Origin of the sequence: Marinomonas foliarum (genome assembly GCF_003337275.1) — a bacterium.
Taxonomy (GTDB): Bacteria; Pseudomonadota; Gammaproteobacteria; order Pseudomonadales; family Marinomonadaceae; genus Marinomonas; species Marinomonas foliarum.
In genome coordinates, this window is record NZ_QPJQ01000001.1 from 115,343 (window position 1) to 173,013 (window position 57,671).

63 protein-coding genes and 1 pseudogene (2 of these 64 running past the window's edge) are annotated in these 57,671 nt (G+C 42.9%); 7 read left to right on the forward strand and 57 right to left on the reverse strand.

Annotated features, from left to right (window positions below; translation table 11 throughout):
- The 5 genes from DFP77_RS00540 to DFP77_RS00560 all read right to left on the reverse strand — a co-directional run.
- Positions 1-2, reverse strand: partial view of a response regulator gene (locus DFP77_RS00540; protein WP_114410354.1) — a 2-nt sliver only. 718 nt of this gene lie to the left of the window's left edge; just 2 of its 720 coding nucleotides fall inside the window; only part of the start codon is in view: it crosses the left edge, with 2 bases visible at positions 1-2; its stop codon lies off the left edge, out of view.
- A gap of 49 nt (positions 3-51) precedes the next feature.
- Complete coding sequence (locus DFP77_RS00545) at positions 52-507, reverse strand: DUF1499 domain-containing protein (protein ID WP_114410355.1); 456 nt, start codon at positions 505-507, stop codon at positions 52-54.
- Positions 508-536: 29 nt separating this feature from the next.
- Positions 537-1,439 (reverse strand): 23S rRNA pseudouridine(2605) synthase RluB, encoded by a 903-nt coding sequence (gene rluB / locus DFP77_RS00550; RefSeq protein ID WP_114410356.1) that lies wholly within the window; start codon positions 1,437-1,439, stop codon positions 537-539.
- 115 nt (positions 1,440-1,554) lie between these two features.
- Entirely contained in the window at positions 1,555-2,175 is a 621-nt protein-coding gene (locus tag DFP77_RS00555) for an L-threonylcarbamoyladenylate synthase (RefSeq protein WP_114410357.1), read from the reverse strand.
- Between the two features lie 49 nt (positions 2,176-2,224).
- Positions 2,225-3,076, reverse strand: coding sequence for a PHP domain-containing protein (locus DFP77_RS00560; RefSeq protein WP_114410358.1), 852 nt, complete (start codon positions 3,074-3,076; stop codon positions 2,225-2,227).
- An 83-nt stretch (positions 3,077-3,159) separates the two neighbouring features.
- On the opposite strand from DFP77_RS00560, the gene DFP77_RS00565 reads away from it, so the two are divergent.
- Together DFP77_RS00565 and DFP77_RS00570 are read left to right on the forward strand one after the other, a co-directional pair.
- The gene (locus tag DFP77_RS00565; RefSeq protein ID WP_114410359.1) at positions 3,160-3,696 is read left to right on the forward strand and encodes a septation protein A; all 537 of its coding nucleotides are present in this window, start codon (positions 3,160-3,162) and stop codon (positions 3,694-3,696) included.
- A gap of 2 nt (positions 3,697-3,698) precedes the next feature.
- Entirely contained in the window at positions 3,699-4,004 is a 306-nt protein-coding gene (locus DFP77_RS00570) for a YciI family protein (protein WP_114410360.1), read from the forward strand.
- Between the two features lie 72 nt (positions 4,005-4,076).
- Here the strand turns inward: DFP77_RS00570 and DFP77_RS00575 are convergent, their stop codons facing one another.
- Positions 4,077-4,358, reverse strand: coding sequence for an Rdx family protein (locus DFP77_RS00575; RefSeq protein WP_114410361.1), 282 nt, complete (start codon positions 4,356-4,358; stop codon positions 4,077-4,079).
- 91 nt (positions 4,359-4,449) lie between these two features.
- Between DFP77_RS00575 and DFP77_RS00580 the strand changes: the two genes are divergently transcribed.
- Both DFP77_RS00580 and mnmC read left to right on the forward strand, forming a co-directional pair.
- Positions 4,450-5,001 (forward strand): peptidylprolyl isomerase, encoded by a 552-nt coding sequence (locus tag DFP77_RS00580; protein WP_114410362.1) that lies wholly within the window; start codon positions 4,450-4,452, stop codon positions 4,999-5,001.
- On the forward strand, positions 4,991-6,994 hold the full coding sequence (gene mnmC, locus DFP77_RS00585) for a bifunctional tRNA (5-methylaminomethyl-2-thiouridine)(34)-methyltransferase MnmC2/FAD-dependent 5-carboxymethylaminomethyl-2-thiouridine(34) oxidoreductase MnmC1 (protein ID WP_114410363.1): 2,004 nt from the start codon (positions 4,991-4,993) through the stop codon (positions 6,992-6,994). The genes DFP77_RS00580 and mnmC overlap by 11 nt, the downstream gene beginning before the upstream one ends.
- 61 nt (positions 6,995-7,055) lie before the next feature.
- Here mnmC and DFP77_RS00590 read toward each other — a convergent pair whose 3' ends face one another.
- Positions 7,056-7,385 carry a hypothetical protein gene (locus tag DFP77_RS00590; RefSeq protein WP_114410364.1) on the reverse strand — a complete coding sequence of 110 codons (330 nt, stop codon included), beginning with the start codon at positions 7,383-7,385 and terminating at the stop codon, positions 7,056-7,058.
- A gap of 118 nt (positions 7,386-7,503) precedes the next feature.
- Here DFP77_RS00590 and cysE point away from each other — a divergent pair, with 118 nt between their 5' ends.
- Positions 7,504-8,322: a serine O-acetyltransferase gene (gene cysE / locus DFP77_RS00595; protein WP_114410365.1), complete on the forward strand. Its 819-nt coding sequence runs from the start codon at positions 7,504-7,506 to the stop codon at positions 8,320-8,322.
- Between the two features lie 23 nt (positions 8,323-8,345).
- Here cysE and DFP77_RS00600 read toward each other — a convergent pair whose 3' ends face one another.
- The 12 genes and pseudogenes from DFP77_RS00600 to ccmA all read right to left on the reverse strand — a co-directional run bounded on the left by DFP77_RS00600 (position 8,346) and on the right by ccmA (position 18,510).
- Positions 8,346-8,582 carry a YheU family protein gene (locus DFP77_RS00600; RefSeq protein WP_114410366.1) on the reverse strand — a complete coding sequence of 79 codons (237 nt, stop codon included), beginning with the start codon at positions 8,580-8,582 and terminating at the stop codon, positions 8,346-8,348.
- Entirely contained in the window at positions 8,583-10,601 is a 2,019-nt protein-coding gene (ligA, locus tag DFP77_RS00605) for an NAD-dependent DNA ligase LigA (RefSeq protein ID WP_114410367.1), read from the reverse strand. It abuts the gene before it with no gap.
- 91 nt (positions 10,602-10,692) lie between these two features.
- The gene (gene zipA, locus DFP77_RS00610; RefSeq protein WP_114410368.1) at positions 10,693-11,733 is read right to left on the reverse strand and encodes a cell division protein ZipA; all 1,041 of its coding nucleotides are present in this window, start codon (positions 11,731-11,733) and stop codon (positions 10,693-10,695) included.
- Between the two features lie 65 nt (positions 11,734-11,798).
- Positions 11,799-12,992 carry a tetratricopeptide repeat protein gene (locus tag DFP77_RS00615; RefSeq protein WP_258860956.1) on the reverse strand — a complete coding sequence of 398 codons (1,194 nt, stop codon included), beginning with the start codon at positions 12,990-12,992 and terminating at the stop codon, positions 11,799-11,801.
- Positions 12,989-13,399, reverse strand: coding sequence for a cytochrome c-type biogenesis protein (locus DFP77_RS00620; protein WP_114410369.1), 411 nt, complete (start codon positions 13,397-13,399; stop codon positions 12,989-12,991). The genes DFP77_RS00615 and DFP77_RS00620 overlap by 4 nt, the downstream gene beginning before the upstream one ends.
- Complete coding sequence (locus tag DFP77_RS00625) at positions 13,396-13,905, reverse strand: DsbE family thiol:disulfide interchange protein (protein WP_114410370.1); 510 nt, start codon at positions 13,903-13,905, stop codon at positions 13,396-13,398. The genes DFP77_RS00620 and DFP77_RS00625 overlap by 4 nt, the downstream gene beginning before the upstream one ends.
- A 2-nt stretch (positions 13,906-13,907) precedes the next feature.
- On the reverse strand, positions 13,908-15,845 hold the full coding sequence (locus DFP77_RS00630) for a heme lyase CcmF/NrfE family subunit (protein ID WP_114410371.1): 1,938 nt from the start codon (positions 15,843-15,845) through the stop codon (positions 13,908-13,910).
- Positions 15,846-15,857: 12 nt separating this feature from the next.
- Positions 15,858-16,325, reverse strand: coding sequence for a cytochrome c maturation protein CcmE (gene ccmE, locus DFP77_RS00635; protein WP_114410372.1), 468 nt, complete (start codon positions 16,323-16,325; stop codon positions 15,858-15,860).
- Entirely contained in the window at positions 16,325-16,501 is a 177-nt protein-coding gene (gene ccmD, locus DFP77_RS00640) for a heme exporter protein CcmD (RefSeq protein ID WP_114410373.1), read from the reverse strand. The genes ccmE and ccmD overlap by 1 nt, the downstream gene beginning before the upstream one ends.
- Positions 16,491-17,348, reverse strand: a pseudogene (locus tag DFP77_RS00645) (heme ABC transporter permease); the annotation flags it as partial. The gene ccmD and the pseudogene DFP77_RS00645, both read right to left, overlap by 11 nt.
- On the reverse strand, positions 17,237-17,899 hold the full coding sequence (gene ccmB / locus DFP77_RS00650) for a heme exporter protein CcmB (RefSeq protein WP_114410375.1): 663 nt from the start codon (positions 17,897-17,899) through the stop codon (positions 17,237-17,239). The gene ccmB and the pseudogene DFP77_RS00645, both read right to left, overlap by 112 nt.
- Positions 17,896-18,510 (reverse strand): cytochrome c biogenesis heme-transporting ATPase CcmA, encoded by a 615-nt coding sequence (ccmA, locus tag DFP77_RS00655; RefSeq protein WP_114410376.1) that lies wholly within the window; start codon positions 18,508-18,510, stop codon positions 17,896-17,898. The genes ccmB and ccmA overlap by 4 nt, the downstream gene beginning before the upstream one ends.
- 177 nt (positions 18,511-18,687) lie before the next feature.
- Between ccmA and fliK the strand changes: the two genes are divergently transcribed.
- Both fliK and DFP77_RS00665 read left to right on the forward strand, forming a co-directional pair.
- A complete protein-coding gene (fliK, locus tag DFP77_RS00660) occupies positions 18,688-20,331 on the forward strand; it encodes a flagellar hook-length control protein FliK (protein WP_114410377.1) in 1,644 nt (547 codons plus the stop codon).
- Positions 20,331-20,579: an EscU/YscU/HrcU family type III secretion system export apparatus switch protein gene (locus tag DFP77_RS00665; RefSeq protein ID WP_110575565.1), complete on the forward strand. Its 249-nt coding sequence runs from the start codon at positions 20,331-20,333 to the stop codon at positions 20,577-20,579. The genes fliK and DFP77_RS00665 overlap by 1 nt, the downstream gene beginning before the upstream one ends.
- On the opposite strand, the gene DFP77_RS00670 is transcribed toward DFP77_RS00665, so the two are convergent.
- The 38 genes from DFP77_RS00670 to DFP77_RS00855 form a co-directional block, all read right to left on the reverse strand.
- On the reverse strand, positions 20,570-20,974 hold the full coding sequence (locus DFP77_RS00670) for a DUF2802 domain-containing protein (RefSeq protein ID WP_114410378.1): 405 nt from the start codon (positions 20,972-20,974) through the stop codon (positions 20,570-20,572). The genes DFP77_RS00665 and DFP77_RS00670 overlap by 10 nt on opposite strands.
- 19 nt (positions 20,975-20,993) lie before the next feature.
- Positions 20,994-21,485 (reverse strand): chemotaxis protein CheW, encoded by a 492-nt coding sequence (locus tag DFP77_RS00675; RefSeq protein ID WP_114410379.1) that lies wholly within the window; start codon positions 21,483-21,485, stop codon positions 20,994-20,996.
- 35 nt (positions 21,486-21,520) lie between these two features.
- Positions 21,521-22,483 carry a chemotaxis protein CheW gene (locus tag DFP77_RS00680; protein ID WP_114410380.1) on the reverse strand — a complete coding sequence of 321 codons (963 nt, stop codon included), beginning with the start codon at positions 22,481-22,483 and terminating at the stop codon, positions 21,521-21,523.
- 9 nt (positions 22,484-22,492) lie between these two features.
- On the reverse strand, positions 22,493-23,266 hold the full coding sequence (locus tag DFP77_RS00685) for a ParA family protein (RefSeq protein ID WP_114410381.1): 774 nt from the start codon (positions 23,264-23,266) through the stop codon (positions 22,493-22,495).
- A 69-nt stretch (positions 23,267-23,335) separates the two neighbouring features.
- Complete coding sequence (locus DFP77_RS00690) at positions 23,336-24,154, reverse strand: OmpA family protein (RefSeq protein WP_114410382.1); 819 nt, start codon at positions 24,152-24,154, stop codon at positions 23,336-23,338.
- A complete protein-coding gene (locus tag DFP77_RS00695) occupies positions 24,147-24,875 on the reverse strand; it encodes a motility protein A (protein WP_239543981.1) in 729 nt (242 codons plus the stop codon). The genes DFP77_RS00690 and DFP77_RS00695 overlap by 8 nt, the downstream gene beginning before the upstream one ends.
- 8 nt (positions 24,876-24,883) lie before the next feature.
- Positions 24,884-25,948, reverse strand: coding sequence for a protein-glutamate methylesterase/protein-glutamine glutaminase (locus DFP77_RS00700; protein WP_114410384.1), 1,065 nt, complete (start codon positions 25,946-25,948; stop codon positions 24,884-24,886).
- 26 nt (positions 25,949-25,974) lie between these two features.
- A complete protein-coding gene (locus tag DFP77_RS00705) occupies positions 25,975-28,200 on the reverse strand; it encodes a chemotaxis protein CheA (protein WP_114410385.1) in 2,226 nt (741 codons plus the stop codon).
- Positions 28,201-28,212: 12 nt separating this feature from the next.
- On the reverse strand, positions 28,213-29,001 hold the full coding sequence (locus tag DFP77_RS00710) for a protein phosphatase CheZ (RefSeq protein ID WP_114410386.1): 789 nt from the start codon (positions 28,999-29,001) through the stop codon (positions 28,213-28,215).
- 9 nt (positions 29,002-29,010) lie between these two features.
- Entirely contained in the window at positions 29,011-29,391 is a 381-nt protein-coding gene (locus tag DFP77_RS00715) for a chemotaxis response regulator CheY (protein WP_012071097.1), read from the reverse strand.
- Positions 29,392-29,445: 54 nt separating this feature from the next.
- Positions 29,446-30,183 carry an RNA polymerase sigma factor FliA gene (locus DFP77_RS00720; protein WP_114410387.1) on the reverse strand — a complete coding sequence of 246 codons (738 nt, stop codon included), beginning with the start codon at positions 30,181-30,183 and terminating at the stop codon, positions 29,446-29,448.
- A 96-nt stretch (positions 30,184-30,279) separates the two neighbouring features.
- Positions 30,280-31,566, reverse strand: coding sequence for a flagellar biosynthesis GTPase FlhF (flhF, locus tag DFP77_RS00725; RefSeq protein ID WP_114410388.1), 1,287 nt, complete (start codon positions 31,564-31,566; stop codon positions 30,280-30,282).
- A gap of 102 nt (positions 31,567-31,668) precedes the next feature.
- A complete protein-coding gene (flhA, locus tag DFP77_RS00730) occupies positions 31,669-33,786 on the reverse strand; it encodes a flagellar biosynthesis protein FlhA (RefSeq protein WP_114410389.1) in 2,118 nt (705 codons plus the stop codon).
- A 37-nt stretch (positions 33,787-33,823) separates the two neighbouring features.
- On the reverse strand, positions 33,824-34,960 hold the full coding sequence (gene flhB, locus DFP77_RS00735; protein WP_114410390.1) for a flagellar biosynthesis protein FlhB: 1,137 nt from the start codon (positions 34,958-34,960) through the stop codon (positions 33,824-33,826).
- A 144-nt stretch (positions 34,961-35,104) separates the two neighbouring features.
- On the reverse strand, positions 35,105-35,734 hold the full coding sequence (locus tag DFP77_RS00740; RefSeq protein ID WP_258860974.1) for a flagellar biosynthetic protein FliR: 630 nt from the start codon (positions 35,732-35,734) through the stop codon (positions 35,105-35,107).
- Positions 35,734-36,003, reverse strand: a complete 270-nt coding sequence (gene fliQ / locus DFP77_RS00745; protein WP_114410391.1) for a flagellar biosynthesis protein FliQ — start codon at positions 36,001-36,003, stop codon at positions 35,734-35,736. The genes DFP77_RS00740 and fliQ overlap by 1 nt, the downstream gene beginning before the upstream one ends.
- Before the next feature lie 2 nt (positions 36,004-36,005).
- Entirely contained in the window at positions 36,006-36,740 is a 735-nt protein-coding gene (gene fliP / locus DFP77_RS00750; RefSeq protein WP_181858472.1) for a flagellar type III secretion system pore protein FliP, read from the reverse strand.
- Positions 36,740-37,159: a flagellar biosynthetic protein FliO gene (gene fliO, locus DFP77_RS00755; RefSeq protein ID WP_239543980.1), complete on the reverse strand. Its 420-nt coding sequence runs from the start codon at positions 37,157-37,159 to the stop codon at positions 36,740-36,742. Before fliO ends, fliP begins: the two co-directional genes overlap by 1 nt.
- A 6-nt stretch (positions 37,160-37,165) precedes the next feature.
- Positions 37,166-37,627, reverse strand: a complete 462-nt coding sequence (fliN, locus tag DFP77_RS00760) for a flagellar motor switch protein FliN (RefSeq protein ID WP_114410393.1) — start codon at positions 37,625-37,627, stop codon at positions 37,166-37,168.
- A 1-nt stretch (position 37,628) separates the two neighbouring features.
- Positions 37,629-38,603, reverse strand: a complete 975-nt coding sequence (gene fliM / locus DFP77_RS00765) for a flagellar motor switch protein FliM (protein ID WP_114410394.1) — start codon at positions 38,601-38,603, stop codon at positions 37,629-37,631.
- Positions 38,604-38,607: 4 nt separating this feature from the next.
- Positions 38,608-39,108, reverse strand: a complete 501-nt coding sequence (locus DFP77_RS00770; protein ID WP_114410395.1) for a flagellar basal body-associated FliL family protein — start codon at positions 39,106-39,108, stop codon at positions 38,608-38,610.
- A 116-nt stretch (positions 39,109-39,224) separates the two neighbouring features.
- Positions 39,225-40,868, reverse strand: a complete 1,644-nt coding sequence (locus tag DFP77_RS00775; RefSeq protein ID WP_114410396.1) for a flagellar hook-length control protein FliK — start codon at positions 40,866-40,868, stop codon at positions 39,225-39,227.
- Positions 40,869-40,913: 45 nt separating this feature from the next.
- On the reverse strand, positions 40,914-42,623 hold the full coding sequence (locus DFP77_RS00780) for a fused response regulator/phosphatase (RefSeq protein WP_114410397.1): 1,710 nt from the start codon (positions 42,621-42,623) through the stop codon (positions 40,914-40,916).
- Positions 42,624-42,629: 6 nt separating this feature from the next.
- Positions 42,630-42,932, reverse strand: a complete 303-nt coding sequence (locus tag DFP77_RS00785; protein ID WP_114410398.1) for an STAS domain-containing protein — start codon at positions 42,930-42,932, stop codon at positions 42,630-42,632.
- 30 nt (positions 42,933-42,962) lie between these two features.
- A complete protein-coding gene (locus DFP77_RS00790) occupies positions 42,963-44,852 on the reverse strand; it encodes a hypothetical protein (protein WP_114410399.1) in 1,890 nt (629 codons plus the stop codon).
- Positions 44,853-44,867: 15 nt separating this feature from the next.
- The gene (locus DFP77_RS00795) at positions 44,868-46,730 is read right to left on the reverse strand and encodes a hypothetical protein (protein WP_114410400.1); all 1,863 of its coding nucleotides are present in this window, start codon (positions 46,728-46,730) and stop codon (positions 44,868-44,870) included.
- A gap of 49 nt (positions 46,731-46,779) precedes the next feature.
- A complete protein-coding gene (gene fliJ / locus DFP77_RS00800) occupies positions 46,780-47,214 on the reverse strand; it encodes a flagellar export protein FliJ (RefSeq protein WP_114410401.1) in 435 nt (144 codons plus the stop codon).
- Between the two features lie 53 nt (positions 47,215-47,267).
- The gene (gene fliI / locus DFP77_RS00805; RefSeq protein ID WP_114410402.1) at positions 47,268-48,599 is read right to left on the reverse strand and encodes a flagellar protein export ATPase FliI; all 1,332 of its coding nucleotides are present in this window, start codon (positions 48,597-48,599) and stop codon (positions 47,268-47,270) included.
- Between the two features lie 5 nt (positions 48,600-48,604).
- Complete coding sequence (locus DFP77_RS00810; protein WP_114410403.1) at positions 48,605-49,411, reverse strand: FliH/SctL family protein; 807 nt, start codon at positions 49,409-49,411, stop codon at positions 48,605-48,607.
- 7 nt (positions 49,412-49,418) lie between these two features.
- Positions 49,419-50,432, reverse strand: a complete 1,014-nt coding sequence (gene fliG / locus DFP77_RS00815; RefSeq protein WP_114410404.1) for a flagellar motor switch protein FliG — start codon at positions 50,430-50,432, stop codon at positions 49,419-49,421.
- A complete protein-coding gene (gene fliF, locus DFP77_RS00820) occupies positions 50,429-52,105 on the reverse strand; it encodes a flagellar basal-body MS-ring/collar protein FliF (RefSeq protein ID WP_114410405.1) in 1,677 nt (558 codons plus the stop codon). Before fliF ends, fliG begins: the two co-directional genes overlap by 4 nt.
- 27 nt (positions 52,106-52,132) lie before the next feature.
- Positions 52,133-52,495 (reverse strand): flagellar hook-basal body complex protein FliE, encoded by a 363-nt coding sequence (fliE, locus tag DFP77_RS00825; protein ID WP_114410406.1) that lies wholly within the window; start codon positions 52,493-52,495, stop codon positions 52,133-52,135.
- 67 nt (positions 52,496-52,562) lie between these two features.
- Positions 52,563-53,909 carry a sigma-54-dependent transcriptional regulator gene (locus DFP77_RS00830; protein WP_114410407.1) on the reverse strand — a complete coding sequence of 449 codons (1,347 nt, stop codon included), beginning with the start codon at positions 53,907-53,909 and terminating at the stop codon, positions 52,563-52,565.
- Between the two features lies 1 nt (position 53,910).
- Entirely contained in the window at positions 53,911-55,065 is a 1,155-nt protein-coding gene (locus tag DFP77_RS00835; RefSeq protein WP_114410408.1) for a sensor histidine kinase, read from the reverse strand.
- On the reverse strand, positions 55,065-55,535 hold the full coding sequence (locus DFP77_RS00840) for a helix-turn-helix domain-containing protein (protein WP_114410409.1): 471 nt from the start codon (positions 55,533-55,535) through the stop codon (positions 55,065-55,067). The genes DFP77_RS00835 and DFP77_RS00840 overlap by 1 nt, the downstream gene beginning before the upstream one ends.
- A gap of 103 nt (positions 55,536-55,638) precedes the next feature.
- Entirely contained in the window at positions 55,639-56,316 is a 678-nt protein-coding gene (gene bioD, locus DFP77_RS00845) for a dethiobiotin synthase (RefSeq protein WP_114410410.1), read from the reverse strand.
- A 3-nt stretch (positions 56,317-56,319) separates the two neighbouring features.
- A complete protein-coding gene (gene bioC, locus DFP77_RS00850; RefSeq protein WP_114410411.1) occupies positions 56,320-57,138 on the reverse strand; it encodes a malonyl-ACP O-methyltransferase BioC in 819 nt (272 codons plus the stop codon).
- Positions 57,122-57,671, reverse strand: the 3' portion of a protein-coding gene (locus tag DFP77_RS00855) for an alpha/beta fold hydrolase (protein ID WP_114410412.1). Its footprint extends 254 nt past the window's final position; only the last 550 of its 804 coding nucleotides appear in the window; its start codon lies beyond the right edge, outside the window; it ends in the stop codon at positions 57,122-57,124. Before DFP77_RS00855 ends, bioC begins: the two co-directional genes overlap by 17 nt.

Consider the following 57,671-nt stretch of genomic DNA (forward strand, 5'->3'; position numbering starts at 1 on the left):
ATGGGCGATCCTCGTCCAGTTATTATCGTTTTAGATCAAAAGACTTATAAATCAATCTACTAAAAGTTCTTTCATTTGTCTAACTCTGTCTCGATTAACACCAAAATCTGAGTAGCCAACCCTAGAAGCAGAGCGAACATGTATCACACTGTCCGCATCAGGAAGGTAAACTTCGACATCATCCACATAACCAATCAATGAGCTTTTCACTTCAAAATGAACATAACCCAACGTACTGGCGATAATACGAGTACTTCCTTGCCCAAGCAGATATGACTCAATAGCCAGCTGTGCACTTTTTCGATCACTGGTATAAATAATCGGCTCAGCATAATGGACTTCATCATCTTCTGATGCTTGAGTTGAGACACAGTTTGGAGAAGAAGGGCAAGCCTTTAAAAAGCCATCGGTTAAACCCAACCCTTCTGGTAATTTATTGCCAATACTGACATAAATGCCAAACCCAATAACCAAAGCAACAACTAATCCAATTATCCAGCGAACCATGCTTCTGCGACTCCTAAGCCATTTTTATCTTAACGAAACGATCTTTTACCTGGCTTTTTAGGTTTAAACTCAGGCTTATCATTGCTCTGCCAATCAAAACCTTTAGGTGGCGCACGACGAGCTCCACCGGCTGTGGCTTTGTTTTTATGGCGTTTCAACTCTAATTTCTCTTGTTGAGTTTTTGATGTCAATTCCGATAGTTTCAGATCAACCATTGCGCACAAAGAGTTAACGTCTTTATCTTCCATCTCGACCCAACGCCCAACTTTAGCTTTAGATGGCAAAAAGACAGGACCAAAACGAACACGTTTCAAACGGTTAACTTTAACGCCTTGAGACTCCCAAAGACGACGAACTTCACGGTTACGGCCTTCCATCAAGCAAACATAGAACCAACGGTTAATACCTTCACCACCGCCATCAACAATGTCGGTAAACTTGGCAACGCCATCATCTAAAATAACGCCTTTTTTAAGTACGGCTAAATTTTCTTCTGTTACTTCACCCATCACGCGAACAAGATACTCACGATCAATTTCCGTTGATGGATGCATTAATCGATTTGCCAATTCACCGTCAGTTGTGAACAGAAGCAAACCCGATGTATTAATATCCAAACGGCCAACAGCAATCCAACGCTCTCCGCGCAGCTTTGGCAGCTTATCAAACACAGTAGGTCGACCCTCAGGGTCTTTACGAGTACATACTTCGCCTTCTGGTTTGTTATAAATAATAACGCGGCGGTTTTCACCTGCCTCAGTAGCAATAATAGAATAGCCATCTATTGTGATCGTATCTTTCACGCTAACGCGGTCACCCAATGTAGCAACTTCGCCATTAACCAATACACGACCTTCGCGAATACGAGTTTCCATCTCACGACGTGAACCTTGACCCGCTCTTGCTAATACTTTTTGTAACTTCTCGTCCATTACGAACCTCTTAGAGGGAATGCTTCTCAGCAACCCAGTTTTAATAAAATTAGTTAACTATTTTCCGCATTATAAGTCACACAGCCTGAGACTTTACAGCGGTATCTGTACCATTTTACGCAAACGGCGCAGGATCACCAGCACCAATACGCACCACCTCGATACTGTCTGCATCCATTTTAACAACTGTTGTCGGTTGCAGCCCACAAAAACCGCCGTCAATCACTAAATCTAGAGCATGCTCCAACGTATCGCGAATATCATATGGATCTGTCATTGGGTCCGTTTCGCCAGGTAGAATCAAAGATACACTCATAATCGGAGCACCCAATTCTTCTAGTAGCGCAGAAACTATCTGATTATTGGGAATGCGAATACCAATCGTTTTTCTTTTTGGATGCAGCAATCGTCTCGGTACTTCTGATGTGGCATTGAATATAAATGTGTAAGGGCCTGGGGTATTGTTTTTTAATAATCGGTATAAGTGATTATCAAAACGTGCGTATGTTGATATTTCAGACAAGTCCCGGCACACCAAGGTAAAGTTGTGCTTATCGTCTAAACGACGAATAGCACGAATTCGATCTAAAGCAGTCTTATCGCCAAGGTGACAGCCAAGTGAATACCCACAATCCGTAGGGTAAGCAATTACGCCGCCTCCGCGAATCACTTCCGCTGCTTGCTTTATCAAGCGTACTTGCGGATTTTCTGGGTGTATCTGAAAAAATTGACTCAATCTGCTCTCCACAAAAATTTATAAATTGAAATAACCGAGCCTCAATGGATTATGCCCATGACTGCCATACCAAATCCACCTCGCTTTCATGAATTTGGGTAAACTTGCCAACCTGCATCCATGGCCCATATGGTCCGTGATAATCACTTCCTACGGAAGCTTTTAAATCAAATTCTCTCGACAAACGCTCCAGCAATCGCACGCTATCCGGACGCTCATTTCCAGATACAATTTCAATTCCCGTTCCACCCCACTTTTTAAAATCACTCAGGAGTCGCTTTAATTTAGTAACAGTTAAAGGGTAGCGTTTAGGATGGGCTAAAACCAGTTCAACATCCTGACCAGAAAGCGCAGTCAAAACATCCTCAAGTTCCGGCCAAACATCACGTAACTGACCCAATTTTTTATTACCTAGATAGCGATCAAAGGCTTTATTAGTGTCTTTTACGAAGCCCTTTTCTACCAATAAAGAGGCAAAGTGTGGTCGCCCAAGCTGACTCTCTCCCGCCAAAGCAACCGCTTCATCATATAAATCAGGTAGCCCCTGCTTAACCAATAAGTCGGCTATCCGTCTAGCTCGGTCAAGACGAATCGCCTGATTTTCATTCACAATAGACAGCAATGCTGCGTTATCTAAGGAAAAATCCAAAGCAACCATGTGCAAAGGAATACCATTCCATTGCGTTGACAACTCGACACCATAAATAAAACTAAGTCCATGTTCAGAAGCTCGTTGACTCGCCTCTGCAATGCCATCTAATGTGTCATGATCAGTAAGAGCAAATAAGGAAACGCCCTGATCAACGGCAAGATCGACAAGTTCCGTTGGCGATAAACGACCATCTGAACGCGTAGAGTGTGTATGTAAATCGACTTTTCGATAACTTGCTGCTTCAGGCATAGATTGGCTGTTCTTTAAAAGGAATGGTGGTTATCATAAGTCCAGCATACATACATTTAAGTATACATTCACTGGATTTTTATATGAAAATACTGTTCGACTTCCTTCCTATTGTTATCTTCTTCGTTGTTTATAAAATGACAGGCAATATCATTTTAGCAACAGCTATCTTGATCCCCGCCACCATACTTCAAGTGGGTTTCACTTGGTTCAAAAACAGAACAGTAGAAAAGATGCACTTGGTTTCTCTGGCATTAGTTGTACTGCTAGGTGGAGCAACAGTTCTACTTGGAGACGGTGATTTTATTAAATGGAAGCCAACAATTGTAAATGGTTTGTTTGCGATTGCATTTTTAGGCAGTCAATTCATTGGTGATAAAAACATTATTCAACGTATGATGGGTGATAAATTAGATTTACCTTTCAAGGTATGGCGAACATTAAACCTTGCATGGGTTGGCTTTTTCATTATATCTGGTGTCACCAATTTATATGTCGCGTTTTCATATAGCGAAGAAATTTGGGTAGATTTTAAATTGTTCGGTTTATTAGGAATGACCATTGTATTTATCATACTACAAGGCATTTATTTATCATCGCATTTGCAAAATAAGGAATAACAATGCTGTACTCAATTATTGGTGAAGATGTAGCAAACAGCCTTAGCGCTCGCATGCAGGCTCGCCCTGCTCACTTAGCTCGATTGGAGGCCCTACAAAATGAGGGTCGCTTAGTATTAGCTGGACCAAATCCAGCCATCGACTCAGAAAATCCAGGCGATGCGGGCTTTAGTGGCAGTGTTGTTATTGCTGAGTTTGCCAGCCTTGAAGAAGCGAAATCTTGGGCAGACGCAGACCCTTACGTAGCCGCTGGCGTTTATGAAAATGTGACTGTTAAGCCGTTCAAGCAAGTTTTTCCGAACGCCTAAAAGAAACACCCGCTAACCCTTCCCTTGAAGCTTTTAGCCCCTCCCTCTGCTAAGAGGGAGGCTGGTAGGGCGTTATTTCTTCACATCCGAATGCCCAAGATCTCGTTCAGGGTCAATCACATCCCGCATTCTCTGCTTTAGTACTTTCGCTTCTGGAAAACCGTCTTCTTTTTTACGGCACCAAATTTCTTCTCCATTCACCCTAACTTTAAAGATCCCACCTTGGGTTGGTACCAATGTGACGCTCTTGATATCGTCATCAAAGGTTGTCAGTAGCTCTTGGGATAACCATGCCGCACGCAACATCCAACGACATAAGGTACAATATTCAATTTCTACGGCTGCAGTTCGCATTCGCTTTTTCTCCAAAATTTTCACTCGACGTCTTGGAACGTCAAGACATACCCAATACTATTGCCCATACATTAAATTAGGAAGTAGCACTATGCGTAAATATCTTATCACTGGTCTGGCTTTATTCACCCTTTGCTCCCAAGTAAACGCCACCGAAGTGGATATTGTAACAAATCAAGGTTCGATTAGAGTTGATCTAAATGATGAAGCCGCACCAAAATCTGTTGCTAACTTTCTTCGTTACGCTGATGAAGGTTTCTATAACGACACGATTTTCCATCGCGTTATTCGTGGTTTTATGGTTCAGGGCGGTGGCTTTACGAAAGACCTAGAACGAAAAACAACCCATCAAGCCGTTGCCTATGAAGGTGACAATGGCTTGGCTAATAATCGTGGCACACTTGCCATGGCGCGTACACAAGATCCGAACAGCGCCACATCGCAGTTCTTTATCAATCAAGTTGATAACACCTTTTTGAATGACGGTGCCCGCGGTGCGGCCGGCTACACTGTTTTTGGCAAGGTCATTTCGGGAATGGATATCGTTGATGCCATCTCTGCTGTACCAACCTCTACAGTTGGTCCCTACCAAAATGTCCCAAAGACACCCGTTATTATCGAGAGCATCACACGTGTTAACTAGTTACCAGTTGGAATCCCCTGCATTAAGTTGGGGTGAGGATGGCGCGCCTCACTCCAACCAGTTTGACGATGTTTATTTTGACAAAGAGTCAGGACTGGAAGAAACACGCCACGTTTTTTTAAAAAACAATCAGTTAAGCGAACGCTGGGCATCACTTCAAAAAAACGCCTTCGTGATTGCTGAAACAGGCTTTGGTACAGGGCTAAATTTTTTATGTGCATGGCAGGCTTTTTTAGTCGAAGCGGGCGGCGATAAACAGTTGCACTTCATCTCGGTCGAAAAATATCCCATGACCAAAAGCATGCTGACTGACGCATTAAAAATGTGGCCATCTATAAGCCATTTTAGTCAGCAACTAATCGATGCCTACCCAGAAGTGTGTCATGGCTTTCATCGCATTGAATTAGAACAAGGGCGAATCCAATTAACGCTTTGGTTTGGTGAAGCAGAAGACGGTTTCGCGGCGCTTGATGCAGACGTCGATGCTTGGTTTTTAGATGGTTTTGCACCAAGTAAAAACCCTGAAATGTGGTCTGATAACCTATTTCACCATATCCATCGCCTTAGCCACCAAGGCACGACCTGTTCAACCTTTACCGCAGCAGGTATTGTACGTAGAGGGTTACAAAGCGTTGGCTTTGACGTGCGCAAAGTAAAAGGCTTTGGCCAGAAAAGAGAAATGACCGTTGGCGTTCTAAACACCACGACAACCCCATTGACTGAACGCATGTCTCAGGGACAATCTTGGTTCAACCTTCGCCAAGATGACACTCAAGACATCACTAAGGTATTGGTCGTGGGTGCTGGACTAGCAGGTGCCAATACAGCTTACGCTCTTGCTAAACAAGGCATACAAGTCGAGGTATGGGAACAAGGTGACTGTATTGCTGGCGGCGCGTCAGGTAACCCTCAAGGTATGCTTTACCCTAAATTGGCTGCACAGGACACACCCGTAAATCGTTTTTATCTATCCGCTTACCTACATGCGACTCGCTTATATTCCAGCCTAGATACAAACAAACAATTCTGGGACGCCTGCGGATTAATACAAATACCGAAGCACGATAAAGAAGCCGAACGCTTTCAAAAGTTGCTTAATGAAAAGCTATACCCTGAAACTATTTTGCAAGCCTCAAAAGACAGAGAAGGCAGTTTACTCTTACCGCTATCTGGCTGGGTCGTTCTGACAGAGCTTTGCAAGACTCTTTTGTCTCATGACAATATTAAGGTTTGCTTAAACACTAAGCTTGAAGACCTTTCTGCCATAAAGACAAATGATCAAACTATTGGCTGGCAGGCTCGATCTGCCGATCTTGAAACTGACTTCTCTCATGTAGTGCTTTGTACAGCCAATGACACCAAAGCCTTAGACATGACACCAAATATGCCAGACTACCCGATTCGGGGGCAAGTCTCGTTTATTGATATAGAAAAAGCCAAGTCAGCGTGCGAAGCCATGGGAGAACCTGCCGATAAAACAAATTTCGACAAGGTGCTTTGTGAGTTTGGCTATGTTTCCCCATCGATAAATGGCTTGCTGCATTTTGGCTCTACGTACGATCTAAAAGATCAAGATGGCCAAGTAAGAGAAGAAGGACACAAACGAAACTTAGCTATTTTGGAAAGCCTGCTTTTATTACCAAAAGAGACTTTTAATAGTGAAGACTGCGGAGGACGAGTATCTTTTAGATGTGCCGTACCAGATTACACACCAATTGTTGGCCCTGTTCAATCGGATGAAATGTATCGGCAGGCATATTCAGCACTCAGTAGAAATGCTAAGTGGCAAAGTAATGAAATTGCAGAACCACTAACGCAGTTATTTATTAACATTGGGCACGGTTCTAGAGGATTAATTTCAACGCCTTTGAGCGGCAGCTATATCGCAAGCTTAATTACTGGGGTGCCTTCCCCTTTAGAGCAGAAAATAAGTCATAAACTTCACCCGAGCCGCTTTATAATCAGAGATATGAAGCGCAGCCAAAATAGCTAGCTAAAATGCATTGAAGCGTTTTACCACGCCTCAATGCATAGCACCACAAGCCACAATAACCTTATGATTCAAAAAGAGCACAAGCGCTTGGAATAAGCGCAACAAATCGGTTGGAGGTTTGCGGGCGAATTATGTAATTATTAAGCTCAGGCAACAAAGCTCTCAGCTTATCACTCAGTTGCAGCAAGCTAGGGTTTATCGGTTCATAAGGATAAACATGGTCTTGTAGACTCAATTTATGCAACTCATCCAATTCATCTTGTAAAATGCCCTTCATCGCAAAAAAACGGTCTTTTTGGTTAATGTCATTGGTCTCCCAATAGGCATCAGAAAACGCTTCATTTAATTCATAAAAAATATGCAACGCATCAGCAACATTTTTCTTAGACATGCTATCTCCAATCTTTCTTAGGCAATATTACTATTACCCCTTGTATTGTTTAACCCTAACCCTATAACCTACATTCTAAACATGAATCAATATAGGTGAATACCCCTTGAGTACAACAATGCATCATGCCGTGACTTCTGACAATCTCTGGCAGTCTTTGCAAGCAGAAGCCAAAAAGCTTGCACAAGATGAACCGATTCTAGCCAGCTATTTTAATACGACTATTTTACGTCATGAATCATTGTGTTCGGCATTGAGCTTTTTACTTGCTAGCAAACTCGACAGCATATCCATCCCAGCTATGGTTCTACGAGAAGTATTCGAAGAAGCTATGGCAGATACTAACTCTGGCATTGTACGGTGCATCGAGCAAGATATTTTAGCAATAAAAGAACGCGACGCGGCTTGCGATACACTTACAACGCCTTTGCTATTCTTTAAAGGCTTCCACGCCTTGCAAACTCATCGAGTAGCGAACTGGCTATGGAAAAACAATCGTAGAAGTTTAGCTTTGTATCTTCAGGGTCAAATGTCGATGGTCTTTAGTGTTGATATCCATCCTGCGGCCACAATAGGCTGTGGTGTTATGTTAGACCATGCCACAGGGCTTGTAGTGGGCGAAACCTGTGTCATTGAAGATAACGTATCAATTTTGCAATCCGTTACTCTAGGCGGCACAGGTAAAGAGCACGGAGATCGTCACCCTAAGATTCGTACAGGCGTATTGATTGGTGCCGGCGCAAAAATTCTTGGCAACATTGAAATCGGCGAAGGTGCAAAAATCGGTGCCGGTAGCGTGGTGTTAGAACCCGTTGAACATCACACTACTGTCGCTGGTGTACCAGCCAAAGTAGTGGGTCGCAACATGGGAGAAGACCCATCCAGAGCCATGGATCACAATATCAATCACTGTATTCGTGATTGCGTCGAAGAATAGTTCAATAAAACGTAACTACGATCTTAAAAAAGATCGTAGTTACTTAAGTCACCTTTCGGAATCATTTTGATGGTTTCGCTCTCTGTATCAAACAACAACACTGCTTCCCCGCTTCGCAACGACCGCAACGCTTGCTCGCGCTTCTGCGCGACCGATAGATCATAATCACCATAATCCGTGCCATCACGGGACACGATATCGTCCAAAATGGTTTCTAACGTATCTAGTGCTAACGAATCGTAAGGTATTAAAGTATCCAATTAGATCGCTCCATGTTGAGTGAGTAAGGCAATAACGCCCTCCTCATCAATAATAGGCACATCAAGAGACTGTGCTTTGGTAAGTTTAGAGCCCGCTTTTTCACCAGCCACTAAGCAATCTGTTTTCGCGGAGACAGAACCACTTACTTTTGCGCCCAACGCTTGCAGTTTGTCTTTAACCTGATCACGGCTAAACTGACTCAAAGAACCCGTAACAACGTAGGTTTTACCGGACAGTGGTAATTCATTCGCAGAGACTTGCTCTTTTTTTTCCCAAACAACCCCAGCCGCTAACAAACCCTTAATCGTTTCTCGGTTTAATTCTTGTTCAAAAAACAAACATACATGTTGAGCAACAATAGGGCCTACATCTTCGACTTCCACCAAACTTTCTTGATCCGCCGCCATCAAATCATCCAGCTCAGTAAAGTAACTGGTTAATGCTCGCGCCGTGGCTTCACCCACTTCACGAATACCTAGCGAATAGATAAAGCGATTAAATTGCGTGTTCTTTGCCGCCTCGATTGAAGCAAGAAGCTTCTCAACTGACTTTTGCCCCATTCGTTCCATAGACAATAAGGTGTCTTTTTTCTCGCTCAAGGTAAAAATATCAACAGGGGTTTTCACCAACTCTTGATCGACCAATTGCTCAATCAATTTGTCACCGAGACCGTCTATGTCCATAGCTTTACGAGAGACGAAGTGCTTTAAGGATTCTTTTAACTGCGCTCCACAAACCAAACCGCCAGTACAACGAATAACCGCTTCACCTTCAACCTGTTCCAAATCCGAACCACAAACTGGACAAGCTTCTGGAAAAATAGCATCCGTCACATCATCAGTACGCTTATCAATGACGACCTGAACCACCTTAGGAATAACATCCCCAGCGCGGTGAACAATTACAAAATCATTCACCTTTACGCCCAAGCGAGCAATCTCATCTTTGTTGTGCAAAGTGGCATTAGAGACTGTTACACCACCGACAAACACAGGCTCTAATCTAGCAACAGGCGTAATAGCGCCAGTACGACCCACTTGGAAATCAACACCCAACACTCTGGTCATCTCTTCTTGCGCAGGGAATTTCCTGGCTATCGCCCAACGTGGTGCTCGAGCAATAAAGCCCAGCTGACTCTGCAAGGCAATTTGATCCACTTTATAAACAATACCGTCTATGTCATAGGATAAATCTGCACGTTTTTCATTGAGCATTTCGTAATACTCAATGCAGCCTTGCGCGCCCTTAGCTTTTGCCATTAGGTCATTGGTACGAAAGCCCCACTCACTTAACTGCAGCAAACCTTCATAATGACTTGTCGGTTGATCCCAACCTTCGGCATAGCCAATCGAATAAGCACACATAACAAGTGGGCGTTTGGCCGTTATTTTTGGATCAAGCTGACGTAAGCTGCCCGCCGCCGCATTCCGAGGATTAACAAAAGTTTTTTCACCTTGCTCAACCGCCACTGCATTCAGCTTTTCAAAACCGTCTTTTGGCATGTAGATTTCGCCACGAACTTCTAATACTGCAGGTGGCGTATTAGTGCGTAACTTCATTGGCACAGAGTAAATAGTCTTTATATTCGAAGTGATATCTTCCCCAGACAAACCATCACCACGGGTCACGCCTCGAACTAAATGACCATCTTCATAACGCAAACTAATCGCCAAACCATCCAGTTTAGGTTCACAGCAATAGGTTACATGATCAGCATTAAGTAATTTACGAATACGCTGATCAAAATCAGACAAGGAGTCGTTATCAAAGGCATTGTCTAAAGACAACATAGGCACAGTATGAGCCACGTTGTTAAAACCGCTGTCTGGCTTTTCGCCAACACGTTGAGTTGGTGAATCGGCTTGAATCCAGTCTGGGTGTGCGGTTTCTACCTCTTGAAGCTGACGATATATGCGGTCATATTCTGCGTCAGGTACGATTGGCGCATCTTTTACATGGTAGGCATAGCTGTAGTCGTTAAGCTGCTGAATCAGGTCCAGCATTTGCTGATGCGTCATGTTTGTCTCTTGGGTCATATTATAAATAAACTCGAATTGAATTCTTCTAGCTGGTCTAAAGCAACCAAGGCCCCTTAGGGCCTTGGTCTTATTACTGTTTGTTGCGCATTAACCGGCGGCGCTCAAAATCGCGTATTCGCTGACGACAGTGAGCAATGGTTTGCTCACTCATTGGACTACGTCGTTCATCGCGCAGCTCTCCACCCAAGTTACGCACTAAAGTTTGAGCGGTTTCTAGCATGAAATCAAAGGCTTTCATGCTGTTTTTTGGACCAGGCAATCCCATAAAGAAGCTTACACCCGGGCAGTCATTTTCCCCCATTGTATCTAGATCAAACGTACCTGGCTCAATGGCATTCGCCATACTGAACTGTACTCGACCACGGTCGAAGCCGTCTTCATGGCGATGAAAAATATCCATTTCACCATAGCGCATGCCGCAATTTAGAATCAGCTGAAGTAATTCCATTCCCGAAAAGCTTTCATTTTCTGGAGCAAAAATATTGATAACGATGACCTCTTCGATTTCAGCAACATCATTGTCTTCTTGCTCATCGTCTTCTTCAAGAACACTATTTGGTGTTACCTGGTCGATATCGACTTCAGAATAATTGCGCTCGTAGTCTTCATGTATTTCAGAATCATCAGCTTCATAGGACTCATCTCTGGAGAAGTCTAAATCAAGTTCATCCTGCTCGTAATCTTGCTCATAGAAGCCATCATCAGAATAATTTTGTTCTGATACAGCCGAGTCGCCAAAGTCACGCTCAGGTACTAATGAGGCAAGCTCATCAAGATACATATCTTCACCACGATGCATTTCTGGGCCAGAGTCCACTTTATGGGGAACATCGGTTAGCGGCTGCTTTGCAGTCTTCCTAGCATTTTCAAACGCGTTGCTAATCGGATCTTGTAAGCCTGTGTCTCGTTCATTCGCAGACACCTTACTGTAACCAACAGGCGATCTTTTGCTCAGTATCTCGTCATCGTCTGATTCATCAAAATCAGTAAAATCACTTTCAGTTTGAGAAAGTTCATTGCCTTTTTTATATCGACGAAATCCATCTATAAGAATAACGACAATAATGACGACCCCTATTAAGATCAGCCACTCACGTAAGCTAAATTCCATTGCATATTCCGAATTGCATCAATTAATGTTGACCGTATTATCAAACGAAGCGGCTTAGGATTCAATTATAAGGCTACGTTGATTACGAAAATCTCGTTACGATTTACCAATAAACCCTGTTTCGTACCAATAATTTGGCCTTTTGTCAGATCGTCGTCATTTATGTTCGCTAACTTAATGACTAAATCCACCTCATCGGCTTCTGCCAACGTAGTCGTTGGCATCAAGGCATCAAGATTAGTTAACAAAACTGGCTGATCTAAATCTTCTGGATATATTCTTTTTATAGCAATGGGCATAGTCTGCCCTCTCAATACTGCGTACACCAGTAAGACATCGTCCTGATGCCAGCGAATCTCCCTTGCATCCCAATTGATCTTTACTACTAGCTGATCAGTAATAATAGGCGCAACCTGCTGATAACCAATTCTACCTAGGTCACGCGCCTTGCCTATTGCCGATAGCAACGCTAAACGCTCTTGAGAATGCCCACTGTAGCGAATCGCTTCTTGCCAAGCCAATACCGCGCCCAAATAGTTTTGCTGTGCAAATTCAGCCACACCTTTTAAATCCAGTGCAGTGGGCTGAGTCGGTGCGACCTGAAGCACAGCATCCACAACTTTTAGCATTTTGTCCGAGCTTTGACCACCATTCGCATAAAAAACAGCCTGTGCGTACTCAACCAACAAGTTCACACGGTTTTCAGCGTTTTTCGGCAGTTTTTCTAATGCCGTTTCAAAAGCTACTACAGCATTTTGGTATTGTTCTGCACTAAGATAGTCGTTTGCAAGATAATACCAATCTTCCACTCTGTCATAACGTTCGCTACGATAGATTAAAAAATCGGTTATTTTCTCAGGCGTTAACTTTTGCGTTTGCAAATCTTGTGTAAAAATCACCTCTTTTGAATAGCCTATCTGCTCATAAAGACTAACACTTCCTAAAACAGCAACAATCATTACCCCCAACATAGACCAACGAGCAAAAGAGGTGTCCGTTGAAAAAGAGGGTTGTTTTTTGCTTCCGACAACACGTGCCTCATGATCGATATCAAGCAAAAGCTGTGCTGCCTCACTAGCAGTTAAGCGACCAGCTTCTTGCTCTTGAGCGATCTCATCTCGACGCACCGAAGCAAATGACTGACTATCTTGGCCCTCTCTATCACCACGACAATTATCAGAACGATGATTCAGCGAACCAAATAGGTACACTAAACTCAAGGCTATCAGACAGGCCATGACCATATACGCAATCATCATAAAGCTCTTCCTCGTCGTTGACGGTTCGACATCAACACTGCCACAAAGGCCAAAATACCTATCCCAAGCAGGATAAACGGCCCGTACCAAAGCAGAAAAGTGGCCGAAGAGTGCTGTGGTCGGTACAAAACAAAAGTGCCATAACGCGCAACCATATAATCAACAATTTCTTGATCCGTTTTACCCTGCTCAATTAATTGATGGATCAACTCCCTCAGATCAACAGCAATGCCAGAGTTTGAGTCCGCCAAATTTTGGTTCTGACATTTAGGGCAACGTAGTTCTTCGACTAGGCTTTGGTAACGGGTTTTATTCAACTCTGAACTAAACAGCATTTGCTCTTGGGCAAAAGCCGACAAGGAAATCAACATCACCACATTTAGGAAAACACCTTTCACTAACATCATTTCATGTACTCTTTAATGTTAGGCCAGTTCACAGCATTAACCACGCCTTGATGTCGATAAACCACCACTCCAGAGCTATCAACAACAAAGGTTTCAGGGGCACCTGTCACGCCCATATCCACGCCAAAGTTACCTATTTCATCCATTAATACCACTTGGTAAGGATTGCCTTTTTGCTCTAACCATTGCTTCGCGGGTGGTTGCTGATCTTTGTAATCGACCCCAATGATAGGAACACCAGAACTGGCTAACTCCATCAAAAATGGATGTTCAACATGACACGCAGGACACCAAGTGCCCCAAAAATTAATAAGATAAGGACCCACAGGCAAATCGTCTTTGCTATAAACTTGATCATCTTGCAAAGACACCAATGTGAACTCTGGTAATGTTTTTCCAATTAATGCGGAGGGCATATATTGTGTATCTTTGCCAAGCTGAAGATATAAAACAGCACCTAATACCAAAAAAAACACGAATGGAATAAAAAGCAAAAATTTACGCATCGTTAGCCCCCTGCCCGTTTTCGATAACGTTTATCCAGTGCGGCCAATAAACCGCCCGCCATCATCAACAAACCACCAAGCCAAATCCAACGAACAAAGGACTTTACGTAAATTCGGACACCCCATGCAGAACCATCAAGCCTTTCACCTAGAGAAACGTATAAGTCACGAGTAAAACCAGCATCCAACGCAGCTTCAGTCATTACTTGCTGACGAGTTGTAAAGAAACGCTTTTCAGGATAAAGAACTGCAACGGCTTCCCCTGATTTATATGCCGTAAATTGCCCTTTATTTGATACATAATTAGGCCCATCGACTTGCTCCATGCTATCAAACATAAAATCATAACCTGCCACCGTCGCGTTATCCCCAGGAGACAATCGCAGCATTGACTCATGACTGTTTACGCTAACCAATACAATCCCCACCAAGGAAACGACCATACCAAGATGCGCAAATAACATGCCATAGTAATTTCTTGGTAATTGACGAGCACGAGGAATAATACCTTTTGTTCCCGCAGAGACTTTACCAAACCAATCTGCACAAGATAAGAACACTACCCAAAATGCCACAGCCAAACTAAGCCAAGCGATAAAACCAAACCCGTAATAATAAACAACCAAGCCTGCCGATAAGATAGCGATAAACGCTGAGGTAGAACAAACCTTAGCAAACACACTAAATTTCGTATGGTGCCATTTAGACAAAGGCCCTACCGCCATAAATACCATCAGCAGCAGCGCAATTGGCGTGAACACACTATTAAAATACGGCGCTCCCACTGATATTTTTCCTAAGTTTAAGGCGTCAAATATCAATGGATACAAGGTGCCCAACAAAACGGTCAACGTCAGAACCGTCAGTAGAATATTATTCAACAATAACCAAGCTTCTCGTCCCGAAGCCCCAAAGGAAACGCTCGAACGCACCTCGACTGCACGGACGGCATACAGCAATAAACTGCCACCCACGAGCACCAATAGTAAAACGAGAATAAAAATACCGCGAGTCGGATCGGCCGCAAAAGAGTGCACCGAGGTTAGTACACCAGAGCGAACCAAAAACGCACCAAGCAACGAAAGACTAAAAGTAAAAATCGCCAGTAGGATAGTCCAGCTTTTGAATACACCACGCTTTTCTGTAACAGCAAGGGAATGCAGCAACGCAGTTCCCGCTAACCAAGGCATAAACGAAGCATTTTCTACTGGATCCCAAAACCACCAGCCACCCCAACCTAATTCGTAATAAGCCCACCAGCTACCCAGCGTAATTCCTAAGGTCAAAAACGCCCACGACGCTGCGGTCCAGGGCCTTGCCCAACGCGCCCAAGACGCATTTAAATTCCCAGTAATTAGCGCTGCCACGGCAAAGCCGAATGCCACAGAGAACCCCACGTACCCCATATACAAAACAGGAGGGTGGACAATCAGCCCAAAATCTTGCAACAAAGGATTCAGGTCTCCACCATCCACAGGAGTATCAGGCAGTAAGCGCGCAAAAGGCGAAGACGTAAAAAGCAAAAAGGATAAAAAACCTAGACTAACCATGCCTAGCACAGATAACACCACAGGGCCGACATCCTCTGGCAAGGTTTTTATCTTGAACGCTACGACAGAACACCAACCAGACAATATCAACACCCAGAGCAACAGTGACCCTTCATGCCCCCCCCACAAAGCACTAAATTTATACCAAACAGGCAACTGGCTATTGGAGTTTTGGGCCACATACAGCACAGAGAAATCGTCACTTAAAAATGACCAACTTAGTGTAATAAAGCTTACCAACACCAACGCAGACATAATAAAAGTCAGTGGGCGTGCTGCTTCCAGCAAAAGACGATTTCCTCTCCAATAACCAATCAGGGGGACAGAAGCGAGCGATAGAGCAAAAAACAACGACAATATCAGAGAAAATTGACCAATTTCAGGGAACATAAACAGCCTAAATTAATAAGTAGATTGCGAGCTTGCTTTACTCTCACCCATCGAGCTTTGGGCATTCTTCACAGCCTCAGACACTTCCGGAGGCATATATTTTTCATCATGTTTCGCCAAAACTTCAGTAGCTATAAAAACACCGCCATCATTTAATTGACCTTGGGCAACAATTCCCTGACCTTCTCTAAATAGGTCTGGCAAAATACCACGGTATTCGATGGTGACTGTGTGCTGATAATCAGTCGCTTCAAACACAACTGCCAAGGTTTCAGGATTACGCTTTACACTGCCATCCACCACCAGACCACCCGCTCGTATATTGACATGACGTGGAGCTTCTCCCATGGCTATTTGGGACGGTGAATAAAACAAATTGATATTTTGCTGAAGAGCATACATGACTAGCGTCACCGCAGCGCCCAATATCAATACAATAGCGGTTATGACTAACAGACGCTTTTTTCTAACTGGATGCATTATAGCGTTTGATTCCTCATAAAGCGTTTACGTAACCGATCGCGTGTTTTTCGACGTGTGGATAAGGTATCCCAAATCAACCACGTTAATGCCAAAGAACTAAAGCCATAAACAGACCAAACATAGAGTCCGTGAGCGCCCATCGCCAAAAAATCATTCAAATTATTAAAGGCCACGCTTCATCACCTCTTCTCTCACCCAACTCGATCTATACTCACGCTTTAATATTTCAGACTGCATTCGCCAAAGAACCAAGCCAGCCATCAAAAAATACATGCAAATCGCGCAAACAAGCAATGGTAGCCACATCTCAGAAGGCATCTCAGGTTTTTTAGTGAGCGTAAACGTCGGCCCTTGGTGAAGAGTTTCTAACAACACGACAGAGTACTTAATAATGGGCAAATTAATTAATCCCACAACACTAATCACAGCTACCGCTTTATTGGCTAAAACTTGGTCGTCTAAGGCCTTTTGCAGCACAATAATTCCCATATAGAGAAAAAACAACACCAATACAGAGGTCAGCCTTGCATCCCAGACCCACCAAGTCCCCCACGTCGGTTTCCCCCAAATAGCGCCAGAAACCAACGCTATCAAGGCCATTACCGCGCCAATCGGTGCCATTGCCTTAATAAAGATAGGCGCAATTTTCATCCGCCAAACAAGAAACACAAAGCCGGCAACACCTAATGCGAAATAACACGATTGCGCGAGCATCGCCACTGGTACATGCATATAGATGATTCTAAAGCTGTTACCCTGTTGATAATCCGCCGGAGCAAATACTAGGCCCCATATAAGACCAACAATAAGACCAACACAGCCCACAGCAAATAAAGGCAAAGCCCACGCTTTAGAGCGATGGAAAAACCATTTGGGTGAACCCAATTTATGAAACCACGTCCAGTTCATCAGCTTGCACTCGCTTTGATCGCAATCGCCGTCATAAAAGGCGATATAACTAAAGACAACAGAGACATGGCCGACAACAGCGCTAACTGACCAGAATACGGTAAATTGGCTTCGGCTGCTTGTATCGCTAATGTCGAAAAAATAATTACTGGCAAATAAAACGGTAAAATAAGCAACATGACCAACATGGCACCTTGCCTTAAAGAAACAGTCAATGCGGCACCAATCACACCGATTAAAAATAAGCTTGGTGTTCCCAGTAGGAACGTCATAATCAACACCCAAAAACTTGACTCAGGTAAAAACAACATCTCACTCAACAACGGCATTATGCCCAACAAAGGCAATAGAAAAGCCAACCATTGTGCAACCACTTTAAGCAATATAAGCGCGGGAAGAGAAAGACCACTGACGACCCATTGCTCCAAAGAGCCATCACGAAAATCTTCTTTGAACATCCCCTCTACGGCCATCAATATAGCTAATACTGCCGCACACCAAATAATGCCGCCCGCAGCAGAAGCTAAAAACTCAGGCGAAGAACTGACTCCAATAGGAAACAAAGTAACGGCGATAATAAAAAACAACAGAACGTTAATAACATCTTGCTTACGACGCCATATCAGCAAAAATTCCGAAACTAAAAAAGAAGTATACGTCATGACAACAAAGCCACATCACGACAAGATAAAGAACGTAAATCCTGATGGGTGGTTAACACGACCAAACCACCGGACGACACATGTAACTGAATACGCTCTTCTAATAGAGCAATAGCTCCGACATCTAATGAAGCAAAGGGTTCATCTAGTAACCAGAGTGTTTTCTCAGTTAACCATAAACGCGCCAAAGCCACTCGGCGCAACTGTCCTGCGGATAATGTCCTCACTAATGCATCAATATGATCCAGCAGATCCAATTGCTTCAGCACAGTGTCTAATGTCTCTGGAGACACATCAGGACAATAACAGCGAATATTCTCAGCTACCGTAAGCAGGTTTTTGACACCTACCGAATGGCCAATATAAATAGCATCTTGCTGTAACGGATTTCTATCTAAGGTGACATCTTCGCCCGAATAAACGATTTTCCCTTCAAGAGGAGAGATGACACCTACAATGACTTTCAACAAAGAACTCTTACCAGCACCGTTCTCCCCTAAAATACGCACAACCTCTCCAGATTGAGCAGAAAAAGAAAAGTCTTTGCATAGATCTCTCTCCCCTCGTTCTATCCAAAGGCCAGATATTGTTAAAGAAACAGAAGATTGCAAAAGATTTACCTAATTCGGCCGATATGAAAGCCAAGGTTACCATTCTTTGGCTACGCTGTTTATCTATACTGCTTAACGATATGGTTTCGTTAAGCAAAGAGTTAAGACATTATATGAGAACCGTTCCTAAAAGAACAAACTGATCGGTGCTCACATCACATTTTATAGGCAGGCGACATGATCTCTGACATACAATCTATGATAAATGCTTCATCCGGTAAGCAGAGTAACGCCAACATCAATAGCAATAGCAATAGTACAGTAGGAAATTCAGCCACTCTTGCGAAATTAATCGGTGAAATAAAATTAATAGAAAGCCTAAGCTTAATTAAATTTCAGGGCAGCGAGTTGCTGAACTTTCAAGGCAAACCAGCACAACTGTTATTTGCAACCGGCACGCAACATCCATTCACCTTAATAAATACTGGCACACCGATCGATATTAGCGACATTCAAAACGCAAAATTAAATAGAACCAACTTGCAGCAAGCATCGCTATCTATCCCTTTAGAAAATTCGTCAAATAAAACGGTTACGAACCCAAGCGCTTCTACTTTTAAGCAAGCTGATAACCTTATGCTAGCGTCTCGTGTTGTCAATTTAACCGTCACTTCAGGGACGCTCACTTTACCTGCGACACCAAACAATCAAACCACTACGACGACTATGCCGCCAGCTAATACGCAAGGTGCAGCTACACAATCCACAACATCAAATCAAGCCACAGCAAGCAATCAAATCGTGACCACAAACCAAACGATAAGCACTCCAACCATAAGCACTCAACCTACAATAAATGCTCCATTGCCACCTGCCACCACGGTACAACAATCCACAACAACACAGGTGGGAGCTTCCAACCCTCAAGTCGCAACAGTCTCAGATGGAAATACCGAGTTTCCTATTTTGAGCCAAACGCCACTAAAAAAAGGCGATGTCGTTCGAGTCATGGTTGATGCCAATAACAACCTACAAGTACTGCCAACAAAAGCGAGCGCCTCAGCTACCCCTTCTACCCAAGTGGAAGCTCTTAAACAGAGCCTTCCAAGACAACTTTCGCTCACAGACATGTCTCAACTTGTAAAACAATTACACACTCTTAACGAGACATCATCTGCAAACCTACCGCCACAAACGCAACAAGCTTTAAAACAGCTCATACAAAATTTTCCGACACTAGGTGCGCTCACCACTTCGCCTGATGCAATGAAGCAAGCCATTCAGACCAGTGGCGTATTTTCAGAGTCTTTACTGGCTAGTGACAGCAAAGCTCAACTCCCTGCAGACATAAAGCTCAACTTATCTCGTCTAAAAGAGGCTCAAGAAAATACTGGAGCACTGCGACTTGGAAGCATTACTACAGAACAAATTGCGAATGCTATTGAGCGTATTACTACCAGCCAATTACGACATTTTTCAGATCCAAACCAAATCACCACACCGACCTATCCACTGCATATAGAACTACCAATTAAAAACGGTCAAAATCCAAGTTTTGTTCAAATAGAAATAAACAAAGATGCAAGCAGTGAAGAACAATCAAAACAAGACAGGCGCTGGCTGGTAAAACTAAAATTTGACTTTGAGGAAACTGGCAGATTTGATGCGCGAGCCAGTATTCAGGCGAACAAAGTTGGTGTTTTATTTGCGGCTGAAGATCCAGACACAGTGCAGAAATTACAGAAAAACATGTCTCTATTGAAGCAACAGTTAACTGACAAAGATATTGAAGTGGAAAGATTAGACGCCTTTCAGGCAAAACTAGATAAAGAAAAAGCCAATGCGCTTAAAACACAATCTTTAATAGATGTGAGGACCTAATGCAAAAAGCCGTCGCTTTAAAATATGACTTTAGCGCAGCACCAAAAGTGATCGCTAAAGGGAGTGGATTACTGGCGGAAAAAATAATGTCGGTCGCCAAAGAAAATGACGTCTTGCTACACCAAAGTCCTGAACTTGTAGAAATGCTCAGTACTTTGGAGTTAGGAGAGGAAATACCTGAATCATTGTATCTTGCTGTTGCAGAAGTTATCGCTTTTGCACACAAAATCAAAGACCATCAGTGGTAATCTGAATTACGGTGGGACTCTTGTTTTAACAAGCTGATCAGCTCAGCCTCAGCACGGATCAAGCCACATTTAGACACCAAGTCATCAATAGTTGCCCCCATTTCCAAAAGCTCCATAGCGCGATTGTATGAGACACCGCCTTCTTTTGATAAAATCTCAGATTGCTTTTCAACAGCCAAATTCAGTTTTTTCTCAATGGCAACTAAACGACGACCCATACCAATAGAGCCTGAAGCAAGTACTTGCACCTGCTTTTTTTGATTAGATTCAGCCTCGGCATGCTGAAGCTTCATTCGCGCCAATCGTTTTGAAAGTCCATACGCCCAAACAACCACCGCGATCAGAATCGCAAACTGCAGCATTAATAAGAGGTTAAATAACCATTGAGATTCCATCTAGTACAACAACCTTAAATTACATTGACCCAACTTCAGACCACTCATTTTCAGATAACAATTTATCCAAATCAACCAGAATAAGTAAAATGTCATTTTTATGACAAACACCCTGGATAAATTTAGATGATTCATCGTTACCTACATTTGGTGATGGCTCAATCTCTGATTGACGCAAATAAACCACTTCAGAAACAGCATCAACAAGTATTCCGATCACATGCCCTTCGACCTCAAGAATCATGATACGAGTCGCATCAGTGATTTCACCAGAAGGCAGGCCAAACCGTTGACAAGTATCAATCACAGTCACAACCGTGCCACGCAAATGGATAATACCTAATACAAAATTAGGTGCACCAGGTACGGGAGCAATCTCAGAGTAACGCAAAACTTCCTTCACTTGCATAACATTTACACCATAGATTTCATCTTCTAGGCGGAATGTTACCCATTGCAACATTGGATCTTCTGATTGGTTTGCGCTTTTTAGCGCGATGCTAGTTGCCATTATTCATCTCCAAAGATCAAAAATGATCATTACAATTATTTAAGCGCGCCTTTAAACCCATTTTTAGGGTCGTCCAACAATTCAATGAAACCCTGTACATCAAGTATGGCACACATATGATCAATTACAGTACCTGCAAGCCAAGGTCTTTTACTTCTATCACTTCGCCATTTAACCTGAGAAGGTTCAAGCGTAATAGCTTCGGCAACACGTTCACAAGCCACCCCCCAATCCGAACGATCAAGCTGAATAACAAACTTAAAACGCTCTTTTAGATCGCCTTCATAATGATTAGGCATAACCCATAAAGCGGTATCGACCGTACGAAGATTAAAATCACCGACATTCGCGACGCCCATAAACCAGTCTGGCTGACCAAATATGGATGTTAGCTTGTCACTGCCACTTTGGAAGATTCCCCCAAGCTCAACAAGAGGAACCGCCATTTTCAGGCCACCAACATAAAACAACAAGCATTCGAACCGACCCGTTGCCCAAGGCAAAGGATCCGTTTTCGAAATTTTACTAACTGGCTCTGGCTCTGGCTCTGGCTCTGGCTCTGGCTCTGGCTCTGGCTCTGGCTCTGGCTCTGGCTCTGGCTCTGGCTCTGGCTCTGGCTCTGGCTCTGGCTCTGGCTCTGGCTCTGGCTCTGGCTCTGGCTCTGGCTCTGGCTCTGGCTCTGGCTCTGGCTCTGGCTCTGGCTCTGGCTCTGGCTCTGGCTCAATAATACTTGGTGCAATGTCATCTTTAGGCAAGTCTGTTTCGTGATTGGAGATAGCCTGTTCAAAGTCTTTGAAAGAGGCATCAAGTGACAATAAATCTTCATCACTTAATTCCGACTCAGGACCTTCTGAGGCCGCGCTCTCTAATTCTGCTGACTCAGCAACATCTTCACTCACTGATTCCGTGGTAGCATCTTGTAGAAGGTCGTCAAGGTAGCGCTGTAAAGCTACTTGAGGGCCAATCATATTCTGCTCTTTGTTCTTTGTATCTTTCATAAGCTGTTACTATCCCGCTGGGTTCAGCAAAGAATCCTTCAGACTTGCATAAGCCTTAATTCCTCGGGCATTAGGATCTAGAGCTGAAGGCGCTATACCTGCTGTACTGGCATCTCTTAACTTTGTGTCTACAGGAATAACAGAATGCCAAACTAACTCTTCGTAAGTATCCTTTAGGTTTCTGAGGCTTTTATTAGAGGCTTGAGTACGTCGATCAAAAAGAGTAGGAACAATTAAAAATGGTACTGGTCGCTTTCTTGCGCGGTTTATCATCGTCAATGTTCTCACCATGCGCTCTAACCCTTTAATGGCCAGAAACTCGGTTTGAACTGGAATAACAAGCTGTTGACAAGCCGCTAACGCATTAATCATTAATACACCAAGCACTGGAGGGCTATCGATTAACACATAATCGTAATCATCCCATAATATAGCTAGGGTTTTCGAAATAACTAACCCCATACCACCTTGTGACTGAGCATGGCGCTCTAACGTTGCCAGGGCTGTAGAAGCAGGCAAAAGTGATAAGTTGGGGTGGCCAGTCTCCAAAATAAGTGAAGCCGGCAAATCTGCAGGGATCTTTCCTGTCGTTTGAAAAAGGCTATAAGCACTTTTTTCAATTGAATCCGGATCAAAGCGAAAATAGCTCGTCAAAGAGCCATGGGGATCAAGATCTATCATTAATACCCGATTTCCGGCATCCGCTAACAAGCCTGCCAAAGAAACTACCGTAGTCGTTTTGCCAACGCCGCCTTTTTGATTCGCCACTGCCCAAATGTGCACTCTGACTCCCCTGATACCCTATGCTATTATTTTGCTTACGATTTCCTTGCAATCATATACAGTAATACACTACTGAAACAAGTAATCATGCAGATTATCAGCGTTACGCTTACTAATTCGTAAAATTACACGGCGATTTTGCTGGCGAGCATAGTCATTTGTGTTTCTCACTTTAGGATGTTCGCTAGAAAAGCCGATTGGTGCAATCATTTCTGAATTCACGCCTCTGTAAACTAACTCGTCCACAACTGAAGAGGAACGTAGGCTAGACAAGTGCCAATTCGAGACTAAGCGCCTTGAATTAACAGGTAAATCATCAGTATTACCTTCTACTAATATTACTGAAGGGTATGCCTTAAGGATATCAGCCACTAGAATCAACAAAGCAACAGCTTCATTCGTCAGTTCATATTCACCTTGTCCAAATAATAGACCAGACTTCAACTCTAGACTCACCCAATCCGCGGATTCAGTAACGGATATCTGACCTGTAGCATGTAAACCTGAAAACTGATTCTCTACAACTTGACTAAGCAAAGAGTAAACCGCAGAGGATGTATTTTCTTCAATAGTAGGGATAGCGGCGGGAATCGGCTTGACTTCAACCATTTCAGTGTCTTTCGGCTCACCAATAATAGGCTCACCAATATTGATTGGCTTAATAGACTTCTGAACAGCGTCAAATACGCCTTGTAGCGTTTCTTTTAAACGCGCCTCATCTCCAGAATTTTTCAATGAGAGAGAGTACAGGGCAACGAAGAAAGCAAAGAGAAGAGTAATAAAGTCAGCATAAGATAGTATCCACCTGTCACGTCCTTGCGTAGCCTTAGCTGATGACTTAGTCACCACCCGACGACGCTTAGACACTCTAGACGAATTATCACTCATAAGCGTTCAGTTCAAGCTCTAGTCGATATGGATGCTTCCCTATGGCAATACCACAAATACCATCAATGAGCAGTTGATGATAAAGAAGTTCTTTATCCACGTAGCCAGTTAGCTTTTTAACGATGGGAAAGATCACCAAATTTGCAAACCCCTGACCGTATAGCGTTGACACGAAAGCAACCGCGATACCATGCCCTAATGCCTCAGGGCTGTCTAAATTCGCCATAGCTTGAATCAAACCAAGAACTGATCCCATAATGCCTAGGGTTGGTGCGTATCCTCCGATAGACTCAATAAAGGAGATACTTCTCATTCTTTTATCATAAATTCTAACTGCGTCATCATGCAATCGGTCAGCTAATAAATCTGGATCCGTCCCATCAATGGCCATTTGTAGAGCTCTACTAGAAAATTTACTTCCCAGCATTTCGACATCAGACTCTAAAGCAAGCAAAGAAAGGCGGCGCGCTTTGTGCGCTAGATTATTTAAAGAGGATCTTGCAGAGTTAAAATCATAAACAGGAGGGAACAGGCTCCATTTAATTAAAGCTAAAGCACGAACAGCTTCTTGAATGCTACTTTGAATTAATGTGGCGCCAATACTACCAATAACAACAATAATAGCTGATGGTAAATTAAGGAGGAGAATAACTTCCCCTCCTCCTAACCAGTTAGCTAGCAGCACTGAACTAAAGGCGATTAACAGTCCTGCTAAAGTCACAAAATCCACTAGCTGACCTCACGTGCTATACGCTCACCAATGTGGTCGAGGTCAATAATTTCATCTGCTAAATTCGCTTTCTCTACAGCCATAGGCATACCGTAGATAACGCAGGACTCTTCACTTTGGATCCAAACTTTGGAGCCAGAATTTTTTAACATCCGAGCCCCTTCTCTACCATCCACCCCCATACCAGTCATTACAACCGACAATACTTTACCCGGGTAGCATTTCGAAGCAGATCCAAACGTAACATCGACAGAAGGCTTGTAATTAAGTCGCTCATCGCCATCAAGGATACGCACGCAGCCTCCATTTCGAGGATCAATCATCATTTGCTTTCCACCCGGTGCCAAAAGTGCAACCCCAGCTTGCAGACGATCACCGTCTTGAGCTTCTTTCACTGTAATTTGACAAATATTATTTAATCGTTCAGCAAAAGCACCAGTAAACGCTGCTGGCATATGTTGAACCAACACAATAGGCGCAGCAAAGTCCTTAGGCAACTTACTTAACACTGCCTGCAAAGCCATGGGTCCACCAGTCGATGTACCAATAGCAACAAGACTAACTCGCTTCCTCATACGCGGAATAATAACGCCACGTTCGGTCACAATAGGCTTGGGAGCCTCTCTTGGAGCAAGAGCAGCAACAGGCCTTCTATCTCCAGCAAATCGAGTTCTTGCTACCGCCAATACACGGTCAACCAATGCCCGTTTAACAATTGCCGAATCTCGAGAAATATCCTCGAAATTCTTCGGCATAAAATCAACCGCACCTGCTTCTAATGCATCTAAAGTAACTTTAGCTCCCTCATGCGTTAGTGAGGAAAACATTAGAACAGGTGTAGGCTTGAGCTTCATGATATTAGTTACTGCGGCAATGCCATCTAACACAGGCATTTCATAATCCATAGTAACTACATCAGGAGATAAAGATTGTACCTTCTCTATTGCTTCTCGCCCGTCATTTGCAGTACCAACGACGGTCAATCTAGGGTCAGCCTCAAATATTTCGACTAAACGGCGTCGAAAAAAACCTGAATCATCAACAACCAGCACCTTTACAGGCATATCACATCTCCTAAATGAGTAGCTTACTACCTAGATGCGTAAGACTTAAGCATACTAGGTACATCCAGAATTAATGCAATACGACCATCACCAGTTATTGTTGCACCTGCCATACCTGCAGTACCTTGCAACATTTTACCTAATGGTTTTATAACCACTTCTTCTTGGCCAACTAACTGATCTACAACAAAGCCAACTTCACTCATACCTACCTGGACAACAACTACATGAGCTTCGGTTGGAAGGTCTCCTTTGTTGCTATTCTTAATAAGCCAGCTCTTAAGATGGAAGATTGGTAGTGTCTTCCCTCTAATTACAACAACTTGCTGACCATCAACCACGTTGGTTTTTTTCAGGTTAAGATGGAAAATTTCATTAACGCTAACCAGTGGGAAAGCAAAAGCCTGATCAGATAATGTCACCATTAATGTCGGCATAATTGCTAACGTTAATGGAACCTTAATGATAAAGCGTGAGCCTTGCCCCAACACTGATTTAATCTGCAAAGTACCGTTCAGCTGAGAAATTTTCGTCTTAACAACGTCCATTCCCACACCACGACCAGATACATCGGTTATTTCAACCTTGGTTGAGAAACCAGGTGCAAAGATTAAATTAAACGCTTCTTCATCAGACAAGCGCTCAGCCGCATCAGTATCCATCAAGCCTTTTTCTACAGCCTTACGGCGAAGAACGTCAGGGTCCATACCTGCTCCATCATCTTCGATGGACAGTAGAATATGATCCCCTTCCTGCTCTGCAGAAAGCACAACATGACCAACTCTTGATTTACCTTTAGCTTCACGAATATCTGGTGATTCGACACCATGATCTACCGAGTTTCGAACCAAGTGAACAAGCGGATCGGCTAGTGCTTCTACTAGGTTTTTATCTAAATCTGTTTCTTCACCTCGGAGCTCTAAATTCACTTCTTTTTTCAAATTACGAGCCAAATCTCGAACAACTCGTGGAAACTTACCGAATACCTTCTTAATAGGCTGCATTCGGGTTTTCATCACGGCGTTTTGCAAATCACCGGTTACAACGTCTAAGTTTGAGACCGCTTTCCCCATAGACTCATCGTCACTTTGCAAACCGAGTCGTACAAGTCGATTTCTAACCAACACCAACTCGCCGACCATATTCATTATGTCGTCTAATCGTTTGGTATCAACACGAACAGTAGCCTCTTGAGTAACTGGAGCGTTAGCAACTTTTTCTTTTACATGCACTGGCTCTTCGGCAGGTTTAGCCGCCGCTTTCGGTGCTACTTTAGGCTTAGCGGGTGCAGCCTTCGGCTCTGCTGCTGCTTTTGGTTTTGCTTCAGCTGCAGGTTTGTCCGCTTTTTTAGAACTATCTTTGCTCTGTAAAGTATCTAACAAAGACTCAAACTCATCCTCTGTAATGATGTCTGACTCAATGTCAGCAGGCGGTGATTCACTCGCTGCTTTTTCATCTTTTTTAGATGGGCTACCGTCTCCATGAAGCTGATCCAGTAAGGCTTCAAATTCATCTTCTGTTATTTCGTCTGAAGATGTTACCGCCTCACTTTTCTCTTCATCGTCTATTCCTGGCGCACTATTACCATGTAGTTGATCTAATAAAGCATCAAACTCATCTTCGGTAATCTCGTCATCTGTTTTTGAGTCAGATTGAGACGCTTTAGCACCCTCAGCACTTTTGTCTGTCGCCTTTACAGGAGCATCACCAAGCGCATCAAGCAGGGATTCAAATTCATCATCAGAAATATCTTCAGGCTCATCCGCAGAAGCAGCCTCTTCCTTCTCAGGCTCCTCCTCTACTGCCTCATCTTCAGCAACTTCTTCGACGTCATCATCCTGAGCAGCAAGCTCTTCTGCAGTTGGCGGCTTTGCATATACAGCGAGCGCTGCAATTAGCTCTGGGGAAGCAGGTTCAGGATCACCACCAGCACGAACAACCTCGAACATTTCGTTTACAGCATCAAGCGCCTGCAAAACGATGTCCATCAAATCAGAATCTATTTTACGCTGACCGTTCCTTAAGATATCAAAAACGTTCTCAGCATAATGACAGCATCCAACCAACGCATTTAATTGTAAAAACCCAGCACCACCTTTGACGGTGTGAAAACCACGAAAGATTGCGTTCAGCAATTGCTTATCGTCTGGATTCTGCTCTAAATCTACTAATTGTTCGGAAAGCTGTTCTAGGATTTCACCAGCTTCTACCAAAAAATCTTGTAGTATCTCTTCATCGACCTCGAAACTCATCCTCAGCTCCTTCTAGAAACCAAGACTTGATAGCAAGTCGTCTACTTCGTCTTGACTATTCAGTACTTCAGGGTTGTTTTGTTTATTAATAGCTGGGCCATGTCCACGAGTGTCATCGTGTTCAGACTCTTTCTCTGTGTGTTCAATACCGGAGATACTATCAACGCGTCCAGCAACAGCAACGAGATGTACAAGTTTTTCTTCTACATCACGAATTAAATCATTCACTCTAGCGATAACTTGACCAGTTAGGTCTTGATAACCTTGCTCTAGAAGAATTGTGTTGAGGTTTGAATGCAAGGTGGTGGCACTATCGTCCGCATAAGATAAGAAGACATCAATACGCTTGTATAAATCTCTAAATTCTTGCGGCGTTAAATCTCGCTGAATTAAACGACTCCAGTCTTTGCGTAGCTCTCTCGCCTGGCTTTGTAGTTCGCTGGCGACAGGAACACTACTATCAACCATATCCATGGTTTTATTAGCAGCTGCACTAGTCGTTTCAATAACATAATTCAACCGATCCGAGGCATCAGTAATTTTGGTAACAGACTCGTTCCCGCCTTCACCAACAACAAGGTCCATTGAATCAACCTGAAAATCACGAATAGCATCATGCAAACTTCGAGTTAAAAAACCCACCTCGTTGTAGAAACTATTATGACGAGCTTCACTCAGTTCTTGAATCTTTTTAATTGCCCCACTGAAGTCACCGACTTCTATGTGATTTAAAAGCTCAACTGCGCCGTCTTTAACTAGATTTTCAAAATCCACTAGTCCAGATCCCAATATCTTTGACATCTACATTCCCTATTTTGCAGCATCTATTCGTTCGAATATTTTCTCAATTTTTTCTTTGAGAGCCACCGCAGTAAACGGCTTAACAACATAACCATTCACCCCAGCCTGAGCTGCAGCAATAATTTGGTCACGTTTAGCTTCTGCCGTTACCATAAGTACTGGAATACTTTTCAATTTTTCATCTGCACGTACGGCACGAAGTAATTCAATCCCAGTCATACCTGGCATATTCCAATCGGTCACGAGAAAATCAATCGTCCCAGCTTGAAGTATAGGTAACGCAGTCGTCCCATCATCAGCTTCAACTGTATTGGTAAACCCTAAATCCCGTAATAGGTTTTTAATGATTCGTCTCATTGTCGAGAAATCATCAACAATCAGGATCTTCATGTTTTTATCCAATGCAACCTCCACACCCTAAAGGTAATATTTCACAACTCATAATTAATCTCGCCAATCACTTAATCTAGCTCTCAATCTCATAGCCGCTTGACTATGTATTTGACTAACTCTTGATTCACTAACACCTAGTACTGCGCCAATTTCTTTTAGATTAAGTTCTTCATTATAATAAAGAGACAAAACCAGTTTTTCTCTTTCCGGTAGATTATCAATCTCTGTGGCTAATTGACTCTGAAAACCACCCTCTTCTACTAAAGAGTAAGGTGCATTTTCCACTTCGGATTCAACGCTATCTAGATTATTTGTATCAGAGTCTAGCATCTCTTCATAGCTAAACAACTGAGTAGACATGGATGAATGAATCATTTCATGGTATTCATCCATGCTTATATTCATGTGTGCTGCCACCTCCATATCTGAGGCTTCTCGACCTAGGGTCGCTTCCAATTCCTTTATAGCATTAGCAACCGCTCTACCGTTGCGTCTAACTGAACGAGGAGCCCAGTCCGTTTTTCGCACTTCGTCCATAATGGAACCACGAATACGAATCCCAGCATAGGTTTCGAAGCTAGCACCCTTGGTAGATTCAAAGCGTTTATACGCCTCAATAAGCCCCATCATGCCAGCTTGAATTAAATCATCTACATCTACACTATCGGGCAATCTAGCCAATAGGTGATAGGCAATTTTTTTCACTAAATACCCGTATTGCTCAACAATCGCATCTATTGAGAGAGTTGCTTTTTTGGAGTATGTGTTATATCCGTTTTTGGTCTGCATAAAATAGTCTAAGCAACCTTTACCATTTAAGTTAGTTGCGCTAACTAACTGTACTACATAGTTTGGCGCAACGCTTTCAGTAATAACATAATTTTACTAACTACCATACTTTAGTGACCCATAAAGCTGACTATAGTGCTCTGCTGTATAAACAGCTCTACTAATCAGGTTATGTGCACGAGCTGGCTCGATATCATCTGGTATCCTTTGGCCATCCGCGATATATACAACAGGAAGCCCTTCTTCAATAACTACACTAATCGCTTCACCAAGTGAAGCTGATTCGTCAAGCTTACTTAAAACACACCCATCCAACTGCACCTGAGAGTAAACTTCAGTTACTGTTTTCAACACTTGTCTTTGACTTGTACAAGGCAACACCAATAGCTTTTTCAGGCTAGCTCTTGCGCGCTTCATCATTAACAATTGCCGTTCAAGGTTGGAATCTCTTGGGTTCATACCTGCCGTATCAACAAGCACTAAAGAGTAATGCGCGTATTTTGCCAACACTTCATTTAAATCAGAGTATTCATTAACGACTTCAACTGGGACGTTTAAGATACGGCCAAATGTTCTCAACTGTTCATGAGCGGCTATTCGGTATGTATCTGTTGTAATTAACACAACACCTTCAGAGCCATGCTTCAATACATGCTGAGCGGCAATTTTACCGATCGTTGTCGTTTTACCAACACCTGTGGGGCCCATAAAGGCAATACAGCCACGCAATTCAGAAGAGCTAGATCGAATAGGTATATAGTCCGCCAAGTGCGCCAACAACCGATTCCAGTCATCTTCACGCCCTTTAAGGTCTATGTCATCCATTAGTCTAGACACAACAAACTCAGATAAACCTAAACCTTTCAGTTTTTCACGCGCTCTAGCCTCCACAGAGGACTCTTTAACTGAGCTTCGATTATCATTCTGCTGATGCTGCTCTAACATTGCTCGAACATTTTTCAGTTCTAGTTCCATGTCCTGCAATTGCTTAGCATTTTCGCTGTTCTTTACAGACAAGGCCTCTTCAACAGCTGGGTCTTCCTTATCATCAGAAAGTGGCGGCATTTCAATTTGAGAGGCTTGACGCGATTCCGCATAAGAAGGTGCATCATTTTTAGGTGGCGTAGTTTGCTGCTTTGCTCGTTCGATACGTTCTAAATAATTCGCACTAGGGTCGGCAGAAGAGTCCGAACGTGGCGAACTAGAACGCTTAGATGACATGCTAGAAGGTAATGATCCATCGTAATCTAGAGCGGCAACAATTTCTATCTCGCCTGTCGGCAGACGTTGATTTGACAAGATAACCGCATCAGGACCTACGGCATCACGAACTTTCCGTATCGCTTGACGCATGTCTGGTGCTCGAAACCGCCTAATTTGCATGAATAACTTAATCCTTACAGTTTATTTTTCTTACAAATCCATAGCTTACCCGAAAGATTCCAATAAATATAGATACAATATTTTACAGAAAACTGGCAATTGCTATTGTCCAATAACCCCCACGACTGTAATGCGTTTATGGTCTGGAACCTCTTGATACGAAAGTACAGACATATTCACCATACCGTAGCGCATAAAACGCGCCAACATGGGTCTAATTGGTGCAGAAACAATCAAAATAGGTGTATTTCCCATCGCCTCTTGCTGCTCTGCAGACTGCCTCAAAGAGGTTTGCAATTGCTCTGCCATCTGTGGCTCTAGGATCAACGCCTCCTCATTTTTAATACCAGACTGCTGACTCTGCTGAACAGTCTGCATTAACATTTTTTCTAACTGGGGCTCTAAGGTCAATACAGGAATTTCATCAACACCATCTGCCAATGTTTGAATAATCAATCGTGACAAGGAGGTTCTTACTGCCGCAGTTAATATCATAGGATCTTGGGTTTTTGGCTGAACACCCATTATCGATTCAGCGATCGTCCTCATATCTCTTAGAGGAACACCTTCGATCAATAGATTCTGCAACACTTTAAGCAAGACACTTAAGGGCACAGTATTAGGTACTAACTCTTCGGCCAACTTCGGATTGTACTGTTTCAATAGACTCAATAACTGCTGAACTTCATCATGACCAATCAACTCATAAGCGTGTTTATGCATTATTTGGTTAATATGGGTAGCGACGACAGTACTAACGTCAACCACAGTATAACCATAGGTTTGTGCCTGATCCCTTTTCTTTGGGTCAATCCAAACGGCATCCAAACCAAATGAAGGGTCCTTACCAGCGATACCATCAATAGACCCAAAGACTTGACCTGGATCAATCGCCAAATCTTTATCTGGATGCACTTCAGCCTCTGCCAAACTCACGCCCATCAGTGTGACTCTATAAGCATTTGGCATCAAATCCAAATTATCCCGAATATGAACACTAGGCACCAAAAAGCCCAAATCTTGGGACAATTTCCGACGCACTCCCTTTATCCTAGCCAATAATTCACCACCCTGCGTTTTATCAACCAAAGGAATTAAACGGTAGCCAACTTCTAAACCCAGCATATCCACAGGAGCCACATCGTCCCAGCTTAAGTCCCTCACCTCTGCTGGTGCGGAACCTTCTGCAGGTGTCTTCGTTGCATTTTTGGCACCTTGTTTTGGCTTTTGTTTCTTACGGAATTCTAAAAAGTACGCCAACCCACCCAAACAAGCCGCTAAGGAGAGAAAAGAGAAATGAGGCATTCCAGGCACAACACCCATAATAGTCATCACGCCAGCAGCAACATAAAGCGCTTTTGAAGACCCAAACATCTGACGGACTATTTGCGACCCCATATCGCCCGTCTCATTCACCCTAGTCACCATGATGGCTGCAGCAGTAGACAACATCAAAGAAGGCAGCTGAGCAACTAGACCATCACCAATCGTTAAGAGTGAATAACGCTCAATAGCTTGCGTAAAAGAAAGGTCATGCTGGGCCATACCGATCGATAAACCACCAATAATATTAATTCCAAGAATCAATAACCCAGCAATTGCATCCCCTTTCACAAATTTTGAAGCACCATCCATAGAGCCATAAAACTCTGCTTCGGAAGCAATTTCTGTCCTGCGTTGCTTGGCCTGATCTGCGTCAATCATACCCGCATTTAAGTCAGCATCGATGGCCATCTGTTTACCTGGCATCGCATCCAAAGTGAAACGAGCACTAACTTCAGAAATACGGCCAGCACCTTTGGTAACAACTGCAAAGTTGATAATCATCAAAATAGCAAAGACCACAAAACCGACAACATAGTTGCCACCAATCACAACCTCACCAAAGGCCTGGATTACCTTACCGGCAGCATCACCACCTTCATGGCCATTTAACAAAACCACACGTGTGGACGCTACGTTCAGTGCCAACCTCATTAAGGTCGATACCAACAGAACCGTCGGAAACACTGCAAAATCTAACGGTCGCATGGAATAAATAGCGACCAAAAGCACCACAATAGCTAAAGCGATATTAAAGGTGAAAAGAACGTCTAGTAAAAACGCGGGAATGGGGAGAATCATCATCGCCAAAAGCGACAATAACAAAATAGGAATCCCTAGATTCCCACTAAAAATACCCTGAACCTGCCCAGTAAGTCGACCGCGGTCAAAATTCACACGACATCCTTAATGGAGGAGAATACACAAAACATAATTAACTACCGTCCCACTGAAATTCATCAGGCACTTCTAAGTTTGGCATAGCTTCTGGTTGCGGCGCCCCCATACGAGCATTACGCAACTGATATACGTAAGCCAGCAATTGAGCTACTACTTTAAATAACCCTTGCGGTATTTCTTCACCGATTTCTGTATGGTGATACACAGCTCTTGCCAACACTGGAGATTGTATCACAGGGATATCATAGTGATTGCCGACTTCTCGAATTTTCAGAGCAATAAAATCACCCCCTTTAGCAAGTAGTACAGGAGCAGCCCCACCGACTTGATCATATTTAAGCGCTACAGAGAAATGTGTAGGGTTCGTTATAATTACATCAGCATCTGGCACATCAGACATCATTCGGTTCATTGCAGCTTGACGCTGCAACTGACGAATTCTCCCTCGCACCATAGGATCACCCTCTTGCTGCTTAAATTCGTCTTTCACTTCCTGCTTAGTCATTTTCAATTTTTCTTTATGAGACCAAACCTGAAACGGCACATCAATAGCGGCAATAAGCGCCAAAGCAAGGGTAACAAAGATAAAAGACCAAATGACAATGTCGATACCATGTGAGATAGACAACTCTATTGACTGAAAAGTTAGACCTAAAGTCTCCGGCAAAAAATAATTCAATACTAAAGTGGCCACAACCCCCACCAGCGTCACTTTTGCAATCGACTTGAGCAGCTCCACCAAAGACTGAACCGAAAACATTTTCTTAAGCCCGGCAATAGGATTCATTTTGCTTAGCTTCGGTATTAGCGGTTCCCACGCAAAGTTCAATCCACCCAAGGCAATACTGCCAACAATACCTGCGACTGCTAGCACTGACATTAACACCACCATTGAATCCATCATTGTCACAACAGATTCATATAGATGAAAAATCATACGACTCAGATCAAAAGCATCAGCTCTTTCAAGCAAAAAATTAAAATCGAACAACACCGCTAGATCTCGAACAAGAAGCGTTCCTGTGCCATAAATCGTCGCGGCAGCAACAATTAACAATAAAGCAGCACTAAGGTCTTTAGATCTGGCGATATTTCCTTTATTACGTGCGTCCTGAAGCTTTTTACTACTGGCGTCTTCGGTTTTTTCGCTACCGTCTTCATTTTCAGCCATGTAAATGAACCCCCCAAGTCACCTTCAGCCAATCCATTAACTCGCCAAAGAAAAGCAAATATATGTTTAAGAAATCATCCAGCATAATCCAGAAGAAGAACAGTGAAAATAGCATAATAATTGGAAAGCCAAGCGCAAATATATTCAATTGGGCGACGCTTTAGCAACAACACCAAACGATAAATTGATGATCAAAACAGAAACAGCCAACGGCAATACAATAAGCAATGCTTTTTCAAACATCCATCCACCCAGCGATACTAACTGCCAATAACGCTGACTATCAAAACCACTACCAATCGGCCAATAATTAAAACTCTCAGCCAAATACTCTATCATCACAAGATGACCATTTGTGCCTAAAAAAGCAAGAGCAACCATAGACAAGTAATACTGCCCGAGTGTTGCGACCGAAATACCATTTGCAGGATCATTAGACATAGCAAAACCCAAGCCCGCCTTCATTGCTGCAAGCTGACCAGCAAGAGAAAATAGTTGAAACAATATCGTGACGATAAACCCCAAAACAAAACCAATAACTAACTGCTCAGCAATTAGAACAATATAAGCAGGAGAAATAGGATCGTAATAAGGTACATTTATAACTGGCGTCACAATAACAGCGACAAGAAAAGAAAACGATATGCGCACGCGCGAATTCACCAGTCGACTGCCAAATAAAGGCAGCGCCATGAAAAAAGCACCAATACGGAAAAAAGGCAAAAGGAAGCTGATAGTCAGGTCAAGTAACTGATCAGGATTAATTTCTAACATCAGCCTATTATCATAGGTATATTAATAAACAAACTTGTCGTGAAGTCCATCAGCTTAGTCAAAATCCAAGGGCCTAGTTGCATAATCACCAAAATGGTCACTATTAGCCTAGGTAAGAAAGATAAGGTCTGCTCGTTTATTTGCGTTGCAGCTTGAAACACACTCACAATCAAGCCAACAAATAAACTAGGCATCATTACGACACCTACAATTAAGACAATCAAATAAAAACCTTGTCCATATAGATCTAAAACTACCTGAGGGTCCATAGCTAAATCCCGAAACTCGCCGCCAAAGTACCCATAATCATAGACCAACCATCAACCATCACAAAGAGCATAATCTTGAATGGTAAGGAAATAATAATAGGAGAGAGCATCATCATACCCATTGCCATCAATACACTGGCAACCACCATATCGACAATAAGAAAAGGAATAAAGATCATAAAACCAATCTGAAAAGCGGTTTTCAATTCGCTCGTTACAAATGCTGGCATCAAGATAGTGAAAGGCAAGGTCTCCATGGAGTCAATCGTTCCTTCTCGCCCTGCCAACTTAACAAAAAGAGCAATATCATCCTCCCTTGTTTGAGCAAGCATAAAGTCCCGAACAGGAACAGAAGCAGCTTCAACGGCTTGAACCGATGTCATTTCTTCATTTAAATAAGGCTGTAAAGCCACTTCATTTACTCTGTCCAAAGTCGGCGTCATGATAAATAACGTTAAAAACAATGCCATACCAATCATAATTTGGTTCGATGGTGTCTGCTGCAAACCAATCGCCTGACGTAGAATAGCTAAGACAACTACAATCCGTGTAAAAGCTGTCATCATCATCAAAGCCGCTGGCAACAAAGTCAGCGCAGTCATAATAAAGAGAATTTGCAATGAAACCGTATAATCTTGACTGCCGTCAGGATTAGTGACAACTTTCACTGCCGGCAAGCCTACCTCAGCCCAAGATCCCCCTGGCATCACCAGCAACAAAAGCAAGATAAGACGCATCACGTGGCATCCCCATCATTTTTGTTCGCTGCTGCCTTTTCCCGATCAACCTCTTTCATCATAGAGGCAAATGAGGTTGTTTTAGATGGAAAGCTTCGCAGGTGACTAATAGCTTGAGGAGTCACACCAATTAACAAGCGCTCACCCTCAACCTCAACCAACATGAGCTTTTCTTTGGCACCAAGGGACTGAGCGCTAATAATTTTAATATCAGATTGGCCAAGCTTCATTTGAGCGAATTGAAAGCGCTTCATTAGCCAAAGGCATGCAGGTATAAAAGCGATAACAAAAATTAGAGAAAGAACAACTTTCCAAATAGATGAACTCACAGACATGTCTTGCGCACCAGCGGCGCACAAAAACGGAGACGCCATACAAAGTATGGCGATAAAAACACGATCAAAAGAAAAAAAGCTCAATATATACTACTTAAGTCGTCTAATACGCTCGCTTGGGCTAACTACATCAGTCAAACGAATACCGTACTTGTCGTTAACTACCACCACTTCGCCATGCGCAATCAATGTTCCATTAACCAACACATCAAGAGGCTCACCAGCAAATCGATCAAGCTCCACAACTGAACCTTGCGTTAGTTGCATCAAATTACGGATCGCAATTTCCGTGTTACCCAATTCCATAGAAAGGACAACAGGAATATCCATAATTAGGTCAAGGTCTGACCCAACGCCACCACTAGGAACAGCAGGATTCGAAAGTGTTTCCAACTTAACAGGCTCAACTTTCTGTTCTGACATTGCTGCCGCCCATTCGTCTTCAATACCTTCACCATCCTCTGATTCACCAGCCTCAGACATTGCCGCTGCCCATTCATCAGCTAAGTCTTCATCCATTCCTGCTGCGTCTGGATTTTGTTCTTCTGCCATGCTACTTCGTCACCTTCGTTTTAAAACTTTCTTCCATTTGTACTGAATAGCGCTCGTTACTCACACCTAACTTGCCTTTAAATGTAGGCACACCATTCGCTCGAACGGTTACAAATTCAGGCATTTCTATCGGAATAACATCACCCGCTTTAAATTTTAAGACTTCACCTAAAGATATCTTTCTATTAGCCACATTTACCGATAAATTAACATCAATCTCTTTAACATCTTGCTCAAGAGATTTACCCCAACGATCGTCTTTTTCATCCACGTCACTCTGTACACCAGCATCAAGCAACTCTCTTACTGGCTCAATCATTGAATAAGGTAACGTTATATGAAGCTCACCACCACCGCCATCTAGCTCAATATGAAAAGTGGATACCACCACAACCTCGCTAGGACTAACTATGTTCGCCATTGCGGGATTTACTTCTGAACTAATGTACTCTAGTTCAAGCTTCAATACGGGAGCCCACGCCTCCGTTAAGTCAACAAACACTTGCTCTAACATTAATTGAACGATTCGGATTTCTGTTGGTGTAAATTCTCGCCCCTCAATTTTTGCATGTCGACCGTCACCACCAAAGAAATTATCCACTAACTTAAAAACCAGTTTAGCATCAAGAATAAAAAGCGCAGTACTTCTTAAAGGACGAAACTTTACCAAGTTCAAACTAGTGGGAACATAAAGGGTATGAACGTATTCACCAAACTTCATGACCTGCAGACCGCCTGATGAAACATCAGCAGTACGGCGAAGCATATTAAACAAACTAATCCGCGTATAACGAGCAAATCGTTCGTTAATCATTTCCAAAGTGGGCATACGCCCACGCACAATACGCTCTTGACTGGTGATGTCATACGACGCCACGCCATTGGCGTCTCGATTATCCTCTTCTGTAGGTTTTTCATCGGCGCCATGTAAGAGGGCATCGATTTCATCCTGTGACAACAGATCTTGAGCTGACATAATTTTATTGCATCACAAAGTTAGTAAATAACACAGCATCAATCCCACCTTGACCAGTTTCCTGCTCAAGAATGCCATTGATTGCATCAAGGGCCGCATTTTTTAATGCCATCTTCCCTTCAGCGGTTTGTAATTCATCAAACGATTGGCTTGAAAAAAGCAGTACCAAACTGTTTCTAATCAAAGGCATATGTAGGGTTACAGCATTAATCTGCTCAACATTTTTGGACTTAATAGACATATTAAGCTGCACATACCTCTGTTTGCCACCGACGATGAAATCCACCGTAAAAGCGGGGTCTAATGCCAGGTATGTAGAAGGCTCATTTGCTAACGCTGCCTCAGCAGACTCTGCGGAATCATCGGAACCACTAAATAGAAAAAAATATGCGCCAGCTCCGCCTCCGACCAACACCAAAAACAGGGCTATTATGATAATAAGCTTTTTCTTACCACCAGACTTCCCTTCTTCTGCACCAATATCCAAACCGTCTTCTTCAGCCATATTCATAAACCTTAGGTGTATCAAATTCTTTTACAAAACGCTTATCGCGCTCTTATGCATGAACAATACTCTATTCTACAAAGAATCAAACATAGCACCATCAATTTCTTGAAAGTTTAAGCGTAGTAATCAACACCAGACGCTGAAACATAAGATAAATTGCTTGGATCCAGCTCATCCTCTAACTCATCATTGCTGGCGAGTAAACCTTGAGACGAACCATTCCCCCCGTCATTCGCCCTATCTTGAGCACCAGAAGTATCTTGCTGCGAAACATCCACATCAGCACGACTCAAATCCATACCCTGCTGAGCTAGCATATCTCTTAAGCGCCCCATCTGCCCTTCTAGCAAATCCCTTGCTTGGGGCGTTGCTGCAATAAAACTAATTTGAGTATTCGAATCACTGTCTACAGACACTTTAACTGTTAAACTTCCTAACTCTGGTGGGTCCAAACGTATATGAGCGGTATGGCCACCATCTCGAGCAATCCAAGCAACTTTTTGAGTCATCTCATTAGCCCAGCCCGGATGGCCCGGTGGTAGACTCATTGTCAGATTATTTTGAGGTGTCATCGCTGGGCTATTGGCTGCAACAACAGCAGCTCGGTTAACATTGTTATTATGTAATGAACTATTTAAACCGCCAGATGAATTATCATCCGCAAAGCTACCATCGATTTGCGCGGACATTCGACCTATCATGGCTTCCTGTTCTTTTTTACGCAATTCAATTGGTTCGTTTAACAGAACACCATCGTCAGCTAGCAAGGTATCACTAAGATCAACAGCATCACCATCTAATGCCGTTGCTGTTCCAGCCCCTAACAAAGACTGGGGAACCGCTCCTGAGCGACTCTCTTTATTTACAACTGATCCCACTACAGCGGCTGCCGCAGCTCCACTTACAACTTTAGATGGATCGATTTCAGCCTCTCCTGTTACAGAGTCTGAAGCGGCTTTAGTGACAGGGTTAGCCATTTGAGATAAAACCCAAGACAGAGAGCTTTCACCACCCTCTAAATCAGGATCAACCATCTCTCCAGAAGGCTCAACCAAATTAGATTTAGCAGTCAAACCTTCCTCACCAACCACCGCCGGCGTTAACCCAAGCACACCGACAATATTTTCACCGTCTGTTGCAGCATCACCAGATGTATTTATTGCATCAACGCTCTGCTCACTTTTCATTACTGATGCAGCTTGAGGCATAGCATCTGTAGTAAGCGCTTCGTTACTATTAAGCCCACCATTTATATTTTTTAGTGGTTCAGCCTCTACAGCAGCCAATTTAGCATCTGAATTTATAGTGTTAGTAGTCGATAGCGTTGAAACAGGAGTTTCCTCATCTACAGAAATAGCACCAGAAAGCCCTTGAATAGGAGTCGCTTCACCTTCACCCTGCAACTTTTTGCCGCTACCATCTGCTTTAATATCATTATCTTTAGATGCGACAGCTTGATTGGAAAGCCCAGCCTCTCCATCAGATGAACGATCCTTTATTGGTGTAAGATCTTTTTTAGGCTCTTTCGTCGTAGCTGCTTTGTCAGCTCTAGAAGCCTGAGCTTCAGGTACTGATGACTGTGTAGACGTAGAGGAATTACCACGTGAGGAAGCCTTATCAGAAGCAAGGGTATCTTTTGCTTTATTAAAGTCATTCGCAAAAGCATCACCACTCTTAGATGGAGCTTTAGTCGAAATAGGCTTTTTAGGTGGTACATTTGAAGATAAAGACAATACCGAATTTGAGTCTGTGCGCATAATTTCCTCCGACAATGTAGAGGGCTATGCAATAGAAAGGCCAATCTAATTAATTAAGCCAACTTGCCAATGATAATGCGCGGTCACTGCGCTCCCTCCCTTAGAGAATTCCAACTTAGAACACAGCTGATCCAATAATGCCAAGCCTCGGTTATAAAGCAACTCTGCATTGGACATATCGTAATTCACCTTCTGATAATCAAAGCCAGAGCCACTGTCTTCAACATACAAAACAAGTACTCGCTGATTATTATCAGAAGTTACTCTAACTGAAATTTTAACATACCCCTCGACCAAATCACTTAAACGCTGCTCACGCTCAGCGTAATACTGAGAAAAACCTTCACTGGAACTCTTCTTTACTGAATTAAGCTGTAACACACCGTGCTCAAGTGCATTCGAATATAATTCAGAAAGGATCATAAAAATCTGACTAGAGAAGCTACTTAAACCTGGCACTGTAGTAAGTATTTGAAGAACATACGGGAGTGGATCCGTATTGCGAAGCGAGTCAGCATATAAGACATACTCAAACGAAAAATTAGCAGGGGTCTCATGATGCCTTTTTGGCGCATCACGCTCTAACGAATCAATCCCGATGTTTGTATCTAAACGAATATTCAAACAGGAAATATCATCATGAGGGTTTTCTAACACCCCTTCATTCCTCAACTGCTCAATCAACCAATCTGTCGCCCTGTCTGCTTCTATCTCCCCTTGATAAAGAGGGTTAAGCACTGAATGGCAGAACATCTCACCCGACAAATCCAGGGCCTCATAAACACCGTCTGAAAACGCCATCAACCTATCTCCAGGAACAAACGTCATAGGATCGATTTGACACTCAAAAGCCTCAGGCGAAAGCACACCTAATGGCAAGTTTTTCGACGAAAAGCGAATCGGCTGCCGAGAGGACCCTGAAAAAAATAGTAAATCTGGTAGCCCACCATTCCAGACCTCAATACTATTATTGTTCACTTTAACATCGATAAATACAGCGCTACAGAACATATTTGCAGGCAAAATACTTTTAAGGCGTGCATTAATTTCAGGAATAATTTGACGCATCAGAAACCCTTTTTTTGTCCAATCAAAAAAGATATCTGCTAATGGAAGAGCCCCAATAGCGGCCGAGAGGCCATGACCCGTAAAATCACCCAATAATAAATGCATCCCACCGTTTGGTTTATAAGCAGCCAAGATCACATCACCATTAAAGGTTTGGGTACCATAGTGAATAGTTGCGAGAGCGGGGTCTTCTAAACAATTTGAATGGGTAATATTCTCGTAAACAACCTTTGCTACCTCTTGATCGTGTAGCAATTGCTCATTGTATAAACTCATTGCATCACGCTGCTCTTCCAACGTTTTTTGCATTACGAGCAACTTCACTATAGCGTTTAATTTCGCCGTAATAAGAGCTGGATTATAAGGTTTTGAGATGAAATCAATACCGCCAATACGTAGGCATTTAGATAAGGCTATGGGGTCAGAAACACCCGAAAGAAAAACAATAGGAACAAACAAGTCTCCAGCAATCTGCTGAATTTCAAGAGCGGCCTCCCAACCATTTTTTAATGGCATTTTAATATCTAAACAGACAAGTTGAATGGCCTTAGGATCAAATTTATCAATAGCATCTTGACCATCAATGGCAACAATAACCTTGTGTCCGAGTTGACTCAAAATAGCCTTCAATAAAATGCGATCAGACGGGTTATCATCCGCAATCAATATGGTTAAAACTTGTTCCATATAAAACTACTCAGTAATAACAAACAGCCGATGGAAGTTAGCAATTTTTAGAATATCGTTAACCGCACCATTTGCGTGTATCAATCTAATATTAGCTTTATCAGCTCCAGCATAATCTCTAAGCAACAACAACATCCCTAAAGCAGAGCTATCGAGGTAAGTTACTTTAGACAAATCCACATCATAAGAAGTTACATCAACAGCGTTAATAAAAGCCTCTTTAAACATCTTATGGCAGCTGTAATCGAAACGCCCTTCTATTTGGATCGTTAAACACCCTGATTTTTTATCAAAAAAGCTTTCAACCACAGCCTACTCCTAGAGGGTGAATGGAAAGCCTTATTTAGCCCCCCACTCACTATTAGATTCTTCTGCAGAAATATCGTCATCTGCAGCTGATGAAATACTGATAGTGGCTCTCTCCATCAAACTGTGGAGCCGCTCCAGCACTTCATTAACGGACAGTCTTGCTTTATCTAGCCTCGCGACACCAACACTTCTATCGGATTCCAGCAAAGACAATGTGGATGACGTCATTGACTTCATCCCCTCTATCTGATTTTGAACATTGCTAATATCGTGTTGTAAATCAACAGCAAAACGATGACGTATACTCTCGCTTTGACCTTCCGTTGCGGCCAGGCTGGTTAACACTCCAGCCCTAACTTCATTAAGCCACCGCTCTACATCACCTAATAAAAACACATCAGAAGACAAATCTTTTTCAACCAACGCGAGGCGCTGCAAAACCAACTCATAACCTAATATCAATGAATCCCTTATTTGTTCAGATAACCAAACAACATCACCTAGTTCATTTTGAAACGTTTCTGCAATCGAATCATCGACCAGAGCAACATCATTATTAGCAGATAGTTCATTGTGATTTGTTTCTTCGTCAATTAGGGATGCTATTTGTTGTAGTTTAGTAACTTTTTCTAACGATTTTGTTTGTGATGGCAAGGTGTTCAGCGCATTAAAAGCTGATATGACATTTTGGCGGGTCTGCTCTAATGATTTCGCAAAGGAGGCATAAGGAGACGATACTCTCAATGGACGTATAGGGGCATCCCACACATCGTGAGACATAAGCTTCAAGCTATGATGCAGCACCTCAAGCTCAGCCATTTCAGATTTGGCTTTAATTGAAATAAAACACTGCAAATTAGCCGCCCCTTCATCACCCTCTGAAACAAAGCGCTTCACACTTAGCTGGTACATACCATCCGATAAAGTTAACACCACGCCATCTTCAGACAATAGTATTGAATCTGCTATACGCTCCCCAATAGGGTCATCTAGGCCTGAGTCGATACCAAAAATAGACTCGAACAAAGAGGTATTTTTAAACCAAAGGCGCTCTGCCCCAGCACTTAACCAACTCACATCACCTTCATGATTGGTAATAAAGAATGCCTCATCAACTTGCCCAAAAGCCTTTTCAACTAAACTAATCGTTTCCTGAGATTGACGAATATCAAAATCACGAGATGCCAATTCATTATCAAAAAAGTGGCCAATATCTGTTAACTCGTCCACTACATTTCGAGGCGCTAACACAGGAGCGTGACTGTGCTTATAATGATCCAACACTGCCTGCAAACTAGAAAAACCTGTACGCAACTGAGCCGCAAATCGCACACTCAACATTAACAAAGTCGCCATCAAAACAATAAATGCAGCAATACATCCTAACATTAAACGTTCAGAAAACAGTTGATGCTCATAATCAAGGCCAACACTAATTTGTTGCAACTTATCACTTAGCGCCTTTAACTGAGTAATCGAAGCGTAAGCCGCGATGCGATCTGACTCTGCCAACAGCATCCCACCTGATTCTTTTTGAGTCATTCCATCCAATAATATGAAAGAGTCAGACACATTTTCGTCTGCTATAAGCGGAAAACTTGACAACCGACTCTCAATCAAACGGTATTCACTCAATAGCGCTTGAGAAAAATCACTTGTATTTATAGTTGAGCTATTAATATCGACATCTTTTCCAAACAACAACCACTGCAGCCAGTTCTCCTTCGCACTATGCGTCAATACTAAAAGCTCATCCAACTTCGCTTGCTCTTGCCTCTGCTGCTCTAAACTCATATTGATAGCAACATACATTCCACTAAATGCGAGTAATAGCATAAACAATAAAGCCACGACGCCTTTTTGCAGTCTGTTAATGAGCTCTTTTCTTGGAGCGCCAAACGGTGAATGTGGTGTATTCATAGGCAATAATCACTTTCAAGCTAATAATAATGATGGCCAAACGCCAGCAACAAAGAACACAAAGTTTTTCTTATTGATCAATATTTCACTGCAGTCAGTATAGGAAAAAGTAGACTTTTCACCCTGACCATTCTGCATATTATCTAAGGCAATAAAATCCTGAATATATTCAGTTTCAGGCAAAGCGGCACTCCAGTTACATGAAGACAGAGGTAAAGCAATCGACGCGCCCATCCACTCTAAAATGACAGTAAAGACAGAATCATCAGTTGAAAAACTCAGCCTGTAGTCTAATGGCATTTCATTTACAACTCGGTCATAGCAACAACCATCATGAACAAGTAAAGCAGCAGACTCATAGCCTTCTTCAACCCGGCTCATAATAGTCCTAGGCGTTTGATAAGGAAGCAATGCAGAAACTAAACTCGCCTCTATCCAAAACATCCTGCCACAAACGCTTCCAGAATAATAACCGTTCTTAGTTGGTAAATCTTCTATCTTAGACTCTTGCCAATTAGATATTTCTGGTAACCGCTCAGTATTCAGTAGCCAAGGCTCAATCAACAATTCATTCAATGAATTCAACCAAACGTTTTTACTCCATAAACGAGGTGATGGCATTTGGCATGAAACAGCTTCTACAGTACGAATAAAAAAATAAGGAATCGCAAAATAGTGTCCGCCTTGTTGAACCACCAAGACTTTATCAATGCTAGAGGGAAAGAGACAAAAAGCATCATCTTTTGAAAGCAAAGGCATTTCTAATAAAACCTCTGCCTCATGATTATTATCTATCGAAAAAAACCAGCGTTCTCCTGCTCTACGGATATCCCCTTCATTCACAAGAAACTTACCTACACAATCCTCTCGATCGAAAACAAATACACCACAGCTCGTTTCTACCTCATATAAAATATAAGCAAGGCAATCACGTCCTAAACAGGAAAGATAAAAAAACTCAGCGCCATTAAAAGAAGCAATGTAAACAGAGCCACCATGTCGAATAGAAAGATAATGATGCCCTTCATCCACATCAATCGGAACAAGATGCTCTGCCAGAGGCACAAGACGGTCAGCTGAACTTAGCAGGGGAACATCAGAACTAAAATAGTCACTAAACCGCTTATAGAACTTTTCCTTAAAAAGATCATTAAACCTATCTAACAAGCGATAACGTAGATCACGTGACATAGAGACATTTTGAAACAAAGGCAAAAAACTCAATTCGTAGAGTTCTTTTTCCGATTTTTTGTGACTTTTTGGCAGTGCCTTCCAACGTAACTCAGGGAATTTATCTTGAAGCCAAATAAGAGACTGCACACTTACCAGCGAAAAACACCCTGTTAATACAGAATTTTTGACAGAATCTAGCTTAAACGACACCGAACCCATTCGAGAAAGCGTTTCAAGATAGGCATCAATACTGATTGTCGAATTTGTGCTTTCACCCAATCGCGCTTCAAAATTTGTATAGGAAGGCCCATCGAAGGACTGCTCAACAAAAGACAACACAACTTGCCAGCAAGCTCTTTCAGCAGACAACAAAACCTCTAATTGAGTCCCTCGTTCTTCATCAACCTGACGACCAATTATTACTTGAACAATGGCATCGGTAGCAGACAAAAAAGCAAGATGATACTCCTTTTTATAAGGCGCATCTTGCGCCAAAAGCCCATCAGCCGCGGACAAAAGATCCAATAGTCTCTGATTGTATAAAGGAGAAGAAAGAAGTGATTTAGATATATTTTTGACAGAAATTAATGTCTGGCGAAGCTTAGTGATGCCTTGCGCGGGGGAATAAGCGTATTCATGCAATGCACTTTCTATTTGAGCAATAGGCAAAGACAAATTGGTGTCTCCGTTATCCAGTCCCGCCATATTTCACCTTAACAATGAGCCAAGTGGCTGTATAAATACAATTTGAATACTATCGCAAACTATCTAAAAAGCGTCGCATAGCGAATTCATCACTTTGACGTTGTTCTTGCTTACTCTCCACAAGCAGCTCCGCCTTATGATTTTTTTCTTTAAGCCAGTCCATACTTTTTGTTTTAGTACGAGCTTGCAGCCATCGACGCATACTCATATCCGCCTGTTGCTCTGATCGACCAATAGCTGCCTCCTGCTGAGCAATGGCTTGCTGGACCCGAGTCACAAAATGCTGATAATTCGTCGTTAGATACGCACTCAACCCCAACAGGTTACGCTCTGACTCGTACTGTTCCGCATATTCGCGCAACTCTTTCAGCTTTTGCTCATCATAGATAACTTTGGCTTTATCACGGGCCAACTGCTGAGCAGCAGAATCTTCTTTGCGCTTAGCAAGATCGACTAAAATCTGCATTCGCTGTGATTTTTTCATGACCACCCCATATCGAAACTCACTAAATAGTAGACGTTTTTATAAGCTGTCGTCTACTGCGCTTTCGTCATAGCCGTCACAAGAGCTTGCAAGCTTTCATCGATACTAAAGCTTTCGGTAAGTGATTGCTGTAGAAACTCTCGAATATCTGGCATCTGCAAAATAGCTTGATCTAGATCTGGATCACTGCCTCGGGCATAAGCACCGACAGAAATAAGGTCTTGGTTTTGTTGGAATTTTGAATACAGCTGTTTAACTCGCATTGCACCATATAAGTGATCTTCACTCACGATATGCGGCATAGCACGAGATATAGAGGCTTCAATATCTATAGCTGGATAATGCCCTTCTTCAGCCAAACGTCGAGACAAAACAATATGACCATCAAGAATCGCACGAGACGCATCAGCAATAGGGTCCTGCTGATCATCCCCTTCAGTCAACACCGTATAGAACGCCGTCACTGAACCGCTGCCTTCGCAACCATTGCCTGCGCGTTCAACCAACTGAGGAAGTTTAGAAAAAACAGAAGGCGGATAACCTTTTGTCGCCGGCGGCTCACCAACAGACAAAGCGATTTCCCGCTGCGCTTGGGCGTAACGCGTCAAAGAATCCATCAGCAGTAATACATTTTTACCTTGGTCACGATAATATTCAGCAATACGAGTGGCCAACATTGCTGCGCGCAAACGCATCAACGCAGAATCATCAGCAGGGGACGCGACAACGACAGAACGCGAAAGACCTTCCTCGCCCAATATTTGATCAATAAATTCTTTAACTTCTCGACCACGCTCACCGATCAAGCCAACAATGGTAATATCCGCTTCAGTATATTTTGTCATCATACCGAGCAACATACTCTTACCCACACCACTGCCTGCGAAAAGACCTAGACGCTGACCTTTACCAACAGTCAGCAAACTGTTTATCGCCTTAATCCCCACATCTAAAGGCTCATTGATAGGCTTCCTTTGTAGTGGATTTATCACATCACCATGCAGGGTAACAGAGTCCTTAGTCTTGATCTTACCTTTGCCATCCAAAGGCTTACCCAAGCCATTAACAACACGGCCTAGCAACTCATCGCCCACAGGCATCAAACTATCACCAAGTAAAGGACGAACACGAGCGCCAGGGGAAATCCCTTCAATCGCTTCGGTGGGCATTAAATAGGTTAAATCGCCGGTGAATCCAACAACTTCAGACTCTACCCAGCGATCTTTTCGAACTTGTACAGAACAGCGATCACCCAAAGCTACGACACATCCAACCGCCTCCATGGTCAAACCAACCATACGGGTTACTTTGCCTTCTATTTGAGGGGGCATTGTCGTTAAGGAAACATGACTAAGTTTGTTAAATCGATCTTTTAGCGAAGACACAGCAGTTAATCCTGCTCTGTAAAGGTAAGGTTACGAAGCTCATCACACACAGCATCGAGCCGTTGCTCAACACGACCATCAACATGAAAAGACTTAGAATCAAGGACAAAGCCACCACTAATAAACGATTCATCAGTTTCGAGCTGAATCGTTAACCTATCTTTAACACCCAACTCGTCTAATACAGACACATCATCAGGATGAAGTCGAAGTTTTACACGCCCTTCAAATTCACCAACTTCATCAAATACTCTAGAAAGCTGTTTCTTTAGCACGCTATGCCCATCTTGAGACATGGTAGACAAACAGACATTTTCGATAATACGCGTCATAGATTGGTATAAAAGCGTCTCTACCGCTTCTCGACTCTCCTCCAATGGTTGCGTTAGCTCTTGAACAGCTTTACTCAATAAAGCCTCAAGCGTTTCAAATTGAAGTTTCGCCTGTTCACGAGCTTGCTCTTTACCTTCTTCCAGTCCAATTAAGCGACCTTCTTCGTGGCCTTTCTCAAAGCCATCCACTTCACCTTTAGAAAACCCATCAGCGTGGCCTTTTTTATGACCTTCTTCTTCGCCCTGAATAAAACCTTCTTCATAGGCGGCTGAACGAATCTCTTCCAGCTGAGAAGCTGTTAACGGTTCGTATACCAAAGAGTCTTCATCAACTTCCTCACTGGTAACGACTGTGTTTTTTTGAATCAGCACCGCTGGACCAGAACTGGTCACCGGATTATTGTTTTCGAGGTGAGGAAGCTCCCAACGCTCATAAGCCGTTAACTTACGCTCGTTTTTTTCATGATTTTGATCTGACATGCTCTAACTAAACCATCTGCTCACCGCCGCCACCGAGAACAATTTCTCCGTTATCAGCAAGGCGTCTGGCAACAGCCAATATTTCTTTTTGTGCAACTTCCACTTCACTTACACGCACAGGACCTTTCGCTTCCAAATCATCTTTAAGCATGTCGGCAGCACGTGAAGACATGTTCTTGAAAATCTTATCTTGCATATCTGGATCCGCACCTTTCAAGGCAAGAATCAAGGTTTCAGACTCAACTTCACGAAGAATGATTTGAATTCCTCGATCATCTACATCCATCAGGTTATCAAATACAAACATCAAATCCTGAATAGTGTTAGCAAGATCCTCATCAACATCGCGGATAGATTCCATCAATTCAGACTCAACAGAACTATCAATAAAGTTCATTATATTGGCTGCCGTACGAATACCGCCAATTGTTGTAGACTGTGTAGAGTTATTGCCAGAGAACTGGCGCTCAAGAATGTTGTTTAACTCTTGTAGAGCTGCTGGCTGAACTGTTTCTAAGGCAGCCACGCGTAATACGATGTCCAAGCGCACTCGCTCATCAAAGTTAGCAAGGATATCAGCCGCCTGATCTGGATCTAGGTAAGAAATAACAATAGCTTGGATCTGAGGGTGCTCATAACGGATAACGTCAGCAACCGCTCGAGATTCCATCCATTTGAGGGTATCAAGGCCCGTTGTATTGCCACCCAATAAAATTCGATCAATCAAGCTGCCGGCTTTTTCTTCACCCAACGCCTCTCTTAGCATGTTACGAATATAACCATCCGCACCAAGGCCTAAGCCGGTTTGATCTCCAACTAACACCAAGAAATCATCCAATACTTTTTCAACCTGGTGTCGCTGAATATTAGATAGCTGAGCCATGGTTTGGCCAATGCGCTGAACCTCTTTAGGCCCCATGTGTTTCAATATTTGGGCAGCGTCAGATTCGCCCAGCGACATAAGTAGCACCGCGGCTTTTTGAACTGAACTTAATTCTGCACCTTGGCCAATATCACTCATTTGCTTTCCATTACCCATTGTTTAACGACTTGAGCGACACGCTCTGGCTCTTCGGCGATTAATCCACGAATAGCATTTAGCTGTCGGTCAATTTTTTCTGGTGATCCAGGAACTAATATATCTTCTGCACTTACTAACGAAACCTGATCATCTGAGATTTCATCTGTTTCATCTGAGAAAATAGCCGCTTCTGTGTCATCTGTCACTGCAATCTTATTCTGATCGCTGAGTGTTTTAAGAATAGGTCGAACAACCACAAGCAATAATATCAGTACAAACATACCAACCAAGGTTGGCTGAATTAGGTTCAAGAACCACGCCTGCTGATAGAAAGGCACCTCAACCATAGGCTCTTCTGGATCTGGTAAAGCAAATGGGGAGTTAATAACGCTCACACTGTCACCACGAGACGGGTCATAACCGACTGCATCACGCACTAAGAGTGTTAACCGACCAAGCTCATCATCATTCCATGGTGTTCTTACAATCGCGGCGGTATCAGGGTTTAAACTCATCAAATCATCAACAACAACCGCAACCGACAAACGCCTAACCATACCCTGTTGCCGCTTTGTATAGCTGATACTACGATCCAATTCAAAGTTTCGCGTTGTTTCTTCACGAGATTGTCCATTTGCACCCGATGAACCACCACCTATTGGCGCACCGTTTTCATCGACCGCTTCAGGAGCCGTCACCGCACCCGGCGGCTGATTGGTCAAAGCTCCAGGAATACCACCAGCATTTGCACCTGCACTTCGGTTTTCTCGTAATGTTTGCTCACTTCTTAATGCCAATAAATCAGGGTTATATTGTTCATCTGTTTTTTCAACAGCGGTAAAATCAACGTCCGCAGACACTTCTGCTTTGAAGCGCCCCTGGCCCACAACTGGCCCGAGAATATTATTTACTCGCTGCAATAGCACATCTTCTACTTTACGAGCGTAATCAAACTGTTTTCCAGCAACAGAAAGTTCAGAATCAGAATCTTTCTCTGTTAGTAAAGTGCCGCGTTGGTCCACTACAGTGACATCTTTATCGCTTAACTGAGAAATACTAGAAGCAACTAAGTTAACAATCGCTTCGACTTGACTCCTATCCAAACGCCTTCCAGGATAAAGCTCCAAAAACACCGACGCGGATGGTTTTCGTGTATCTCGAACAAATACGGACTCTTTCGGTATTGCCAAATGTACTCTGGCACTTTTAATACTTTGTAAGCTTGATATTGTTCGACTTAACTCACCTTCTAAACCGCGGCGATAACGCGTCGTTTCTACAAATTGAGATGTTCCAAGCCCTTGCTCTTGGTCCATTATTTCCATACCAACAATGTTGTCGGAAACAATACCAGAACCAGCTAACTTCAGACGAGCCTGATGGTAAAAATCAGATTCAACAAGCAAAGCACCTGTGTTTTGGTCTAATTTGAAAGGGATGTTATTTACACTGAGGATTTCAACGATCTGATCTGCATTGTAATCTGTGATACTACTTAATACTGGTTTGTAATCTGGGCCATTGCTCCATAAGACAGCCGCTAAACCAATAGCGATAGAGGCAGCCAAGCCAACCATTAAGGCAAGCTGACGTATAACCGTTAACTTATTAAAGCCGGTAACTAACTCTAGATAGAGCTTTTGCTCCGATTGTTCTGCAGGGATATTATCCATTAAAAAGCGCCAAGCGGTTTATTATGCCTAAATTGGCATATTCATGATTTTTTCATACGCGTCTACAAGTTTATTACGCACCTGCGTCATTGCTTCAAATGACACACTCGACTTTTGCAGACCTATCATGACTTGAGGCAAATCAACCCCTTCATCACCGCGCTCATAGGATTGGGCTAACTGAGTCGATTCTTTTTGCAAAGTATTTACGTTATTGACCGCATTTTTCAGCATTTCTGCAAAATCAGCTCGCTCAACAGTCTGCCCGCTGTCACTTTCTCCACCTATTTTGGTGATATTAGACACAGAAGAGCTAGGCGCTTGAACTTGCGACTGCATTTCTCTCATTTGAGACAACACCTGATTAATGTCTGGTCGACCAGTAATCATGTTTTTTCACCTAAAAAATCACATTTGTACAGCTTAGCATAAAGCTAATTAAAACAAGATACAAAAATCAATCTACATCTATGCCACTTTCACGCATTTTAGCAATTTTGTAACGCAATGTTCTTGGACTAATTCCCAATGTATCTGCAACCACTTTGCGCTTTCCGTTTGCGTCAATCAGAGCTTGGGCAATAATTCGGAATTCATGCTGCTGAACACCCTTGCCTAAAATGGAAGCAGCACTGTCTTCATCAATAACTGTCTCTGTCGCTACTGGCGTTAAACTCATCATATCAAAAGCAATATGATCTTCATTAATTTGCGCATTTGGACTTAATATTAGGGCGCGTTGAATCACATTATCCAGCTCACGTACATTACCAGGCCAAGGATGTGATTCTAATTTGCTCTGAGCTGACGGTTTTAACATCGCGCCAGCAATACGCATTTTCGTAGCATGTTTCGCCAGTAAATGCTGAGCAATAGGCAAGATGTCCCCCTTGCGTTCGCGAATTGGCTGCCAACGTAACGGAAATACATTCAAGCGATAATATAAATCTTCTCTAAAGCCACCTTCCCGCACATAATCTGCAAGATCTCGGTTTGTTGTAGCAATAATTCGAACATCCAAGGGAATCGACTTTTTACCACCAAGGCGTTCTACCTCTTGCTCCTGCAGCACTCGTAATAATTTCGCCTGCAAGCCAACATCCATCTCAGTAATTTCATCTAGCAACAGTGTACCGCCATTGGCTTGTTCAAATTTACCAGCTTGAGATGATACAGCTCCTGTATAAGCCCCCTTTTCATAACCAAACAATATGGCTTCTAACATATTCTCAGGGATGGCCGCACAGTTAATCGCCACAAAAGGCGCATTAGGTCGACTTGAATTTTGATGAATATAGTGAGCTAGCACCTCTTTACCAGTACCACTTTCACCACAAATCAGTACTGTCGAATCAGTGACAGCAACACGCTTTGCTAATTCAAACAAAGCAATACTTGATGGATCTTTGGCGATAGGTTGAAGACTAACTGAAGGTGCAGCTTTTACAGTGTATTTAGCAATCGCGTTTAATAGCTCTTCTTCTTGAAAGGGTTTAAGTAAATAGTCAACCGCACCATCACGCATTGCCTCTACAGCGTGAGCAATATCACCATATGCAGTCATCAACATAATAGGTAATTCAGGGTAAGTATCTATGACATGGTGAAGCAATCCATAACCGTCCATCCCAGGCAGGTTAACGTCAGAAACCACCATATCAAACAGAGTGTGTTTAAGTGCGATAATCGCCTCTTCAGCGCTGTAGACAATTTTACACTGATAACTTGCCAACATCAGCGTATCTTCTAGCGCTTCAGCAAGCCCCTTGTCATCCTCTACAATCAATAACTTAACATCAGACATTTCATACCCTTACAAGAGGCAACGTAAAACTGGCGGTCGTTCCAGTGCCTTCTATACTGTCTATTTCAAATTGCCCATGATGAGCCCGAGCAATAGCCTTAACCACCATCAAACCCAATCCTGTTCCATGCTGCTTTGTGGTCACAAAACCTTCCTGAACATGCTCCAGTTGCGCTTTCGACATTCCAACACCACTGTCTTTAAACATGAGTGTCACAAAACCATGGCTATTACGCCAATGTAATTCCACTAAGCCACGTTCAGGCTGTGCATCCACCGCATTATTCACAAGGTTTAATAAAGCCCCCAATAATGTTTCTTTATTACACTGAATACAATCCGTCGCCGAAAATTCGGCTCCTTCAGCGTCAAATTTCATGTTTCTTTGATCACAAATTTCTTTGCTTTGCGCTGTGAGCTCTTTTATAAAAGCCGTCACACTGACTGTTTCATCCAGTTTTATTTCACTACGAGAAAAAATCAACATGTCACGTATTTGCTTTTCGATATTAGCTAGCCTATCTGCTAACTTGTTCGCAAAAGTCTGCCGCATAACAGGAGCAAGATCAGGTTTTTGTAAGTGCCCAGCATATAACGTAGCGGATGAAAGAGGGGTTCGAATTTGGTGCGCTAAAGCCGCCACCATTTTCCCCATGTTGGACAAACGTTCATGATGACTCAGCTTTTTTTGCAACAAATATGCTTCGGTCAAATCAACCAAAATAACCAGCTGCCCAGGTACATTACCTAAAGAAGCCGTTTCTACGCGTACTCGTCGCCCTGAAACCATACTAACATCATGGCCATCATCTTTTTGTGGGCGAAAACTAAGAGGAACAATACTCCCCCACGCTTGTCCAACCAAAGGTAAATTAAATAAGCGATCCGCGACAGGGTTGGCCATTACAACCACTCCCTCTTCATTCAATAATAGAACTCCAACCGGCATAGATTCAAACAACTGTTGAAACTGCAATACCAACACTCTGTTTTTATCTTGTTCTTGGCGCTTATCTTCTTCAAGTTTTTCTAATTGGTCATACAATCGAGCAACTTCATGCTGAAGATCTACATAAGACTTTGCCAATACATCAGAAGATTCGGAGAAGGCTTTAAACGCGGTTTTTAACTCCGCTATTTCTTCATCTTTTGTCACTAAAACTCCGACTTATCAATATTATAGCGACGCATTTTCTCAATCAGTGTGGTGCGCTGTATTTGTAAATTTTGCGCAGCTTTAGACACAACACCTTGAGTAGATACTAAAGCTTGGCGAATAAGAAGCGCCTCAAGATGGCGAACATGCAAGTTTAAATTTACACCTGAGGCCTGAGGAAAAGTGTGTAACTGCTTAATTTCTTTCAAAACAAGAGAAAGAGACTGAGAACGCCAAGGCAAAGGACAAAACCACACATTAAAATCACCAATGCTTTTCATCATCGGGCGAAGTGAGATTAATGGCACCATTTCATCAAGTTCAAAAGAGTCTACCGCCTTACCCAACACAACAAAATCGGGCAAAGAAAGCGAAGCCAAAGACGTGCTATATTCGATTCCAATAAAGGTCAAAATGCTGGACACACTCGACGCTTCTTCATCGTCCAATCCACACAACCAAGCCTTCACAACATCACCTCAATCTAAATAAACAAACAACCATCATTACTATAATGCGTTGATTTTACTCACTTTCAAGAGTGACATGCCACCTAATAACGCAAATATGCCATTATAATGCCGAAAGTAACTCATCAAACACCTTGGCAACATCCTCATCATTTTTACACCAAGGCAAGGCTCCTAACAATGGGGCTGACAACATAGAAGACAAAGTAGCAACATTTTCATCATAACAAGACATTATTTCTGGTCCAGTATTGGCAATCCAACCAGCAAGAGTCAAGCCATCGCGAGCAATCGCTTCAGCGGTTAATAGTGCATGATTCAAACAACCTAGCTTCATATTAACAACTAAAATGATTGGAAAATCTAATGTTTTAGCCACATCAGATAACATCTCTCTATCGTTTAATGGCACTCGCCAACCACCAGCCCCCTCAACTAGCGCTAATTCATGTGGTGTTAACAAAGCCCCTTTTATATAACCCTCTAAACGAGAAGCGGTAACAAGGCGACCCTCTTTCATTGCCGCGACATGAGGTGCAACAGCCTCCTCAAGGACAACAGGGTTTACTTGCTCATAAGCCAATTTAACGCTACTCGCATGCTGTATAAGCAAAGCATCATCATTGCGTAAATTACCATCAACCCGATCTGCACCCGCTGCAATCGGCTTAAGCCCGATAGATTTCAAGCCAGCGCGTTTAGCTGCTTTTAACAACCCCACTGTGACATAAGTTTTGCCGGCATCTGTATCGACCCCCGTGACAAAAAAACGTTTCTTCACTCACTACTCCTGAATACCAAAAGGCCGTTGAGCCACAACAAATGAAACTTGATAACTTAATGGAATACCCAACTCATGCCGTTGCTTTTCATACTCATACAAAAAGGCTTTCCACTTACTTGGCGACATTGCCTTTTCGCCATCAGAGGCAATCAGACTCGCCCCTACTTTTTTCAATGAATAAATAGCGCTTTCTGGCGTATCGAACCACATAGGGATATCAGATAACAAAGAGGAAGAAAGGTTCAAGCCAGAACTTTTAATACAATCCATAAGTGTTTCTGGTGCCATATACTGATGCACATGATCTTCATTATCCAAACCAAGCCACGCTTGGCTAATCTCCGGCATAGAACCTTGCGATAGAGTCGAGAAAAGCACATAACCACCCGGTTTGGTAATACGATAAAGCTCTTTAAATAAATCCAAAGGATTAAGGCACCACTGAATAGCAAGGCTTGAAAAAACCAAATCACACAGCTTATCCCGAAGAGGTAATCTTTCAGCATCAGCGCAAACATAGTAGGTATTTGACAAAAAAGAATAACGTTCACTTGCCACTGTTAGCATCTGCGGAGACAAATCAAGCGCAATATTACAAGCGGTATTTAGTTGTTCAGATAAAACACCTAGCGCTTGACCTGTTCCCGTCCCAAGATCTAATACGACATCAGCCTGGTTTAAAGGCAGCATCGCCAACAGACGATCTAAGACAATTTTCTGGAAGTCAGCATAAGAATCATAGGTTCGAGAAGCTCGATCAAAGCGCTTAGCCAGTTGTCGTTTATAGCTAAGCGCGGATATATCAGGAGTTATTAGCATCGATAAAGTTTTCTACGTGACGCACACAAGCCTCTTCATCTTCCAAAAAAGGCTGATGTGCACAGTTTGACAGTACAACACATTGCTGCAAAGGATTCACATCAGTTTGTTGCTCTAATGATTTACTAGAAACCAACGCATCCTTGCCGCCCAATATATGTAAATTAGGAAGATCCAAAAGAGACCATTCGCGACGCACATCCAAAGAGCGCAACAACCTAAGACCGCCAATCAAAGCGGGACGATTCAGTGTTTTTATCGGCAACAAGACCTGTAACTGCTTAACCAAGGCTCGTTCGTTCTCTGCACCTTTCGCCTGTAACATGACAAAGCGCTTAAGCCCTTCTTCTGGCGACTGTTCAACCAAGCCAGCAAAGGCGTCAAAATCCTCAACAGGCATTGCGCTTTCCCAACCTTCTCGTTTAACAAAGCTCGGGGAAGCCGACAAGGTAATTAAACCAAGCACACAACTCGAACGACGAGCCGCCACATAAGCAGACACCATGCCACCCAATGACCAACCAATCCACCAA

Coding starts and splice junctions, on each gene's coding strand:
- DFP77_RS00790 (WP_114410399.1), bottom strand. CDS start 44,852: ATGAATACACCACATTCACCGTTTGGCGCTCCAAGAAAAGAGCTCATT.
- rluB (WP_114410356.1), bottom strand. CDS start 1,439: ATGGACGAGAAGTTACAAAAAGTATTAGCAAGAGCGGGTCAAGGTTCA.
- DFP77_RS00675 (WP_114410379.1), bottom strand. CDS start 21,485: ATGGCAACTAGCATCGCGCTAAAAAGCGCAAACCAATCAGAAGATCCA.
- DFP77_RS00710 (WP_114410386.1), bottom strand. CDS start 29,001: ATGTCAAAGATATTGGGATCTGGACTAGTGGATTTTGAAAATCTAGTT.
- DFP77_RS00630 (WP_114410371.1), bottom strand. CDS start 15,845: ATGTTCCCTGAAATTGGTCAATTTTCTCTGATATTGTCGTTGTTTTTT.
- flhF (WP_114410388.1), bottom strand. CDS start 31,566: ATGCAAATTAGGCGGTTTCGAGCACCAGACATGCGTCAAGCGATACGG.
- DFP77_RS00780 (WP_114410397.1), bottom strand. CDS start 42,623: ATGGAACAAGTTTTAACCATATTGATTGCGGATGATAACCCGTCTGAT.
- DFP77_RS00715 (WP_012071097.1), bottom strand. CDS start 29,391: ATGAAGATCCTGATTGTTGATGATTTCTCGACAATGAGACGAATCATT.
- DFP77_RS00830 (WP_114410407.1), bottom strand. CDS start 53,909: ATGTCTGATGTTAAGTTATTGATTGTAGAGGATGACAAGGGGCTTGCT.
- fliK (WP_114410377.1), top strand. CDS start 18,688: ATGATCTCTGACATACAATCTATGATAAATGCTTCATCCGGTAAGCAG.
- fliQ (WP_114410391.1), bottom strand. CDS start 36,003: ATGGACCCTCAGGTAGTTTTAGATCTATATGGACAAGGTTTTTATTTG.
- DFP77_RS00665 (WP_110575565.1), top strand. CDS start 20,331: ATGCAAAAAGCCGTCGCTTTAAAATATGACTTTAGCGCAGCACCAAAA.
- DFP77_RS00565 (WP_114410359.1), top strand. CDS start 3,160: ATGAAAATACTGTTCGACTTCCTTCCTATTGTTATCTTCTTCGTTGTT.
- DFP77_RS00740 (WP_258860974.1), bottom strand. CDS start 35,734: ATGTTAGAAATTAATCCTGATCAGTTACTTGACCTGACTATCAGCTTC.
- flhB (WP_114410390.1), bottom strand. CDS start 34,960: ATGGCTGAAAATGAAGACGGTAGCGAAAAAACCGAAGACGCCAGTAGT.
- fliN (WP_114410393.1), bottom strand. CDS start 37,627: ATGGCAGAAGAACAAAATCCAGACGCAGCAGGAATGGATGAAGACTTA.
- cysE (WP_114410365.1), top strand. CDS start 7,504: ATGCATCATGCCGTGACTTCTGACAATCTCTGGCAGTCTTTGCAAGCA.
- DFP77_RS00620 (WP_114410369.1), bottom strand. CDS start 13,399: ATGATGTTAGTGAAAGGTGTTTTCCTAAATGTGGTGATGTTGATTTCC.
- fliM (WP_114410394.1), bottom strand. CDS start 38,603: ATGTCAGCTCAAGATCTGTTGTCACAGGATGAAATCGATGCCCTCTTA.
- DFP77_RS00580 (WP_114410362.1), top strand. CDS start 4,450: ATGCGTAAATATCTTATCACTGGTCTGGCTTTATTCACCCTTTGCTCC.
- ccmB (WP_114410375.1), bottom strand. CDS start 17,899: ATGACGTATACTTCTTTTTTAGTTTCGGAATTTTTGCTGATATGGCGT.
- DFP77_RS00615 (WP_258860956.1), bottom strand. CDS start 12,992: ATGATGATTGCGTATATGGTCATGGCCTGTCTGATAGCCTTGAGTTTA.
- DFP77_RS00700 (WP_114410384.1), bottom strand. CDS start 25,948: ATGCCTGTAAAGGTGCTGGTTGTTGATGATTCAGGTTTTTTTCGACGC.
- DFP77_RS00680 (WP_114410380.1), bottom strand. CDS start 22,483: ATGAAAGATACAAAGAACAAAGAGCAGAATATGATTGGCCCTCAAGTA.
- DFP77_RS00810 (WP_114410403.1), bottom strand. CDS start 49,411: ATGTCAGATCAAAATCATGAAAAAAACGAGCGTAAGTTAACGGCTTAT.
- DFP77_RS00570 (WP_114410360.1), top strand. CDS start 3,699: ATGCTGTACTCAATTATTGGTGAAGATGTAGCAAACAGCCTTAGCGCT.
- DFP77_RS00670 (WP_114410378.1), bottom strand. CDS start 20,974: ATGGAATCTCAATGGTTATTTAACCTCTTATTAATGCTGCAGTTTGCG.
- DFP77_RS00775 (WP_114410396.1), bottom strand. CDS start 40,868: ATGCGCACAGACTCAAATTCGGTATTGTCTTTATCTTCAAATGTACCA.
- DFP77_RS00545 (WP_114410355.1), bottom strand. CDS start 507: ATGGTTCGCTGGATAATTGGATTAGTTGTTGCTTTGGTTATTGGGTTT.
- DFP77_RS00625 (WP_114410370.1), bottom strand. CDS start 13,905: ATGCGTAAATTTTTGCTTTTTATTCCATTCGTGTTTTTTTTGGTATTA.
- ligA (WP_114410367.1), bottom strand. CDS start 10,601: ATGACGCATCAGCAAATGCTGGACCTGATTCAGCAGCTTAACGACTAC.
- fliP (WP_181858472.1), bottom strand. CDS start 36,740: ATGCGTCTTATCTTGCTTTTGTTGCTGGTGATGCCAGGGGGATCTTGG.
- DFP77_RS00705 (WP_114410385.1), bottom strand. CDS start 28,200: ATGAGTTTCGAGGTCGATGAAGAGATACTACAAGATTTTTTGGTAGAA.
- fliF (WP_114410405.1), bottom strand. CDS start 52,105: ATGGATAATATCCCTGCAGAACAATCGGAGCAAAAGCTCTATCTAGAG.
- DFP77_RS00770 (WP_114410395.1), bottom strand. CDS start 39,108: ATGGCTGAAGAAGACGGTTTGGATATTGGTGCAGAAGAAGGGAAGTCT.
- fliG (WP_114410404.1), bottom strand. CDS start 50,432: ATGAGTGATATTGGCCAAGGTGCAGAATTAAGTTCAGTTCAAAAAGCC.
- fliE (WP_114410406.1), bottom strand. CDS start 52,495: ATGATTACTGGTCGACCAGACATTAATCAGGTGTTGTCTCAAATGAGA.
- DFP77_RS00590 (WP_114410364.1), bottom strand. CDS start 7,385: ATGTCTAAGAAAAATGTTGCTGATGCGTTGCATATTTTTTATGAATTA.
- DFP77_RS00575 (WP_114410361.1), bottom strand. CDS start 4,358: ATGCGAACTGCAGCCGTAGAAATTGAATATTGTACCTTATGTCGTTGG.
- zipA (WP_114410368.1), bottom strand. CDS start 11,733: ATGGAATTTAGCTTACGTGAGTGGCTGATCTTAATAGGGGTCGTCATT.
- DFP77_RS00690 (WP_114410382.1), bottom strand. CDS start 24,154: ATGAGTGATAATTCGTCTAGAGTGTCTAAGCGTCGTCGGGTGGTGACT.
- fliJ (WP_114410401.1), bottom strand. CDS start 47,214: ATGAAAAAATCACAGCGAATGCAGATTTTAGTCGATCTTGCTAAGCGC.
- DFP77_RS00720 (WP_114410387.1), bottom strand. CDS start 30,183: ATGCAGACCAAAAACGGATATAACACATACTCCAAAAAAGCAACTCTC.
- DFP77_RS00560 (WP_114410358.1), bottom strand. CDS start 3,076: ATGCCTGAAGCAGCAAGTTATCGAAAAGTCGATTTACATACACACTCT.
- DFP77_RS00795 (WP_114410400.1), bottom strand. CDS start 46,730: ATGGCGGGACTGGATAACGGAGACACCAATTTGTCTTTGCCTATTGCT.
- ccmE (WP_114410372.1), bottom strand. CDS start 16,325: ATGCATCCAGTTAGAAAAAAGCGTCTGTTAGTCATAACCGCTATTGTA.
- bioC (WP_114410411.1), bottom strand. CDS start 57,138: ATGCTAATAACTCCTGATATATCCGCGCTTAGCTATAAACGACAACTG.